General features: G+C 72.2%; 54 protein-coding genes and 1 tRNA gene (2 of these 55 running past the window's edge). 31 read left to right on the top strand and 24 right to left on the bottom strand.

Annotated elements, in window-relative coordinates; translation table 11 throughout:
- The 4 genes from SYYSPA8_RS17900 to fxsT all read left to right on the top strand — a co-directional run.
- On the top strand, positions 1–444 hold the final stretch of the coding sequence (locus SYYSPA8_RS17900; RefSeq protein WP_323448206.1) for an FxsB family cyclophane-forming radical SAM/SPASM peptide maturase. Its footprint begins 2,058 nt before the window's first position; the window shows 444 of its 2,502 coding nt (coding positions 2,059–2,502); its start codon lies off the left edge, out of view; its stop codon occupies positions 442–444.
- Positions 445–643: 199 nt separating this feature from the next.
- Positions 644–1,411, top strand: coding sequence for an aminoglycoside N(3)-acetyltransferase (locus SYYSPA8_RS17905; RefSeq protein ID WP_323448207.1), 768 nt, complete (start codon positions 644–646; stop codon positions 1,409–1,411).
- Between the two features lie 41 nt (positions 1,412–1,452).
- The gene (locus tag SYYSPA8_RS17910) at positions 1,453–2,859 is read left to right on the top strand and encodes a TIR-like protein FxsC (protein ID WP_323448208.1); all 1,407 of its coding nucleotides are present in this window, start codon (positions 1,453–1,455) and stop codon (positions 2,857–2,859) included.
- On the top strand, positions 2,843–6,790 hold the full coding sequence (gene fxsT, locus SYYSPA8_RS17915; protein ID WP_323448209.1) for an FxSxx-COOH system tetratricopeptide repeat protein: 3,948 nt from the start codon (positions 2,843–2,845) through the stop codon (positions 6,788–6,790). The genes SYYSPA8_RS17910 and fxsT overlap by 17 nt, the downstream gene beginning before the upstream one ends.
- Before the next feature lie 63 nt (positions 6,791–6,853).
- Here the strand turns inward: fxsT and SYYSPA8_RS17920 are convergent, their stop codons facing one another.
- The 4 genes from SYYSPA8_RS17920 to SYYSPA8_RS17935 form a co-directional block, all read right to left on the bottom strand.
- Complete coding sequence (locus SYYSPA8_RS17920) at positions 6,854–7,720, bottom strand: alpha/beta fold hydrolase (RefSeq protein ID WP_323448210.1); 867 nt, start codon at positions 7,718–7,720, stop codon at positions 6,854–6,856.
- 277 nt (positions 7,721–7,997) lie between these two features.
- Complete coding sequence (locus SYYSPA8_RS17925) at positions 7,998–9,089, bottom strand: DUF3533 domain-containing protein (protein WP_323448211.1); 1,092 nt, start codon at positions 9,087–9,089, stop codon at positions 7,998–8,000.
- A gap of 225 nt (positions 9,090–9,314) precedes the next feature.
- Complete coding sequence (locus tag SYYSPA8_RS17930) at positions 9,315–10,322, bottom strand: lytic polysaccharide monooxygenase auxiliary activity family 9 protein (protein ID WP_323448212.1); 1,008 nt, start codon at positions 10,320–10,322, stop codon at positions 9,315–9,317.
- A gap of 161 nt (positions 10,323–10,483) precedes the next feature.
- A complete protein-coding gene (locus SYYSPA8_RS17935) occupies positions 10,484–11,002 on the bottom strand; it encodes an erythromycin esterase family protein (RefSeq protein ID WP_323448213.1) in 519 nt (172 codons plus the stop codon).
- Between the two features lie 393 nt (positions 11,003–11,395).
- Here SYYSPA8_RS17935 and SYYSPA8_RS17940 point away from each other — a divergent pair, with 393 nt between their 5' ends.
- Positions 11,396–11,821 carry a pyridoxamine 5'-phosphate oxidase family protein gene (locus SYYSPA8_RS17940; RefSeq protein ID WP_323448214.1) on the top strand — a complete coding sequence of 142 codons (426 nt, stop codon included), beginning with the start codon at positions 11,396–11,398 and terminating at the stop codon, positions 11,819–11,821.
- A gap of 37 nt (positions 11,822–11,858) precedes the next feature.
- On the opposite strand, the gene SYYSPA8_RS17945 is transcribed toward SYYSPA8_RS17940, so the two are convergent.
- Positions 11,859–12,545, bottom strand: coding sequence for a response regulator (locus SYYSPA8_RS17945; RefSeq protein WP_323448506.1), 687 nt, complete (start codon positions 12,543–12,545; stop codon positions 11,859–11,861).
- 128 nt (positions 12,546–12,673) lie between these two features.
- On the opposite strand from SYYSPA8_RS17945, the gene SYYSPA8_RS17950 reads away from it, so the two are divergent.
- The 3 genes from SYYSPA8_RS17950 to SYYSPA8_RS17960 are packed head-to-tail and all read left to right on the top strand — an operon-like array spanning position 12,674 to position 15,711.
- On the top strand, positions 12,674–13,657 hold the full coding sequence (locus SYYSPA8_RS17950) for a Bug family tripartite tricarboxylate transporter substrate binding protein (protein ID WP_323448215.1): 984 nt from the start codon (positions 12,674–12,676) through the stop codon (positions 13,655–13,657).
- The gene (locus tag SYYSPA8_RS17955) at positions 13,654–14,211 is read left to right on the top strand and encodes a tripartite tricarboxylate transporter TctB family protein (RefSeq protein WP_323448216.1); all 558 of its coding nucleotides are present in this window, start codon (positions 13,654–13,656) and stop codon (positions 14,209–14,211) included. The genes SYYSPA8_RS17950 and SYYSPA8_RS17955 overlap by 4 nt, the downstream gene beginning before the upstream one ends.
- 3 nt (positions 14,212–14,214) lie before the next feature.
- Positions 14,215–15,711: a tripartite tricarboxylate transporter permease gene (locus tag SYYSPA8_RS17960; protein WP_323448217.1), complete on the top strand. Its 1,497-nt coding sequence runs from the start codon at positions 14,215–14,217 to the stop codon at positions 15,709–15,711.
- A 76-nt stretch (positions 15,712–15,787) separates the two neighbouring features.
- On the opposite strand, the gene SYYSPA8_RS17965 is transcribed toward SYYSPA8_RS17960, so the two are convergent.
- Positions 15,788–16,381, bottom strand: coding sequence for a DUF402 domain-containing protein (locus SYYSPA8_RS17965; RefSeq protein WP_323448218.1), 594 nt, complete (start codon positions 16,379–16,381; stop codon positions 15,788–15,790).
- Between the two features lie 243 nt (positions 16,382–16,624).
- Here SYYSPA8_RS17965 and SYYSPA8_RS17970 point away from each other — a divergent pair, with 243 nt between their 5' ends.
- Positions 16,625–16,999, top strand: a complete 375-nt coding sequence (locus SYYSPA8_RS17970) for a GntR family transcriptional regulator (RefSeq protein WP_323448219.1) — start codon at positions 16,625–16,627, stop codon at positions 16,997–16,999.
- An 80-nt stretch (positions 17,000–17,079) separates the two neighbouring features.
- On the opposite strand, the gene SYYSPA8_RS17975 is transcribed toward SYYSPA8_RS17970, so the two are convergent.
- Positions 17,080–18,183 carry a DUF5925 domain-containing protein gene (locus tag SYYSPA8_RS17975; RefSeq protein ID WP_407706032.1) on the bottom strand — a complete coding sequence of 368 codons (1,104 nt, stop codon included), beginning with the start codon at positions 18,181–18,183 and terminating at the stop codon, positions 17,080–17,082.
- Between the two features lie 283 nt (positions 18,184–18,466).
- Here SYYSPA8_RS17975 and SYYSPA8_RS17980 point away from each other — a divergent pair, with 283 nt between their 5' ends.
- Both SYYSPA8_RS17980 and SYYSPA8_RS17985 read left to right on the top strand, forming a co-directional pair.
- Positions 18,467–19,276: an SGNH/GDSL hydrolase family protein gene (locus SYYSPA8_RS17980; protein WP_323448221.1), complete on the top strand. Its 810-nt coding sequence runs from the start codon at positions 18,467–18,469 to the stop codon at positions 19,274–19,276.
- A 335-nt stretch (positions 19,277–19,611) separates the two neighbouring features.
- Positions 19,612–19,875, top strand: a complete 264-nt coding sequence (locus SYYSPA8_RS17985; protein WP_323448222.1) for a hypothetical protein — start codon at positions 19,612–19,614, stop codon at positions 19,873–19,875.
- Between the two features lie 176 nt (positions 19,876–20,051).
- On the opposite strand, the gene SYYSPA8_RS17990 is transcribed toward SYYSPA8_RS17985, so the two are convergent.
- Positions 20,052–20,804: a GntR family transcriptional regulator gene (locus SYYSPA8_RS17990; RefSeq protein ID WP_323448223.1), complete on the bottom strand. Its 753-nt coding sequence runs from the start codon at positions 20,802–20,804 to the stop codon at positions 20,052–20,054.
- A 42-nt stretch (positions 20,805–20,846) separates the two neighbouring features.
- On the bottom strand, positions 20,847–22,187 hold the full coding sequence (hmgA, locus tag SYYSPA8_RS17995) for a homogentisate 1,2-dioxygenase (RefSeq protein WP_323448224.1): 1,341 nt from the start codon (positions 22,185–22,187) through the stop codon (positions 20,847–20,849).
- A 343-nt stretch (positions 22,188–22,530) separates the two neighbouring features.
- Between hmgA and SYYSPA8_RS18000 the strand changes: the two genes are divergently transcribed.
- The 3 genes from SYYSPA8_RS18000 (at position 22,531) to SYYSPA8_RS18010 (ending at position 26,528) form a co-directional block, all read left to right on the top strand.
- Positions 22,531–23,961, top strand: coding sequence for a CitMHS family transporter (locus tag SYYSPA8_RS18000; RefSeq protein ID WP_323448225.1), 1,431 nt, complete (start codon positions 22,531–22,533; stop codon positions 23,959–23,961).
- A gap of 394 nt (positions 23,962–24,355) precedes the next feature.
- Positions 24,356–25,750 carry an aldehyde dehydrogenase family protein gene (locus SYYSPA8_RS18005; RefSeq protein ID WP_323448226.1) on the top strand — a complete coding sequence of 465 codons (1,395 nt, stop codon included), beginning with the start codon at positions 24,356–24,358 and terminating at the stop codon, positions 25,748–25,750.
- Positions 25,751–25,880: 130 nt separating this feature from the next.
- Positions 25,881–26,528, top strand: a complete 648-nt coding sequence (locus tag SYYSPA8_RS18010; protein WP_323448227.1) for a TetR/AcrR family transcriptional regulator — start codon at positions 25,881–25,883, stop codon at positions 26,526–26,528.
- A 43-nt stretch (positions 26,529–26,571) separates the two neighbouring features.
- On the opposite strand, the gene SYYSPA8_RS18015 is transcribed toward SYYSPA8_RS18010, so the two are convergent.
- Entirely contained in the window at positions 26,572–27,033 is a 462-nt protein-coding gene (locus tag SYYSPA8_RS18015) for a MaoC family dehydratase (RefSeq protein WP_323448228.1), read from the bottom strand.
- A gap of 128 nt (positions 27,034–27,161) precedes the next feature.
- On the opposite strand from SYYSPA8_RS18015, the gene soxR reads away from it, so the two are divergent.
- Positions 27,162–27,638 (top strand): redox-sensitive transcriptional activator SoxR, encoded by a 477-nt coding sequence (gene soxR / locus SYYSPA8_RS18020; RefSeq protein WP_323448229.1) that lies wholly within the window; start codon positions 27,162–27,164, stop codon positions 27,636–27,638.
- Between the two features lie 227 nt (positions 27,639–27,865).
- On the opposite strand, the gene SYYSPA8_RS18025 is transcribed toward soxR, so the two are convergent.
- The 4 genes from SYYSPA8_RS18025 to SYYSPA8_RS18040 form a co-directional block, all read right to left on the bottom strand.
- Positions 27,866–28,477: a hypothetical protein gene (locus SYYSPA8_RS18025; RefSeq protein WP_323448230.1), complete on the bottom strand. Its 612-nt coding sequence runs from the start codon at positions 28,475–28,477 to the stop codon at positions 27,866–27,868.
- 653 nt (positions 28,478–29,130) lie between these two features.
- A complete protein-coding gene (locus tag SYYSPA8_RS18030) occupies positions 29,131–30,588 on the bottom strand; it encodes a serine-threonine protein kinase (protein ID WP_323448231.1) in 1,458 nt (485 codons plus the stop codon).
- A gap of 139 nt (positions 30,589–30,727) precedes the next feature.
- Entirely contained in the window at positions 30,728–32,149 is a 1,422-nt protein-coding gene (locus SYYSPA8_RS18035) for an erythromycin esterase family protein (protein WP_323448232.1), read from the bottom strand.
- Positions 32,150–32,262: 113 nt separating this feature from the next.
- Positions 32,263–33,519 (bottom strand): exo-beta-N-acetylmuramidase NamZ family protein, encoded by a 1,257-nt coding sequence (locus SYYSPA8_RS18040; RefSeq protein WP_323448233.1) that lies wholly within the window; start codon positions 33,517–33,519, stop codon positions 32,263–32,265.
- A gap of 206 nt (positions 33,520–33,725) precedes the next feature.
- On the opposite strand from SYYSPA8_RS18040, the gene SYYSPA8_RS18045 reads away from it, so the two are divergent.
- Together SYYSPA8_RS18045 and SYYSPA8_RS18050 are read left to right on the top strand one after the other, a co-directional pair.
- On the top strand, positions 33,726–34,508 hold the full coding sequence (locus SYYSPA8_RS18045) for an SDR family oxidoreductase (RefSeq protein ID WP_323448234.1): 783 nt from the start codon (positions 33,726–33,728) through the stop codon (positions 34,506–34,508).
- 147 nt (positions 34,509–34,655) lie between these two features.
- Entirely contained in the window at positions 34,656–35,249 is a 594-nt protein-coding gene (locus SYYSPA8_RS18050) for a TetR/AcrR family transcriptional regulator (RefSeq protein ID WP_323448235.1), read from the top strand.
- Between the two features lie 42 nt (positions 35,250–35,291).
- On the opposite strand, the gene SYYSPA8_RS18055 is transcribed toward SYYSPA8_RS18050, so the two are convergent.
- From SYYSPA8_RS18055 to SYYSPA8_RS18075, 5 genes are all read right to left on the bottom strand, one after another.
- Positions 35,292–36,506: an acyl-CoA dehydrogenase family protein gene (locus tag SYYSPA8_RS18055; RefSeq protein ID WP_323448236.1), complete on the bottom strand. Its 1,215-nt coding sequence runs from the start codon at positions 36,504–36,506 to the stop codon at positions 35,292–35,294.
- A 9-nt stretch (positions 36,507–36,515) separates the two neighbouring features.
- A complete protein-coding gene (locus SYYSPA8_RS18060; protein WP_323448237.1) occupies positions 36,516–37,538 on the bottom strand; it encodes a phosphotransferase family protein in 1,023 nt (340 codons plus the stop codon).
- A gap of 292 nt (positions 37,539–37,830) precedes the next feature.
- Positions 37,831–38,157 (bottom strand): DUF202 domain-containing protein, encoded by a 327-nt coding sequence (locus tag SYYSPA8_RS18065; RefSeq protein WP_323448238.1) that lies wholly within the window; start codon positions 38,155–38,157, stop codon positions 37,831–37,833.
- Entirely contained in the window at positions 38,154–38,552 is a 399-nt protein-coding gene (locus SYYSPA8_RS18070; protein ID WP_323448239.1) for a YidH family protein, read from the bottom strand. The genes SYYSPA8_RS18065 and SYYSPA8_RS18070 overlap by 4 nt, the downstream gene beginning before the upstream one ends.
- A 34-nt stretch (positions 38,553–38,586) precedes the next feature.
- Positions 38,587–39,093, bottom strand: a complete 507-nt coding sequence (locus SYYSPA8_RS18075) for an NUDIX hydrolase (protein ID WP_323448240.1) — start codon at positions 39,091–39,093, stop codon at positions 38,587–38,589.
- A gap of 230 nt (positions 39,094–39,323) precedes the next feature.
- On the opposite strand from SYYSPA8_RS18075, the gene SYYSPA8_RS18080 reads away from it, so the two are divergent.
- Positions 39,324–40,976 carry an FAD-binding dehydrogenase gene (locus SYYSPA8_RS18080; protein ID WP_323448241.1) on the top strand — a complete coding sequence of 551 codons (1,653 nt, stop codon included), beginning with the start codon at positions 39,324–39,326 and terminating at the stop codon, positions 40,974–40,976.
- Between the two features lie 171 nt (positions 40,977–41,147).
- On the opposite strand, the gene SYYSPA8_RS18085 is transcribed toward SYYSPA8_RS18080, so the two are convergent.
- Together SYYSPA8_RS18085 and SYYSPA8_RS18090 are read right to left on the bottom strand one after the other, a co-directional pair.
- On the bottom strand, positions 41,148–42,542 hold the full coding sequence (locus tag SYYSPA8_RS18085; protein ID WP_323448242.1) for a GntT/GntP/DsdX family permease: 1,395 nt from the start codon (positions 42,540–42,542) through the stop codon (positions 41,148–41,150).
- Between the two features lie 101 nt (positions 42,543–42,643).
- Positions 42,644–43,165: a gluconokinase gene (locus tag SYYSPA8_RS18090; protein WP_323448243.1), complete on the bottom strand. Its 522-nt coding sequence runs from the start codon at positions 43,163–43,165 to the stop codon at positions 42,644–42,646.
- Positions 43,166–43,320: 155 nt separating this feature from the next.
- On the opposite strand from SYYSPA8_RS18090, the gene SYYSPA8_RS18095 reads away from it, so the two are divergent.
- The 4 genes from SYYSPA8_RS18095 (at position 43,321) to SYYSPA8_RS18110 (ending at position 47,901) form a co-directional block, all read left to right on the top strand.
- Complete coding sequence (locus tag SYYSPA8_RS18095; protein WP_323448244.1) at positions 43,321–44,034, top strand: FadR/GntR family transcriptional regulator; 714 nt, start codon at positions 43,321–43,323, stop codon at positions 44,032–44,034.
- Positions 44,035–44,443: 409 nt separating this feature from the next.
- Positions 44,444–45,895 (top strand): amino acid permease, encoded by a 1,452-nt coding sequence (locus SYYSPA8_RS18100; protein ID WP_323448245.1) that lies wholly within the window; start codon positions 44,444–44,446, stop codon positions 45,893–45,895.
- 291 nt (positions 45,896–46,186) lie between these two features.
- Complete coding sequence (locus SYYSPA8_RS18105; protein WP_323448507.1) at positions 46,187–47,272, top strand: S-(hydroxymethyl)mycothiol dehydrogenase; 1,086 nt, start codon at positions 46,187–46,189, stop codon at positions 47,270–47,272.
- The gene (locus SYYSPA8_RS18110) at positions 47,269–47,901 is read left to right on the top strand and encodes an MBL fold metallo-hydrolase (protein WP_323448246.1); all 633 of its coding nucleotides are present in this window, start codon (positions 47,269–47,271) and stop codon (positions 47,899–47,901) included. The genes SYYSPA8_RS18105 and SYYSPA8_RS18110 overlap by 4 nt, the downstream gene beginning before the upstream one ends.
- Positions 47,902–47,946: 45 nt before the next feature.
- Here SYYSPA8_RS18110 and SYYSPA8_RS18115 read toward each other — a convergent pair whose 3' ends face one another.
- Positions 47,947–48,888 (bottom strand): pseudouridine synthase, encoded by a 942-nt coding sequence (locus SYYSPA8_RS18115; protein ID WP_323448247.1) that lies wholly within the window; start codon positions 48,886–48,888, stop codon positions 47,947–47,949.
- 207 nt (positions 48,889–49,095) lie between these two features.
- Here SYYSPA8_RS18115 and SYYSPA8_RS18120 point away from each other — a divergent pair, with 207 nt between their 5' ends.
- The 5 genes from SYYSPA8_RS18120 (at position 49,096) to SYYSPA8_RS18140 (ending at position 51,560) form a co-directional block, all read left to right on the top strand.
- A complete protein-coding gene (locus tag SYYSPA8_RS18120) occupies positions 49,096–49,317 on the top strand; it encodes a hypothetical protein (protein ID WP_323448248.1) in 222 nt (73 codons plus the stop codon).
- On the top strand, positions 49,301–49,825 hold the full coding sequence (locus tag SYYSPA8_RS18125) for a DUF6879 family protein (protein ID WP_323448249.1): 525 nt from the start codon (positions 49,301–49,303) through the stop codon (positions 49,823–49,825). Before SYYSPA8_RS18120 ends, SYYSPA8_RS18125 begins: the two co-directional genes overlap by 17 nt.
- Complete coding sequence (locus tag SYYSPA8_RS18130; protein ID WP_323448250.1) at positions 49,815–50,657, top strand: helix-turn-helix domain-containing protein; 843 nt, start codon at positions 49,815–49,817, stop codon at positions 50,655–50,657. The genes SYYSPA8_RS18125 and SYYSPA8_RS18130 overlap by 11 nt, the downstream gene beginning before the upstream one ends.
- 107 nt (positions 50,658–50,764) lie before the next feature.
- Positions 50,765–50,995 (top strand): DUF397 domain-containing protein, encoded by a 231-nt coding sequence (locus tag SYYSPA8_RS18135; RefSeq protein WP_323448251.1) that lies wholly within the window; start codon positions 50,765–50,767, stop codon positions 50,993–50,995.
- Between the two features lie 91 nt (positions 50,996–51,086).
- The gene (locus SYYSPA8_RS18140; RefSeq protein WP_323448252.1) at positions 51,087–51,560 is read left to right on the top strand and encodes a hypothetical protein; all 474 of its coding nucleotides are present in this window, start codon (positions 51,087–51,089) and stop codon (positions 51,558–51,560) included.
- A gap of 107 nt (positions 51,561–51,667) precedes the next feature.
- Here the strand turns inward: SYYSPA8_RS18140 and SYYSPA8_RS18145 are convergent.
- A tRNA-Leu gene (locus SYYSPA8_RS18145) sits at positions 51,668–51,755 on the bottom strand.
- A 220-nt stretch (positions 51,756–51,975) separates the two neighbouring features.
- Here SYYSPA8_RS18145 and SYYSPA8_RS18150 point away from each other — a divergent pair.
- The 3 genes from SYYSPA8_RS18150 (at position 51,976) to SYYSPA8_RS18160 (ending at position 54,635) form a co-directional block, all read left to right on the top strand.
- Positions 51,976–53,304, top strand: a complete 1,329-nt coding sequence (locus SYYSPA8_RS18150; protein WP_323448253.1) for a M20/M25/M40 family metallo-hydrolase — start codon at positions 51,976–51,978, stop codon at positions 53,302–53,304.
- A gap of 178 nt (positions 53,305–53,482) precedes the next feature.
- On the top strand, positions 53,483–53,716 hold the full coding sequence (locus SYYSPA8_RS18155) for a chaplin (protein ID WP_323448254.1): 234 nt from the start codon (positions 53,483–53,485) through the stop codon (positions 53,714–53,716).
- 136 nt (positions 53,717–53,852) lie between these two features.
- A complete protein-coding gene (locus tag SYYSPA8_RS18160) occupies positions 53,853–54,635 on the top strand; it encodes a chaplin (protein ID WP_323448255.1) in 783 nt (260 codons plus the stop codon).
- A gap of 170 nt (positions 54,636–54,805) precedes the next feature.
- On the opposite strand, the gene SYYSPA8_RS18165 is transcribed toward SYYSPA8_RS18160, so the two are convergent.
- On the bottom strand, positions 54,806–54,994 hold the full coding sequence (locus tag SYYSPA8_RS18165) for a DUF5703 family protein (RefSeq protein WP_323448256.1): 189 nt from the start codon (positions 54,992–54,994) through the stop codon (positions 54,806–54,808).
- Between the two features lie 47 nt (positions 54,995–55,041).
- On the opposite strand from SYYSPA8_RS18165, the gene SYYSPA8_RS18170 reads away from it, so the two are divergent.
- A protein-coding gene (locus SYYSPA8_RS18170; RefSeq protein ID WP_323448257.1) for a hypothetical protein crosses the window boundary here: on the top strand, positions 55,042–55,860 show its 5' portion. It continues 30 nt past the right edge of the window; 819 of the gene's 849 nt are visible here — the first part of the coding sequence; it begins with the start codon at positions 55,042–55,044; its stop codon lies off the right edge, out of view.

The raw sequence follows: 55,860 nt of genomic DNA on the forward strand, positions 1-55,860 counted from the left end.
CTGCGCGGCGCGGCGCGGGCCCGGCTGGACGCGCTGGCGGACGTGTGCGACCTGTACGCCCGCGACGGCTGGTGGCGGCACCCGGCCCCGTGGGCGGAGGGGGAGATCCCGGTCTCCGCGCTGCTCGCGGGCGCGGCGGAACGGGTGGCCGTCGTGGCTCTCGACCCCCGGCAGGCCGCTGTGGCACGCGCCGCGCTGGACCTGCTCGACCAGGCGCCGGAACTGTCCGTCGCCGGACGGCGGTTCGTGGCGGGGCTCCGCGCCGACCTGGACGGGCGGGTGCCCGCCCCCGGGGACGACGGGGACGGCCGGTCGGGGCAGGGCGGAGAACCGGTCCCCGTCGGCGTTCCGGGGACGCCCGCAGCATCCGCGCCCGCCCCCGCCACCGCCCCCGCCGCCCGTGCCCCGGAGGGCTCCGGCACCGGGGCACGCGGCCATGGCTGAGCCGGACCCGCCCCGCCGCCCGCCGCGCGGGCCGGCCTGTCGCCCGGCTCGCCCCGCCGCCCCCGGCGGGCCGCCCCCGCCGGGGACCCGTACCGGACGCGGCACCCCGCCCGCCGTCGGCTCCCCCTCCCTCCGACCGGGCCGGTTCACCCGTTCGGGGGACCGCATCCGGCCAAGGGGAAGCACGGCCGATGAGCCGTTGCGCGACCGCGTACGCCTGGCGCGTTCACTCCGCGCGCTCGGCGTGCCGGAGGGCGCGACCCTGCTCGTGCACGCCTCCCTGCGGGGCACCGGACTCGACGCCGAGGTGCTCCGGGACGCCCTCACCGACATCCTCGGCCCCGCCGGCACCCTCGTCGTCCCCGCCTTCACCCCCGCCAACTCCGACACCTCCGGCGCGTACCGTGCCCTCGTCGCCGGCCTGACCCCTCGCCAGGAGCGGGCCTTTCGCCGGTCCATGCCCGCCTTCGACCCGTCCACCACCCCCGGGCAGGGCATGGGCCGGCTCTCCGAGGCCGTCCGCACCGCCCCCGGAGCGGTCCGCTCCGGCCATCCGCAGACCTCGTTCGCCGCGCTCGGGGCGCGTGCGGCGGAATACCTCGCCGACCATGCGCCCGACTGCCATCTGGGGGAGGCATCCCCGCTCGGCGCGCTCTACCGCGCCTCGGCGCACGTTCTGCTGATCAATGTGGGATTCGAGGTCTGCACCGCGTTCCATCTCGCGGAATACCGGGTCAACGCACCGCTTCGAACGTACCGTTGTGTAGTTCCCCGGCCCGGCGGGGGTAAGAAATGGACGGAGTACGAGGACATTCATCTCGACGACAGCGACTTCGGCGCGATCGGTGCCTCGTTCACCTGGGGAATGGAACGCACGGGACACCTGGGAGAACGGGCGGCGCGCATCTTCCCGATCAGGGAAGCCGTCGATCACGCGGTGGAGTGGATGACCGAAAAACGGCACTGAACGACCGAACAGCGGGGGTTTGGTGAGTGCCGGGCTCCAGAATGACGGCATCACTCGTACTCCCCTCCGGTGACACGGGGGTGCGGGGGCGGGTGTTCACACAGGACGGGGGTCGTGTGTCGGATTCAGCGCAGCGTGCGCCGGACCACCGGCCGTACTTTTTCCTGAGTTACGCCCACACGCCGAGGTACGGGGGCGGCGGCCCCGATCCGGACATGTGGGTGGAGCGGCTGTTCAGGGATCTCTGCGGCCATGTGATGGCCATGACCGACCTTCCGGCCGGGGCCCCGGCCGGATTCATGGACCGGGAGATCCGCTCCGGCGAGGGCTGGTCGGAACGGCTCGGCGAAATGCTCGCCGGCTGCCGGGTCTTCGTCCCGCTCTTCTCCCCGCGCTACTTCGCCAGCGAGGCGTGCGGCAAGGAGTGGTACGCCTTCGCCCAGCGGGCGATATACCACCGTGCCAAGCACAACCGTTCCGCCGAGGCGATCGTGCCCGCCCTGTGGGTGCCGATGCCGCCGGAGCAGCTGCCGGGACCGGCCGCGCGGCTCCAGTTCAACCACCGCGCCTTCGGCGACCGCTATGTCACCGACGGCCTCTACGGCCTCATCAAGCTCCGGATCTTCGCCGAGGAGTACGAGGCCGCCGTCTATGAACTGGCCAAGCGGATCGTCAGCGTCGCCGACACCACCCGGGTCGCCCCCGGCAGCCCGGTCGACTACGGGCACGCGCCCAGCGCCTTCGGCAGGACCACCACGGGACCCCGCCCGATGCATCTGACGATAGCGGCACCCACCCGCCACGACCTCCCCGAGGGCCGGGCCCCCGACTACTACGGCAAGCAGTCCCAGGACTGGAACCCGTACCACCCCGACTCGGCCCGCCCGCTCGCCTATGTCGCCCAGGACCTGGTCCGCTCGCTCGACTACCAGGCCACCGTCTCCTCCTTCGACCACGAGGCGCCGCCCGAGGCGGGTCTGCCGCCCAGCCGGCCCGAGATCCTGTTCGTGGACCGGTGGGCCCTCCAGGACGACGAGCGCTGCGCCCGGCTCGCCGCCCTCGACGCCACGCCCCGGCCCTGGGTCGGCGTGGTCGTGGCCTGGAACCGGGAGGACCCGCAGAGCCGGATATCCGAGGCCCAGCTCGTCGAGAAGCTGGAGCGGACCATGCCGCACCAGATGAGCCAGGGCCGGGCCGCCTGCCGCGCCGCCGCCCGCGGCGTCCTCAGCATGGAGCACTTCGGGCAGATCCTGCCCCAGGTCGTGGAGGCCGCCGCCCAGGAGTACCTGCGGCACGCCACGGCCTTCGCACCCAGCCCGCCGCCCGGGGCCACCCGTCCCGTACGGACCCGGCTCGCCGGCCCCATGGCCGGCCCCGGCCCCACCCACGCCGCCGGCACGCGCGGCACACCCCCCGATGCGGAGGACACGGATGACAGCCGGTCGTGACGGACGCATCGTCACCTTCTACTCGTACAAGGGCGGCACCGGTCGCACGATGGCCCTCGCCAACACGGCCTGGATCCTGGCGGCCAACGGCCGGCGGGTCCTCGCGGTCGACTGGGACCTGGAGGCCCCGGGGCTGCACCGCTTCTTCCACCCCTTCCTCGACCCGGCCACGCTCGGCGCCACCACCGGGGTGATCGACCTGATCACCGAGTACGCCTGGGCCGCCATCACCCCCGACACCGGGCGCCGGGACGACTGGCACGTGGACTACGCGCGTATCCAGCCGCACGCCGTCTCCCTCGCGCCGGAGAGACTGGGGTGGGAGTTCCCCGGCGGAGGCACCCTCGACTTCGTCTCGGCCGGCCGGCAGAACCGCGAGTACTCCGCCACCGTCTCCACGTTCGACTGGGACAACTTCTACGACCGGCTCGGCGGCGGACTCTTCTTCGACGCGCTCCGCGACGACATGAAGGCCAACTACGACTACGTCCTCATCGACAGCCGTACCGGCCTCAGCGACATCGCCGACATCTGCACCGTCCATCTGCCCGACATCCTGGTCGACTGCTTCACCCTCAGCGACCAGTCCATCGACGGCGCCGCCGCCGTCGCCCGCCAGATCGACGAGCGCTACGGCGGCCGTGGCATCCGGATCTACCCGGTCCCCATGCGCATCGACGAGGGCGAGAAGGAGAAGGCGGACGCCGGCCGGGCCCTGGCCCGGGTGAAGTTCGACCGCTTCCCCACCGGCCTGGCCGGCGACGAACTCACCTCCTACTGGGGCGCGGTGGAGATCCCGTACCGCCCCTACTACGCCTACGAGGAGACCCTCGCCACCTTCGGCGACGAGACCGGGCTCACCAACTCCCTGCTCTCCGCCTTCGAACGGCTCACCGCCGTCGTCACCGAGCAGCGGATCACCGCCATGCCCCCGATCGGCGACGAGATCAGGCTGCGGATCAAGGACGCCTTCACCCGGCGCCGGCCCGCCCTCCCCGCCGACCTCTTCCTCAGCTATGTCGCCGAGAACCGGATGTGGGCCGACTGGATCGAGTCCCTGCTCACCCAGGCCGGATTCCGGGTCGTGCCCCGGGACGTCTCCGCCCCGCCCGGAACCGGCCCCGGATCCGAGTACACCACCCAGAACGCCACCCGAACCGTCGTCCTGCTCTCCAGCGCCTATCTCAAGTCGCCCCGCGCGGTGGAGCTGTGGCAGCGGGCCTTCGCCGAGGACGCCGCCGGCGCCCGCCACCAACTGCTCCCCATCCGGGTCGGCGACGTCCGGCTCTCCGCCCCCTACATCGACCGCAACCCCGTCGACCTCTTCCGCCTGGACGAGGTCCAGGCCACCAGCGCCCTGCTGCGCGCGCTGGACCGCCCCGTACAGATCACCGACACCAGCCACGCCCCGGGCCCGCGCTTCCCCGGCACCGTGCCCAAGATCTGGAACGCGCCGCCCCGCAACCCCGGCTTCACCGGCCGCTCCGCCGCCCTGGAGCAGATGCGGGACCGGCTCGGCGGCGGGATGACCGTGGCCGCCGTCCTGCCGCAGCCGCAGACCCTCTACGGTCTCGGCGGCGTCGGCAAGACCCAGGTCGCCATCGAGTACGTGCACCGCTTCATGGCCGACTACGACCTGGTCTGGTGGATCTCCGCCGAGCAGCCCGACGACGTCATCGCCGGGCTCGCCGAACTCGCCGCCCGCCTCGGCGCCCAGGGCGGCGAGGACATGGCCGCCGCCTCCCAGGAGGCCGTCGACCTGCTGCGGCGCGGCGTCCCCCACGCCCGCTGGCTGCTCGTCTTCGACAACGCCGACGACCCCGAGCAGCTGAAGCGCTTCTTCCCGCCCCAGGGCCCCGGGCACATCCTGGTCACCTCCCGCAACCAGACCTGGTCGCAGTACGGCGACGCCCTCGCCATCGACGTCTTCACCCGCGAGGAGTCCATCGAGCACCTCCAGCGGCGGGCCCGCGGACTCACCGGCGACGACGCCGACCAGGTCGCCCTGGCCGTCGGCGACCTGCCGCTTGCCGTCGAACAGGCCGCCGCCTGGATCGCGGAGACCGCCACCCCCGTCGCCGAGTACCTGGACCGGCTGCGCGAGCAGGCCACCAGCGTGCTCGCCCTCAACCAGCCCGCCGGCTACCCCGAACCGGTCGCCGCCACCTGGAACGTCTCCATCGAGAAGCTGAAGGAGCGCTCACCGGCGGCGGTACGCCTGCTCCAGCTCTGCGCCTTCTTCGCCCCCGAGCCGATCTCCGCGAACCTCCTCTACAGCAAGGAGATGATCGACGCGCTCAAGCCGTACGACGCCTCGCTCCAGGAGAAGCTGGTACTGGGGCGGGTGATCCGGGAGATCGGCCGGTTCGCCCTCGCCAAGGTCGACCAGGTCAACAACAGCATCCAGGTGCACCGGCTGGTGCAGGCCGTGATCCGGGCCCAGCTCAGCGAGAAGGAGCAGCGGGACGCCCGGCACGCCGTCCACCGGGTCCTCGCGGGCGCCCGCCCCGACGACGACGAACCCATCGACAACCCCGCCACCTGGGACCGGTTCGCCACCATCTGGCCGCATCTGTCGCCGTCGGAGGCGCACAGCTGCACCGAGCCCGAGACCCGCCGGCTCCTCATCGACCGCGTCCGCTACCTGTGGAAGCGCGGCGACTGGGTCACCGCCCGGGGCATCGCCGACGATGTCCGCGAGACCTGGCACACCATGCTGGGCACCGACGACCTCCAGTACCTGTACCTGTGCTTCCACATCTCCAACCTCTACCGCTCCCAGGGCCGCTACAAGGAGGCCAGGGAGCTGGACGAGGAGACCCTGGAGCGCCAGCGGCGGGTCCTCGGCGCGACCCATCCGCACACGTACATGACCACCAGCGGACTGGCCATGGACCTCGGCACCCTGGGCCAGTACGGCAGGGCCATGGAGCTGGCGAGGGAGGCCCACGAGGGCTTCAGCCAGATCTTCCACGAGTCCCATCCGCGCACCCTGGCCGCCGCCAACAACCTCGCGCTCAATCTGCGGATGGTCGGCCAGTACTCCCGGGCCCGCGAGATCGACCAGGACGTCTTCGACCGGCGTACCGAGGTCCACGGCCCCGACCACCCCTACACGCTCTCCTCCGCGACCTCCCTCTCCCGCGACCTGCGCGAAGTGGGGCGGTACGAGGAGTCCGTCGTCCTGCTCAGCCGGACGTACGAGCTGTACAAGCGGCAGCTGGGACGGACCTTCCCCGGCACGCTGGCGGCGGCCAAGAGCCTCGCGGTCTCCCTGCGGCGGGCGGGGCGGCTGGAGGACGCCCGGCGGCTCACCACCGCGACCCGCAACCGCTACCGCTCCCGCTACAGCTCCGCCAACCCCGACTCCCTCGCCTGCGACCTCAACCTCGCCGCCGACCTCTTCGCCGCCGGCGAGCCGGGCGCGGCCCGCGACCTGGCACAGGAGGTCGTGGACCAGTACACGCTGGTCCCCGGCGAGCGGCATCCGTACACCCTCGCCGCCATCAACAACCTCGGCATCTACCAGTGGGGCTGCGGCGACCTGGAGGCGTCCGGACAGCTCCTGTCGGCCGTGGGACAGCGGATGCGGGACATCCTCGGCGAGGACCATCCGCACTACCTGTACAGCGTCATCAACCTGGCCAACGCCCGGGCCGACCTCGGCGAACTGGAGGAGGCACTGGAGCTGGAGGAGCACGCGGTGGCCCGGCTGCGCGAGGTGCTGGGGCCGCACCACCCCGAGGTGCTGGGCGTCGCCTCGAACGTGGCCGTCACCCTCGGCCGGCTGGGGCGCACGGCACAGGCGGCGCGGCTGCGCACCGAGACCGTCGAGGAACTGGCCCGGCAGGTCGGCGACGACCACGCGCTGACCCGGCTCGCCCGGGACGAGCGGCGCGTCCACCGCGACCTGGAACCCCTCGCCGTCTGAAGCCTTTCCCGGCAGGCCGGCCGCCGGCCCGGCGGGGGTGTCCCCTCCGCCGGGCCGCGCGGCTCACTCCGCCAGCAGCCAGGTCAGCGCCCTCGGCAGCGCGTGCAGGGCGTCGAAGTGCGCGGCGGAGGGCTCCAGCACCGCCGTCGCCCCCGGGATCCGCTCCGCCAGCCAGCGCGCGTGCCCCACCGGGGAGAACACGTCCTTCTCACCGTGCCAGATCATCACCGGCGGCCGGATCTGAGCCGGATCGAACCCCCACGGACTGCAGAACGCCAGCGCGTCGTCGATCCACCCGTACGCGGAGAGCCGCAGCGCCTCCTGGTAGTTGCGCAGCAGCATCCTGCGCACCCCGGCGTCCTGCACCACCATCCGGTCCGAGTCCGTCAGCTCCGCGCGCAGATCGTTGAGGAGCCGGATCGGATCCTCGCGGATCTCCGCCGACCGGGCGGTGAAACGTTCCGTGAGCACATCCGGATGGTCCGACGCGAACGTGTACTCGCGGACGTTGGAGGCCGCCATCCCCTCGAACCAGTCCAGCCCCGCCGCGTCCCGGGGCGCCAGGGTGACCAGCGCGGCCGCCCGCGTCACCCGGTCCGGCAGCAGCGCCGCACAGGCCAGCGCGTGCGGCGCCCCACCGGAGCGGCCCACCACCGCGAACCGGTCGAGCCCCAGCTCGTCGGCGATCTCCCGGACGTCCTGGACGACATCCGCCACGCTCCGGCCGGGCAGCCGGTCCGAGCCGCCGTAACCAGGACGGTCGTAGGCGATCAGCTGGGTGCGCCGCTGGTAGAGCACCATCCCGCGCGGCGCCGGGCCCAGCCGGCAGCCGGGGGTGCCGTGCAACAGGAAGACGGGCCTGCCCCGGGGATCCCCCAGCCGCTCCACCATCAGATGCCGCCCGTCGGACGTCCGCACCCGATGTCGCACCCCCCGCCCCCTTCGCCGTACGTCGTGGTCCGGGTCTCTGTGGGCCAAGGACAACATCCCCACCCTCCTCGGTCATGTCGTCGAAGCCCCGTCCGCCCGTCATGTCGTCCGGGTGGACGGCGCCGCCGCGACGACACTCCCCCAGTGTCGGCCCTGACAGGGCACGAAGGCGTGCGGTCGGGCCGCTAATCGGGGATTACCGCCGAAAGGGCGTACCTATGCGGTCGGCGGGGAGCCGAAACGTCCGCGCCGGAGCGCGCGGTCGCTCTCCTGCGCTTCAGCCGGGCGCCCCGGCCGCCCCTTCCCCGGACGTACGCCCGGATTCGTCGCGCTGCCTCGCGCACACCAGGGTCACCAGGGCGCCCACGAGCGACCACGCGGCCAGCACCAGCAGCGGGCCGCCCACGGCCCGGCCCCCGAAATAGCTGATCGAACGGGCCGCGAAGGTGCCCGCGCCCGGAGGCAGCGCCGGTCCGATGGCGCTCCAGAACGAGGGCAGCATCGGCCAGGGGTAGGCCCCGCCCGCGCTGGGGTTGCCGAGGACGACGACCAGCAGGATGGCCAGCCCGATGCCGATGATGCCCAGCAGGCCCTGGAGGGCCAGGGTGATCGCCCCGACCGTGAACACCAGCAGGGTGCCCAGACCCCACAGCGCGCCGACGCCCCCCGGCAGCGCGTCCAGCACCGGACCGGCGATCACCGCGCCGGCCAGCCCGGAGGCGATCGAGTACAGCAGCAGCGCCCCCAGCCGGATCAGGGCCCGGTGGACGTTGGCGGGCCGGGCCCCGGCGCTGATGGCGAGGATCGCGGCACAGAGATAGCCGCCGACGCACCAGCCGATGACCAGATAGAAGGAGGACAGGCCGCGCGCGTCCCCGGGGGCGTTGGGGACGATGTCCGTCACCCGCAGGGTCCGGCCCCGGGAGCGTTCGGCGGAGGCGACCACCTCGGTGAGGGCGTCGGCGAGGGACGCGCCGCCGGCCCCGGCGACGAGCAGCCGGTCGGTGGTGCTCCCCGGGTCGACCACGAGCGCCCCGTCGACCTCCCGGTCCTCGATCTGCCGCCGGGCCGCGGCCTCGTCGGGGACGGTACGGGGATCGAGCGGATCGCCGGGCAGCGCGGCCAGCCGGCGCGCGGTGTCCGACGCGAGCGCGCCGGTGGGCGCCGTGACCGCGATCGGCACATCGCGGGGCCGGGGCTCGTGGAAGGCGCCGACGTAACTGACGACGAAGGCGATCTGGAGCGCCAGGACGCCGACGACCAGCACGGCCGCCCGCAGCCGTACCGCGTCCTTGACCTCGGCGAGAAAGCCGGTGGGGGCGGGGGCCGGGGGCCCGTTGCCGGGGCGGCCGTCCGAAGTCCCGTTCATGGCCCCACGCTCCGTGCCGTGCGGCGCTCCCGCAGGCGGTACGCGGCCGAATGGCTGACGCCGCCCCGGTGCAGGGGCGGAGCCCCGGGGCGGCGTCAGGAGGGTGGAGCGCCCGGGGACCGGGTGCCCGTCCGTGGTGGGCGGACGGACACCCGGCCGTCAGGGCGCCCCGGTCGGGGTGGCCCGTCGGCCGGCCGGCGGCCGACGGGCCTCAGGGCGTCGCGGTCAGCGGGCGACCCGGGCCGAGCGGCGGCGGGCGGCGCCGAACATGCCGGCCGCGCCGAGGGCGAGCGCCGCGGCACCGCCGACGGCGATGTACGCGGTGGTGCTGTCGCCGCCGGTCTCGGCCAGGACCTCGCCCTTGGCGGCCAGCTCGGTGGTGCCGGCGTTCTGGGCGGCGGGGGCGTTGCCGGCGGCGGCCTGGACGGCGCCCGTTCCGGAGCCCGCCTTCTGCGCGACGTGCTCGGCGTTCGCCTCCTTCTCCGCCGCGGTGTCGCCGCCCTTGCCGCCGTGGTCGACGGTCGAGTTCCCGGCGCCCTGCTTGATCTCGCCCTCGGTGGGGACCTGGGCGGCCGGCGGGGTCGTGCCGCCGCTGCTGTTGCCGCCGAAGACCACGTCGGAGCAGGTGTAGAAGGCCTCGGGGGAGTCCGAGCGCTGGAGGATCGAGAAGATCAGGTGGCGGCCGGTGCGGCTGGGCACGGTGCCGTCGAAGACGTAGGAGCCGTTCTCCAGCCGGGGGTCGGTGACCTTGGTGAAGGGCTGGGCCTCCAAGTCGGACCACTTCAGCGGCTTGGTCGCGTCGTAGCCGGCCTTGGTGATGTACAGCTCCAGCGTGCCCCGGTGGGGGGCGGTGGCACGCCAGCGGAAGGTCTTGTTGCCCGCGGCGATCGGGCTGGACGGCCAGTCGGCGCGGGGCGCGTCGAGACCCTTGTACTTCTCGCGGCCGACGCTGCACAGCTTGCCGTCCGGGATGATCTGGCGGTGCCGGCCCGCCGCGTCACCGATGTTGACCTCGTTCCAGTCGTACAGCGGCTGGGTGCCGCCGGCCGCGACGAGCGCCTTACAGGCGGCGGAGTCGGGGCTCTCGGGCCCCTCGGCGAAACACGCCGTGATCCGGCTGACCGGGTCCTGCATGGAACCGTGGGCGGCGGCGGGCGTGACGGTCAGCGCGGTCAGGGCGAGCGGCACGATCCCCAGGACGGCGGCCACGGCCGCCGTGCGGCGAGCGGTCATCTGTGATTCTCCTTGGGTCGGTGGGGGGAACGGGGCCGGTCCGAACGGGCCGTACGCGACTCTTCGTATGCCCGGTGCAGTGTTCGAACCGGCCCCGGTGAGCAGCAAGTTAGCCGTTCGAGTCCGCCGAATCGCCCGGGAGAGGGGGAAGGCGGGGATCCTTATTCCTGCTTTAAGGAACCGCTAAGAGCGGGCTCAGGAAGCGGCCCGCTCCGGCGGCGGGGCGGGGATGCCGAGGTCCGGTGACCCGTGGTGGAAGCCCGGGCCCGGCGGGAGACAACCGTCCCCGAAGTGTTCGCGAAGGTAACCGCGTTCCAGGCCGGCATCCAGTGGACGAGGGCGAGGATCCCCGCGTACCGCCAGAACGGCCGTGCAGCGGTCAACCAAGTACGCGGATCGCCCTCGCCCGTCCGGATGAACCGGTCGAGACCGGTCTGTACCGGATCGTCTCCCTCCAGGAGCACGGTCCGGAAGCCCGCCTTCTCGACCAGGATCCGGACCGTCCGGTGGGAGAGGGCGGACAGCTCGCGGGAGTGCCGGATCGAGGTGCCGAGGGCCGCCACCGCGGCTCCGCCCACGATCGGGAGCAGCGGTTCCGGATCGGTCGCCGGGGCGCCCGGGGCCACCGCGGCGAGGACGTGGGCCCGCTGTTCGATCCATCGGCTCACCGCGTCGTTCATCCGCTCGTCTCCTCGTCGTCCGGGGCCCGGCTCCGCGCCGGCGGCGACCCGGGGCGCACCCGGGTCACGGGCCGGCCTCCGGGCTCAACCACGGTGGAGGCCAAGGGCGTCGGCGGCTTGCGCCCGCGGGGCCGGGGAGCCCGGCACCGCACGGTGCGGGGGCTGCCGGGCGGTGTTCCGGGAGCCCGGAACGCGGGGAGGGGAACAGGGACGGGACCCGGGGGAGGAAAGCAGTCAACCCCGGCCCGCCCGGTGGCCGGGCCAGCTCCGGCGCGCGCTCGGGACCTGTAGCTTTTCCATGTCAGCGGGACGATTACCAGCCGATGAACACACCCGGTGAACACACCCGGCCCCGGACCGGCACGACCGGTGGACCGAGCGAAGGAGTCATCCGTGACCCTCACCCGTGAAGAACGCCAGGAATTCCTGGCCGAACCGCACATCGCGGCCCTGGCGGTGGACGCGGGAGACGGGCGGGCGCCGCTCACGGTGCCGGTCTGGTACCACTACGCCCCCGGCCGCGATGTCTGGATCATGACGGGGCTCGGCTCCCGCAAGGAGCGGCTGATCGCCCGGGCGGGACGGTTCTCCCTGCTGGTCGACCGGGAGGCGCCCACCGTCCGCTACGTCTCGGTCGAGGGACCCGTCGTCGGCACCGAGCCGGCCACCCGCCGCCATGTGGCCGAGATCAGCGCCCGATACCTTCCCGCTCGCAAAGTCGCCTCCTATGTCGAGTTCGTGGAGAAGGAGCTGGGCGAGCAGGTGATCATCCTGATGCGCCCGCAGCGCTGGAACAGCGCCGACCTCGGACCGGTCTGACCGCCACCCCTGTGCCCCGGCGGGCCCGGGGGCGTGGTCAGCCGCCGACCAGCCGGTACCGCCGCTCCGGCCGCCCCGTGCCCCCGTACCGCAGGCTCACCTCGACCCGGCCCGTCTCCGCGAAGTACTCCAGGTACCGCCGGGCACTCACCCGCGACAGCGACCCCGCCACCGCGCACTCCGTCGCCGACAGATCCCCCCGGTGCTCCCGGAGGATCCGCTCCACCAGCTCCGCCGTGTGCGCCGCGAGCCCCTTCGGCAGCTCCCGCGACCCCGGCGGACGGGTCCCGAAGATCTGGTCCACGTCCTCCTGCCGGGCCTCCCCGAGCCGGTCGAACCGCGACCGCAGCGCCGCCACGTGCCGCAGCTGCTCCTGGAGCGCCGCCTGGTTGAACGGCTTGATCAGGTAGTGCAGGGCGCCCGCCCGCAGCGCGGCCCGCACCATCCCCGCGTCCCGCGCGGCCGTGATGAACAGGGCGTCCGCGCTCGGCCGCGTCGCATCCCGTTCCTCGGCGGCCCGCAGCTCGCGCAGCACCGTAATTCCGTCCATATCGGGCAAATAGATGTCCAGAAGGACCAGATCGGGCCGCAGCCGCTCGGCAGCGCCCAGCGCATCCGCACCGCTGTGCGCCACCCCGACGACCCGGAACCCCTCCGTCGAGGCCACATAGCGGCCGTGCAGCTTGGCGACCATGAAGTCGTCGTCCACGACCAGCACGTTCATCACGGAGCACACGCTAAGGCGCGACCACAATGACCACAACGTCCGTTGATTCCGGAAGAGAGACACTTTCTTAACGCACAGGCAACATGTGGGCCACTTCACATCTTCCCCATCGAAAGGCGGCTCACGTGCGATTGCGCACTCCCCTCGCCGTAATCGGGGCGGCGTTGCTGGTGTTCGTGGGGCCGCCGCTCCTCAAGACCGGCGAAGGCTCCGACACCGGCACCCGGATCCCGGGTCTGCGGATCATGGTTCCCAACACGCCCGGCGGTGGCTACGACATCACCGCCCGCACCGCGGCCAAGAACGCCGAGGACGCGGACCTCACCAGCGACATCGAGATCTTCAACCTCCCCGGCGCCGGTGGCACCGTCGGCCTCACCCGCCTCGTCGGCGAGCGCGGCAACGGCAAGCTGGCCATGTCCATGGGCCTCGGCGTCGTCGGCGCCGTCCACACCAACAAGGCGCCCAGGACCCTCGCCGACACCACCCCGATCGCCCGGCTCACCGAAGAGCAGGACATCGTCGTCGTCGGCAAGGACTCCCCGTACAAGACCATCCAGGACCTGCTGGCGGCCTGGAAGAAGAACCCCGGCAAGATGGCCGTCGGCGGCGGCTCCTCGCCCGGCGGCCCCGACCACCTCGCCCCCATGCTGATGGCGCAGGCGGCCGGCATCGCCCCCAAGACCGTCAACTACATCCCCTACGACGGCGGCGGCGAACTCCTCGCCTCCATCCTCGGCAACAAGGTCGCCTTCGGCGTCTCCGGCGTCAGCGAGTACCTGGACCAGATCAAGGCGGGGGAGCTGCGGCTGCTCGCCGTCACCGGCCCCGAGCGGGTCCCCGGCCTGGACGCCCCCACCCTGCGCGAGGCCGGACTCGACACCGAGTTCACCAACTGGCGCGGCATCGTGGCACCGCCCGGACTCTCCGAGACCGAGCGGAAGAAGCTGATCACCCTCGTCGAGGAACTCCACGCGTCGAAGCAGTGGAAGGAATCCCTCAAGAAGAACGGCTGGAACGACGCGTTCCTGACGGGCGACAAGTTCGGCGACTTCCTGGAGGAGCAGAACGAGCGCGTGGACACGGTGCTGAAGGAGCTGGGACTGTGAACTCACAGGAAACACCCGCGACCCCGACGGAGCAGACCTCCGCGGGACCCGGCTCCGGAGCCGGCGCCTGGCTGCGCGAACGCTCCGAACTCGGCGTCAGCGTGCTGCTCCTCGCCATCGGTGTGCTCGTCCTCGGCGACGCGCTCACCATGGACGTCGACATGACCCAGCGCGGCCCCGTCGGACCGAAGACCGTCCCCATAGCCGTCGGCATCGGCCTGCTGCTGATCGCCGTCCTCCTCGCCGTCGACGTGCTGCGCGGCGGCCGGGGCGAGGCCGAGGCCGGCGAGGACATCGACCTGAGCGAGCCCAGCGACTGGCGCACCGTCCTGCTGCTGGCCGGAGTCTTCCTCGGCTTCGCCGTCCTCATCGGCCCGCTCGGCTTCCCCGTCTCCGGAATGCTCCTCTTCTGGGGAGCGGCCTTCGCCCTCGGCAGCCGGACCTTCCACCGGGACCCGCTGATCGCCGCCGTGCTGTCGCTGGCCACGTACTACCTCTTCAACAATCTGCTCGGCGTTCCGCTCCCCGGTGGCCCGCTGATGGGGGTGCTCTAGCAGATGGACTCTTTCAACTCCCTGATCGACGGCTTCGGCACCGCGCTGACCCCGATCAACCTCCTCTGGGCCGTGATCGGCGTGCTGCTCGGCACCGCGATCGGCGTCCTGCCCGGCATCGGCCCCGCCATGGCGGTCGCCCTGCTGCTGCCCGTCACCTACGGACTCGAACCGACCGGCGCGTTCATCATGTTCGCCGGCATCTACTACGGCGCCATGTTCGGTGGCTCCACCACCTCGATCCTGCTCAACACCCCCGGTGAGAGCGCGGCGGTGGTCGCCGCCATCGAGGGCAATCCCATGGCCAAGTCCGGCCGGGGCTCCCAGGCACTCGCCGCCGCGGCCATCGGCCACTTCACCGGCGGTCTGATCGGCACCCTGCTGCTGGTCGCGCTCGCCCCGACCGTCGCGGAACTCGCCGTCGACATCGGCGCCCCGGACTACTTCGCCATCATGGTGCTCGCGTTCATCGCAGTCACCTCCGTCCTCGGCTCCTCCCGGATCCGCGGCCTCGCCTCCCTCCTGATCGGTCTGACCATCGGTCTCGTCGGACTCGACTCGATGACCGGACAGCAGCGGCTGACCTTCGGCAATCTCCACCTCGCCGACGGCGTCGACGTCGTCATCGTCGCGGTCGGTCTCTTCGCCATCGGCGAGGCCCTGTGGGTCGCGGCCCATCTGCGCCGCGGCGGCTCCGAGCCCATCCCGGTCGGCCGCCCCTGGCTCGGCAAGGACGATGTCAAGCGCACCTGGAAGCCCTGGCTGCGCGGCCCCTTCATCGGCTTCCCGTTCGGCGCCATCCCGGCCGGCGGCGCGGAGATCCCCACCTTCCTCTCCTACGTCACCGAGAAGCGCCTGTCGAAGAACAAGGGCGAGTTCGGCAAGGGCGCCATCGAGGGCGTGGCCGGCCCCGAGTCGGCGGCCTCCGCCTCCGCTTCGGGCACCCTGGTCTCGATGCTGACCCTCGGCCTGCCCACCACGGCCGTCGCCGCGGTGATGCTCGCCGCCTTCCAGCAGTACGGCATCCAGCCCGGCCCGCTGCTCTTCGAGCGGGAGCCCGACCTGGTGTGGGGCCTGATCGCCTCGCTCTTCGTCGGCCTGGTGCTGCTGCTCGCGCTGAACCTGCCGCTCGCGCCCGTCTGGGCCAAGCTGCTGCGGATCCCGCGCCCCTACCTCTACGCGGGCATCCTCTTCTTCGCCGGCGTTGGCGCGTACGCCGTCGGCGGCGAGGCCCTCGACCTGGTCATCCTGCTGATCATCGGTCTGCTGGGCTTCGGGATGCGGCGGTACGGGCTGCCGGTGCTGCCCGCCGTCATCGGGGTCATCCTCGGCCCGGCCGCGGAGCAGCAGCTCCGCCGGGCGCTCCAGATCAGCGACGGCAGCGTCTCCGGTCTGGTCAACACGCCCTTCTCGGTGACCGTCTACGCGATCATCGTCGTCCTGCTCGCCTGGCCGCTGCTGAAGAAGCTGATCGTCAGGCGCCGAAGCGTCTCTGAATAATCCCCCCACACACTCTCCCCGCGGCCGGGTTCCCGGTCGCGGGGAGAGTGCTTTGCGGGTACGGGGTTGTCCGGTCCTACGCCTGCGCGGGGAGCGGGCCGAGCAGGTCCGGGAGGCCGCCCGCGCGGGCCACGGCCTCCAGCTCGTCCAGCGCGGCCAGGGCGTGCGCGGCCGCCCCCGGATCGCGCCCGGCCAGCCCGCTCGCCGCGAACTCGTCCTCGTCGAGGCGCAGCACGGACGAGCCGTCCGCCGACACCCACAGATCCAGGTCCAGGTCCTCGCAGACGACCTCGTCCGCCCCGATGTCGGCGGGGCGGGTGATGTCGCAGTACCAGCCCTTCAGCCGGCCGCTTGCCGCCCGTACCTCCTTCACCGCGTACCAGCGGTCCCGCCAGTAGTGCTCCGTGAACACATCGCCCGGCTCGAAGCGGACGAAACCGAAGTCCCGGGCACCGGATCCGGCCCATGGCGCGCGGACCACCGCGTGCGTCCCGTCGTCGCCCAGTGCCCGCGCCGGGTACGCGATCTTCTCCCGGCCCGCCTTGACCAGCCGGACCGTCACCGTCCGCGCCGTCCGTCCGCGCCGCTCGCCCGGTCCGCGTCGCTCGTCCTGTCCCCGCCGCTCATCCTGTCCCCACTGTTCATCCTGACCCCATTGCTCCGTACTCATGATCCGTACGCTAGGCCGTTTCTTACGGATCAGGCTGGGTGAGGGAGCGGGGTCTGGTGCCGTGCATCGCAAGGCGGAGGAATGAGTCCATGCGGAGCATCGGCGATTGACGACAACGCGGCGAGGTGCGGTGCCAGGGCACGCGAGCCCCAGCAAGATCCGTAAGAGACGGCCTAGGGAGGAGCGGGCCGTGTCGCACGGGGGTTTTCGCCGGACGCCCGCCCGCTGGGGGAGAATCACGGGGTGACCCTGAAGATCGCCGTCGACGCCGGCTCGGCCGTCGCCCCCTTCGAACAGCTCCGCGCACAGATCTCCGAGCGGGCCCGCTCGGGGGAGCTGCCCGTGGGCTACCGGCTGCCGACCGTCCGCGGGCTCGCGGAGGAACTGGGCCTCGCCGCGAACACGGTCGCCAAGGCGTACCGCGCCCTGGAGGCCGACGGGGTGATCGAGACCCGGGGCCGCCACGGCACGTTCGTCGCGGCCGCCGAGGACGCCGCCGCCCGGGAGCTGGCCGCCGCCGCGCGGGTCTTCGCCGAGCGGGCGCACCGGCTGGGCGCGGACCGGGAGGCGGCCCGCGCGGCGGCCGGGGACGCCCTGCGCGCGGTCTACGGCGACTGAGTAACCCGCGGGCGCGGGGTCGGAGCCGTCCCGCTCGGCGCCGTCATGGGCGACTACCTGAGTACCGCGCAGGTGCGGGGTCAGAGATACAGCCCCGCGGCCGCCTCGCCGTGCTGCTTCGGCACCGACGCGGGCCCGGTGCCCCGGCGCAGCGCGTACAGCTCCGCCAGGGTGGAGCCGTGCCGCCCCACCCCCTCCTCGGTGCCCAGCCAGGTCACCGACTCCGCGCGGGTGAGCGGGCCGACCTCGATCCGGGCCAGGCAGCGGCCCGGCCGTACCACCGCCGGGTGCAGCCGCTCCAGGTCCTCGTTGGTGGTCACCCCGACCAGGACGTTGCGGCCCTGGCCCAGCAGCCCGTCGGTGAGGTTCAGCAGCCGGGACAGCGCCTGCCCCGCCGTGTGCCGGGCCTCGCCCCGGATCAGCTCGTCGCAGTCCTCCAGGAGCAGCAGCCGCCAGCGTTCCTTCTCGGTGCCCTCGTCCTCGCCGATCGCGATGTCCATCAGATAGCCGACGTCGTTGAAGAGCCGCTCCGGGTCGAGGACGCAGTCCACCTGGCACCACTCCCGCCAGGACCGCGCGAGCGTGCGCAGCGCGGAGGTCTTCCCGGTGCCCGGCGGCCCGTGCAGGAGCAGCAGCCGGCCCGCGATGTCGTCCGGGGTGGTCTTCATCAGCCGGTCCATCGCGGACGCCACCGGGGCCGTGTAGTTGCGCCGCACGTCCTCCCAGTCGCCCGCCGCGATGCTGCGGGTGGTGCGGTACGGGCCCCGGCGCGGTGAGACGTACCAGAACCCCATCGTGACGTCCTCGGGCTCCGGCTCCGGCTCGTCGGCCGCGTCGGCGGTCGCCTCCTTGACGATCCGCTCGGCCAGTTCGGCGCTGACCGCTGTCACGGTGACGTCGGCGCCCTGGCTCCACCGGGAGACGAGCACGGTCCAGCCGTCGCCCTCGGCGAGCAGCGCGCTGCGGTCGTCGTCCCGGGCGGCACGCAGCACGCGCGCGCCCCGGGGCAGCAGATCGTGGCCCTTTTTGACCTGTTCGACCTGGTGGCCGTGGGCGTAGGGCTGCTCGCCGCTGGTGAACCTGCCGAGGAACAGCGCGTCGACGACGTCCGTCGGTGAGTCGCTGTCGTCGAGGTTGAGCCGGATCGACACGGCGTTCTGCGGGGGTACGGCTGCGGAGGACATGCGCTCCAACTGGGTCCGTGGGGCTGACATGCGCCCATGATCGGGCACCCGGCCCGGCGGCGCACGGGGTTTTGCCCGTACGTGCGATACCGCTGACGAGTTGTCGTCTTCTGCTGTCCGATGACGGGTTCGCTCGTTATGCCGGGGGAAAGCCCTTGCCTCGCCGGTACCTGAGGCTCCGTCAAGCGAGAGCGGAATGCTTGGCATGAGCACTTCCAGTTGTGGCTACCGACTGGTAAGAACGTTGGTTGACGCAGTGATCCTGCTAACACGAAGAGGTCCCATGAACGTGTCGCGCATCATGGCTTTCTCCACCTCGCTCCTCCTCGGGGCCACCCTCGCCGTCGCCGGGGCGGGGCAGGCACAGGCCGCGGAATCCGCCGCCCCCGTGGACTACGTGGCCCTCGGCGACTCCTACTCCTCGGGCGTCGGCGCCGGCAGCTACGACGGCGCCAGCGGCGACTGCAAGCGCAGCAACAGGGCCTTCCCCCGGCTCTGGGCGAACGCCAACAGCCCCTCGTCCTTCGCGTTCACCGCCTGTTCCGGCGCCATCACCAGCGATGTGACCGGCAAGCAGCTCGGCCCGGTCACCAGCGCCACCGACCTCGTCTCGATCTCCATCGGCGGCAACGACGCCGGGTTCGCCGACGTGATGACCACCTGCGTCCTCCAGTCCGAGACGAACTGCGTCAACCGTGTCAACCAGGCCAAGGCGTTCGTCGACTCCACCCTCCCGGGGCGGCTGGACGGCGTCTACAACGCCATCTCCTCGCGCGCCCCCGCGGCCCAGGTCGTCGTCCTCGGCTACCCCCGCTTCTACAAGCTGGGCGGCAGCTGCCTCGCCGGGCTCACCGAGAACGAGCGCCGCGCCATCAACGGCGCCGCCGACCACCTGAACACGGCCGTGGCCAAGCGGGCCGCCAACCACGGCTTCGCCTTCGCGGACGTCGTCCCCTACTTCACCAACCACGAGATCTGCTCCGGCGACTCCTGGCTGCACAGCGTCAACTGGCTGAACATCGGCGAGTCGTACCACCCGACGGCGAACGGACAGTCCGGCGGCTACCTGCCCGCCTTCGACGCCAAGGCCTGACCCGTCCACCCCGTCCGTCCGCACCGCCGCTTCCGTGACCGGCTCTCGTCACAGGGTGTGACCGTCATCACGCGGAATCCCGGTGGTACGCGTGCCGGACCGCCCCGCTGGGCAGAATCAACGGGTGGGACGCACGGGGCAGTCGACTCGCCAGGGATTCGGGCAGGTTCATCCGGTTTTATCGGCCACCGGTCAACTCGCCTGTTCCTGTGGTGAATCCCCCGGGCGGGATACACGGGTGCCCGGCCGGGGCGATAGGGTTAGCCTGCCCGGAGCCCCGTACGACACGGGTGGGGACGACGGCGGAGCGACGGTGGGACGGACGTGGGATGGACATGGAACAGATAACAGTGCGCAGCAGGCCCCGCGTGCCTGCGATCACCTGCGGCAGCAAAGCGACGAGCACCCGCCTGGACCGACATCTCTCGGTGCTCGGCGGACCCGCCGTGCCGCAGCGCGACGCCCTTGAGGCGACCTCGCTCATGCGCGAGCTGACCTCACGCGATGTGACGCACGACCGGGACCGGGGCAGGGGCGGCGTCTCGCTCTTCGCGCCGCTGCGCCGGCTGCGCCGCACCCTCTTCGGCAGCCGCCACTGACCGTCGCCGCTCCGCCCGGCCGGTCCGCGTCCCCACGCGCGGGCTCCATGTCACGTGTCACCGCCCGAGCTGCCCGTGCTCGGGCGGTCGTGTGTTCCGTCACGGGTGCCGGTGCCTGATGCCTGGTACCCGGCGCCGCCCGCCCGCCCGTTCCGTCCGTCCGTGCGGGCCGGGGCTCACTCCGCCTCGACCGTGACCGAGAAGGAGAAGCGGTCCCCCCGGTAGTGGATCCGGGCCACGTCCACCACGCGGCCGTCCACGTCGTACGTCACCCCCGTGTAGTGCAGGATCGGGCTCAGCAGCGGCACCTGGAGCAGCTGGGCCGTCGTCGGGTCCGCGAGCCGTGCCTCCACCGTGTCCGTGATCCTGCTGATCCGTACGCCCACGGCGTCCCGCAGGACCTTCGTCATCGGCCAGCGCTCCAGGTCCGCCACGTCGAGCCGGGCCGCCACATCGGGGCGGACCGCGTTCTCCGCCCAGTTGGTCGGCTCGCCGCTCTCGCCGTCGCGGCGCAGCCGGCGGTAGGTGACCACGTCGGTCAGGCCGGGGAAGTACTCCGCGATCGCGCCCGGGACGGGCACCGGACCGTGGCCGAGAACCGTCGTCCGCTCGCCCGACTGCTGGGCCACGATCGCGTCGATCGAGCCGAGGAGCCGGCGGGGGGCGCCCCGGCGCGCGCCCGGTTCGATGAAGGTGCCGCGCCGCCGGTGCCGGCTGATCAGCCCCTCCTCCTCCAGTTCCTTGAGCGCCTGGCGCATGGTCAGGACGCTCACCCCGTAATGCGCGGCCAGCTGTTCCTCGGTGGGCAACCGGAGCGAGGCGTCGGGGCCCCGCCCGAGTATCGAGGCCCGCAGTGACTGGGAGACCTGGTACCAGAGCGGGAGCTTGCGGTTGAGAACCACCGAATCGGGGGCGAAGGAGGAGGTCACAGCGGGCTCCGTCTCTCCGGGGCAGGTCAGGCCGGGAAGGGTTCAGGACCTGAAGTGTCGCTCAAGACCCTGCCATACGCGGTCGTACCCCTGCTGCCGGTGGTCCGCCCGGGCGGCCTGGTCCGTGGTGAGGATGGGCCAGCGGGTCTCGAACATGAAGGCCAGGCCGTCGTCGATCCTCTGCGGCAGCAGCTCGGCGGCGCTGGCCCTCTCGAAGGTCTCCCGGTCCGGCCCGTGCGCGGACATCATGGTGTGCAGGGAGCCCCCGCCGGGTACGAAGCCGCCCTCGCCGGATGTCTTGGCGTCGTACGCGCCCTCGATCAGGCCCATGTACTCGCTCATCACATTGCGGTGGAAGTACGGCGGCCGGAAGGTGTCCTCGCCGACCAGCCAGCGCGGCGCGAAGACCACGAAGTCGACGCCCGCGAGGCCCGGGGTGTCGGAGGGCGACGTCAGCACGGTGAAGATGGACGGGTCCGGGTGGTCGTAGGAGATGGACCCGATGACATTGAAGCGGCGCAGGTCGTAGACGTACGGCAGATGGTTGCCGTGCCAGGCGACCACGTCGAGCGGGGAGTGGTCGAAGGTCGCGGCCCAGAGGTTGCCGCAGTACTTGGTGATCACCTCGACCTCGCTGTCGACCTCCTCGTACCAGGCCGTCGGCGCGCGGAAGTCGCGCGCGTTCGCCAGTCCGTTGGCGCCGATCGGGCCCAGGTCGGGCAGGGTGAAGGGGCGGCCGTGGTTCTCGCAGACGTAGCCCCGGGCGCGCTCGTCCAGCAGCTCGACCCGGAAGCGGACCCCGCGCGGGATCAGCGCCACCTCGCCGGGGCGGGCGGCCAGCACGCCCAGCTCGGTGACGAGGAGCAGCCCGCCCAGCTCGGGCACGATCAGCAGCTCCCCGTCCGCGTCGCCGAAGACCCGGTCCGTCATGGGGGCGTTGGCGTGGTAGAGGTGCACGGCCATGCCGGTGCGCTCGACCGGGTTCCCGTTGCCGCCGAGGGTCCACAGACCGGCCAGCCAGTCGGTCCCGGGCGCGGGCTCGGGCAGGGGGTCCCAGCGCAGCCGGTTGGGGTCGGGGACGGTCTCCGTGAAGGGCCCGCCGCGCAGCCGGCCGTTGTCGGTGCGGCGGAACGGCGGGTGGGCCGCCGAGGGGCGGATCCGGTAGAGCCAGGAGCGGCGGTTGTGGGCGCGGGGCTCGGTGAAGGCGGAGCCGCTGAGCTGTTCCGCGTAGAGGCCGAGGGGGGCGCGCTGGGGGGAGTTCCGCCCCAGCGGGAGGGCTCCCGGGACCGCCTCCGAACTGTGCTCGTTGCCGAATCCGGGGGAGTACCCCAGCCCTCCGGCCGTCTTCCGCGCCCGCTCCATGGCCTGCTCGATGCCGCTCATCGCCCGCTCCCGGTGGAAAGCCGAAGGGAATCCTATGGGCCACCGTAGGATTGCGGACCCCGTCCGTCAATGACGGACCGGCGGCGGGGCGGGCCCGGTCCGGGCGGGTGCGGGGAGGGACGGCGGGGCCCGGCGGCGGACGCCGGGAGGGGGTCGGCGGGGGACGCCGGGAGGGGGGCCGGCGGGGGCCCGGGGCGGCCGTGATCTACCACTTCCACCCCCACCTGGGGTTTTGCTCGTATTGCTCACACGTCAACATCTTGTTAACAGCTTTTGACGCGACCTAACGTCATCCGGACCGCCGTCCCGGTGGGAGTTCAAGGATGAACGTTAGGTAGCCCCCATGCTGACAATCCTCGGCTTCGCCATGATCGCGACCTTCCTGGTCCTGATCATGATGAAGAAGATGTCGCCCATCGCGGCGCTGGTCCTCATCCCCGCGCTCTTCTGTGTGCTTGTCGGCAAGGGTGCGAACCTCGGCGACTACGTCATCGAAGGCGTCGGCAATCTCGCCCCCACCGCCGCGATGCTGATGTTCGCCATCGTCTACTTCGGCGTGATGATCGACGTCGGCCTCTTCGACCCGATCGTCCGGGGCATCCTGCGGTTCTGCAAGGCGGACCCGATGCGGGTCGTGGTCGGTACGGCCGTGCTCGCCGCGATCGTCTCGCTCGACGGCGACGGCTCCACCACCTTCATGATCACCGTCTCGGCGATGTACCCGCTCTACAAGCGGCTGAACATGAGCCTGGTCGTCATGACCGGTGTCGCCGCCACCGCCAACGGTGTGATGAACACGGTCCCCTGGGGCGGCCCGACGGCCCGCGCGGCCACGGCGCTCAAGCTGGACGCCGCCGACATCTTCGTCCCGATGATCCCGGCGCTCCTCGTGGGCCTGCTCTTCGTCTTCGTCCTCGCCTACTTCCTGGGTCTGCGGGAGCGCAAGCGCGTCGGCTATCTCTCCCTGGACGAGGTCCTCACCCCGGAGCAGGACACGGTCCTGGTGGGCGCGGGCGGCGGCACTGGCAAGGACGCCAAGAACGCCACCGCCGGTACGAAGACCTCCGCCGGCGGTGCCGGCACCGGGGACGCGACGGCCGACGAGACCCCCGAGTTCCCCGCCGACGAGGACTTCCAGGGCCTGGACCCCAACCGCCCCACCCTGCGCCCCAAGCTCTACTGGTTCAACGCCGGTCTCACCATCACGCTCCTCACCGCGATGATCATGGAGCTGCTGCCCATCCCGGTGCTCTTCCTCCTCGGCGCGGCCCTCGCCCTCACGGTGAATTACCCCAACATGGCCGAGCAGAAGGCCCGGATCGGCGCCCACGCCGAGAACGTCCTCAACGTCGCCGGCATGGTCTTCGCCGCCGCCGTCTTCACCGGCGTCCTCACCGGCACCGGCATGGTCCAGAGCATGGCCGACTGGCTGGTCGAGACCGTCCCCGAGGGCATGGGCCCGCACATGGCCATCGTCACCGGCCTGCTCAGCCTGCCGCTCACCTACTTCATGTCGAACGACGGCTTCTACTTCGGTGTGCTGCCCGTCCTCGCCGAGGCCGGCGCCGCCCACGGGGTCTCCCCGCTGGAGATCGCCCGCGCCTCCCTCGTCGGCCAGGCCCTCCACATGTCCAGCCCGCTGGTGCCCGCCGTCTACGTCCTCGTCGGCATGGCCAAGGTCGAGTTCGGCGACCACACCCGCTTCACCGTCAAGTGGGCGGCCCTCACCTCGCTGGTGGTGCTGGCCGCCGGGATCCTCTTCGGGATCATCTGAGCCGCCGCCGGGCCACGGGGCCACGGAACCCGCCGGCCCGGCAGCGCACCTCCCCCGTACCGCCCCCGTACCACCGGACGCGGCACCGGTCACCCCCGGTGCACGGCCCCTTCCTTCCTGCCGGAGACCGACGGGTCTCCTCCGGGGGCCGGACGTCCGGCGGTACGGGGGCTTTTCGCGTACGCCCCCGTGCATCCAGTACATCCAGTACATCCCGTGCATCACGTATGTCCGGTACGGCCTGTACGCCTCACGTCCCGGTGAGCCCCCGCACGCCCCCGGCCGGCCCCCGTACGCCCCCCGGGGAAGGATGCGGTGACAGGCGGGCGGCGGGCTGACTACGTTGGGCCGTACGAGTGAGCCCGGCCCCGGACGCGGTTCTGGAGGAGTTGTGTTGGATCCCCACGACGGCATGTACATCGACGGGCGGTGGCGCCCCGCCACCACCGAGGACACGATCGAGGTGGTGAATCCGGCCACGGAGGAGATCATCGCCCGGGTGCCTGCGGGCGGTGCGGGGGACGTCGACGCGGCCGTCGCCGCCGCGCGGGCCGCGCTCCCGGGCTGGGCGGCGACCCCGCCCGCCGGCCGGGCGGCCCGGATCGCCGCCCTCCGCGATGTCCTCGACGCCCGCGCGGACACCATCGCGGCCACGGTCACCGCCGAACTGGGTGCCCTGCCCGACCTCGCCCGCCGGGTGCACGCCGGACTCCCCGTCCTGGTCGCCGGCTCCTACGCCGAGCTGGCGGCCCGTTACGCCTTCGAGGAGAAGGTCGCCAACTCCACCGTCCTCCTGGAGCCGGTCGGCGTGGTCGGCGCGATCACCCCCTGGAACTATCCGCTCCACCAGATCGTCGCCAAGGTGGCCCCCGCGCTGGCGGCGGGCTGCACGGTCGTCGTCAAACCGGCCGAGAACACCCCGCTGACCGCCCGGCACTTCGCCGCCGCCGCACACGAGGCGGGGCTCCCGCCCGGCGTCGTCAACGTGGTGACCGGCACCGGCCCGGTCGCGGGCGCGGCCCTCGCCGCCCACGACGGCGTGGACCTGGTCTCCTTCACCGGCTCCACGGCGGTCGGCCGGCGGATCGGCGCCGTCGCGGGCGGCGCCGTCAAACGGGTCGCGCTGGAGCTGGGCGGCAAGTCCGCCAGCGTCGTCCTGCCCGGCGCCGACCTGGCCCGCGCGGTCGGCGCGAGCGTCGCGCAGGTGATGCTCAACTCCGGCCAGAGCTGCAACGCCTGGAGCCGGCTGCTGATCCACCGCGACCGGTACGAGGAGGCCGTGGCCCTCGCGGCCGGGGCCGCCGCCGGGTATGTGCCGGGGGAGCGGATCGGGCCCCTCGTCAGCGCCCGCCAGCGGGACCGGGGGGCCGGCCTGATCGAGCGGGGGACCGCCGAGGGCGCGCGCCTGGCGGCGGGCGGCCCCGACGCGCCCCGGGAGCGCGGCTACTACGTCAGCCCGACCGTCTTCGCCGACGTCACCCCGGAGATGACCATCGCGCAGGAGGAGATCTTCGGCCCGGTGGTGGCGGTGCTGCCGTACGAGGATCCGGAGGACGCCCTGCGGATCGCCAACGGCACGGTGTACGGGCTGGCGGGCGCGGTCTGGGCGGCGGACGACGCCGGGGCGGTCGCCTTCGCCCGCCGGATGGAGACCGGCCAGGTGGACATCAACGGCGGCCGGTTCAACCCGCTCGCGCCCTTCGGCGGCCACAAGCAGTCGGGGGTGGGGCGCGAACTGGGCGAGCACGGCCTGCGGGAATACCTTCAGACCAAGTCGCTCCAGTTCTGACCCGGCCCGGGCGGGACGGGTCGCCCGGCCCGGAGCGATGCCACCGGGCCGGGCCGGGCGGTGGCGGAGCTAAGCGCTTGCTCACCTTCCGGGGTATGGTGTTCCCCCTGGTGAGAAGAAGAGGCAGGCCATGAACGCGACCGGCGGCACGACCGACGAGACAACCGGCGAGCAGCCCGGCGACGAGGTGCCCTGGGGCGAGGTCACGCCCGAAGCGGCCAGAAAGCTGCTGGTCGCCGCCGTGGCGGCGTTCGCCGAGCGGGGCTATCACGCGACGACGACCCGGGACATCGCCGGCCGGGCCGGCATGAGCCCGGCCGCCCTCTACATCCACTACCGGACCAAGGAGGAGCTGCTGCACCGGATCAGCCGGATCGGGCACGACCGGGCGCTCGCGGTGCTGTCCGCCGCCGCCGACCGCCCCGGCACCCCCGGCGAGCGGCTGGCCGACGCCGTCAGCTCCTTCGTCCGCTGGCACGCGGGCCGCCACGACACGGCCCGGGTGGTCCAGTACGAGCTGGACGCGCTCTCCCCCGAGCACCGCGCCGAGATCGTGGAGCTGCGCCGCAGCAGCGACGCCGTGGTGCGGGGCATCCTGCGCGACGGGGTGGCGGCCGGCGAGTTCGACGTCCCCGACGTGCCGGGCACGACCCTGGCGGTGCTCTCGCTCTGCATCGACGTGGCGCGCTGGTTCAACGTCCGGGGCAGGCGCACCCCGGAGGAGGTCGGCGAGCTGTACGCCGACCTCGTGCTGCGGATGGTCGCCGCCCGCCCCTGACCGCGCCGTGAGGTCCCGGCACCGGAAGGGGGTCGGAAGGGGGTCAGAAGTAGTAGCGGGAGACCGTCTCCGCCACGCACACCGGCTTCTCGCCGCCCTCGCGTTCCACGGTGACCGCCGCCGTCACCTGCACGCCGTCGCCCGCCTCGGTGACGCTCCCGATCACCGCCGTCGCCCGCAGCCGGGAGCCCACCGGCACCGGCGCGGGGAAGCGGACCTTCCCGGTGCCGTAGTTGATGCCCATCCTCGCGCCCTCGACCCGCATCACCTGCGGTACCAGCGCGGGCAGCAGCGACAGCGTGAGATAGCCGTGGGCGATGGTCGTGCCGAAGGGTCCGCCGGCCGCGCGGTCCGGGTCCACGTGGATCCACTGGTGGTCCCCGGTCGCCTCGGCGAAGAGGTCGATCCGCTTCTGGTCGATCTCCAGCCAGTCGCTGTACCCCAGCGGCTCGCCGACACCGGCCAGCAGCTCGGCGGCGGAGGCGAAGATCCTCGGTTCGGCCATGTCGCCCTTTCTCCCTCTCCTCGTACGGTTCCCGGTCGGGGGCCTGCTCCTGAGCGCTCGCTCAGCATGCGGGGGCCGTGGGCCTCTGTCAACGAGGACCCGGCACGGGACCCGCTAGGGTTGACGGGGTGCCCGATACCCGTGATCAGACCCAGGAACTGACCGTCGGTCAGCTGTCCGCCCGCAGTGGTGCGGCCGTCTCAGCCCTGCGCTTCTACGAGGCCAAGGGGCTCATCAGCAGCCGCCGCACCAGTGGCAACCAGCGCCGCTACACCCGCGACACCCTGCGCCGAGTGGCCTTCGTACGGGCCGCGCAGCGGGTCGGGATCCCGCTCGCCACCATCCGGGACGCCCTGGCCGAACTGCCCGAGGAGCGCACCCCCGACCGGAAGGACTGGGCCCGGCTCTCCCAGACGTGGCGCCGCGAACTGGAGGACCGGATCACCCAGCTGCACCGGCTGCGCGACCACCTCACCGACTGCATCGGCTGCGGCTGCCTGTCGCTGGACACCTGTGTGCTCTCCAACCCCGACGACGCCTTCGGGCGGCGGATGGCCGGATCGCGGCTGATGCCCGTCCGCTACGGGGCCGGGGACACCGACTGAGGAACCCCGCGCGTGCGCAGGGGACCGTACGGCCGCCGTCGCCGGGATCGTCATGGCGCCGGCCGTGCACCGACCGGGTCCCGTACGCGGGTACGCCGGGGAGTGCGCCGGGTCCGGGCGGCCCGCCCCCGTTGTCCCGCCCGGGCCACCGTCCGTACCGTACGTACCGTCCGGGGCGCGCGGCCCCGGGTCCGTCCTCCTCCGGGGCGCTCCGGCCCCGGTCCGGCTCAGGCGGCGGACGCCAGCGCGCCGCGTGCCGCCCGCCTCGCCGCGGCCAGGGCCCCCTGCGTGAGCGCGGGGCGGGGCACCACTATCCCGCAGCCCGTGCAGACCGGCCCGGTCCACGGCTCGTCCGTCAGGTCCTGCCGCCAGACGATGAGCGTGGTCGCGCAGACGGGGCACTCCACGCCGGGCTCCCCCTCCAGGGCCGAGATCAGCCGGCGCAGCACCTCGTCCAGGGGGGCCGAGGGGTGGCAGCCGGGGCTGTCGCAGCGGACCACACCGTTGGCGCCCCGGGCCCACCGGTGCCAGTCGTCCATGGCCGACGGCCGCCGCACACCGTCGTACTTCTCCCGGCGGCGCCGGTCGGCGAAGCTTTCCTCGTAGGCGAGCCAGACGGCCCGCGCGCGCTCCAGTTCGTCGAGCGCGGCCACCAGCCGCGCCGGATCGGGGGACCTGTCCTCGGGATGGATCCTGTGCCGCGAGCACAGGTGATCCCAGGTCGCCCGGTGCCCATAAGGGGCGAACCGCTCCAGACACTTGCGCAGTGAGTAGCGCCGTAGCGCCAGATCACATCCTGTGTCGCGGACCTGTCTCGCGAGACTCCGGAACCCGGCCATCGCACTGCCACCTCCGTCGCTGGTACATCGGCGTTACCGGTTGGACGTACGGGTGCCCGCTCAGGTGCCGTCGAAGTGTGGTGATTCCGAAAAGGTGCCGTGCAGGTGCTCTGTCCGGTGGATCCGGAAGGCGCCGCGCGTGCGTCGCGGGCGGGGGCCGTGCCGCCCGGGCCCTCCCTTCCGGATCATGCCGGGCCCGCGCGCCCTGGCACCCCTCCTCCTGGGGCCTGGCGGGCCTGGGGAGACCCATGCACCAGACCCCGCTCCCTCGCCCAGCCTGTCCACCGGACAGGCCCAAGCAGGCCCTTCCCCGCCGGATCAGGCTGGGCTCGTTGCCCCGGTGTCGCCCTCCGCCGGGGCCCGGGGGCCCGGGGGCCCGGGGGGCCGGGGGGCCGGGCGAGGGCCATCCTCCGGCTTCCGATACGTCCCCTCGGCCCTGGGGGCCTGGGGAGACCCCACCCCTCGTCCGCCGGCAGGCCTGGGGAGACCCCACCCCTCGTCCGCCGGCAGGCCCGGGGAGACCCCACCCCTCGGCCACCGACGGACCTGGGGAGACCCCACGCACCAGACCCCGCTCCCTGAGCCGGCCCGATCCAGCCCGATCTGGCCCGATCCAGCCTGATCCGGAAGAAAGGACCCGGCCGGCCCCGGGCTCAGCGGCCCACGCGGCCCGCCGCGACGACCACCCGTGCCAGCTCCCGGTGGCAGATGTCGTTGTGCGCGCCGGCCGGCGGCCCGCCGCAGCGGACCACCGACGCCGTGTCCACGCTCACGCACCCCGAGCCCGGCACACCCCGCCCCAGCGCCTCCTCCAGGGTCAGCCGCACCGAGGGCACCACCGCGCGCAGCCCGTCGTGCCCCACGGCCCACCAGCGCCGGTCCTGGGCGCTCCCGTACCGCTCGTCCCGCGCGAGCCGGGACGCCAGCGGATAGAGCACTCCGAGGGCGCTGTCGTGCCGGGAGTAGCAGGCCACCACCGGGCCGTCGACGCGCTGCTCCAGCGCGCCCAGCGCCCCCGACCGCTGGGCCGCGTGCGGCAGGCTCGGCGCGAACGCGTAGTGGGAGAACGCGCCCTGGAGCAGGGTCACCGACTTCACGTTCCGCGCGCCGTCGGGGAGGCCGCGCAGGGCGAAGGCGACCAGCCGGGCGCCCTGACTGTGGCCCACCAGGTGCACCCGCAGCCCCGGCCGGCTGCGGGCGAGCTGCCCCAGCAGCGGGCCGAGTCCCAGCTCGCCGACGGCTCCGGCGCGGCGCTTCAGCGCGTAGTACGTCGTCTGCCGCAGCAGCTCCTTGGCGCCGCGCCAGAGCCGGTCGGGGCCGTCCGCGCGGCCGTCGCGGAAGCCGCGCGGGGAGGCGGGCGGGGAGACGGGGGCTCCGCCGCCCGCCGGGCCGCCCGGAAGACCGCCGGGCTGCGGGAGCCCACCGGGGCCACCGCCGGTGCCGGGGCCGGGGACAGCGCCGGGGAAGCCGCCCGGCCGGGCCGTCTCCAGCGCCGCCGAGAACTCCCGGCACAGCGTCAGGACGTCCTCGTAGAGCAGCGCGGGCGGCCCCATCTCCTCCTGCGGGAGATCCTGGCCGAAACAGTTCCCCAGACCTCCCGGCGGGGCCTCCGCCAGCTGCCGGGCCAGCCGGCCGAACTCCGCGAACGCGTCCGCCCGGTCGGGCCGCAGCTCCAGCAGCGCCGCCAGCCGGGCCACCGTCGCCTCATGGCCGGGGAACAGCCCCTGGAGCGCCATCCGCGTGGCCACGTCCAGCGCGATCCGCTCACCCGGCGGCGGGATCCGCGCCCCGCCCCGCACCGGTACGGAACCGGCCGCGACCGGCCACCGCCCGGCCGCCGCCCGGGAGGGCGCTGGCACCGGTTCGTCGGTGAACCGCATCGAGGGCCAGACGATCCCCGCGTACCCCATCCGCACGCCCGGCCCCAGCAGCCCTGGGAAGGGCGCGAAGAACGCCGAGAAGAGCCGGGCGGCCTCGCGCGGGGAGTTGTTCCACCCGTGGGCGAACATCACCAGGTCGGTGCAGTCGAGGCCGAGCAGCCGGGTGCGGTCCGCCGCGTCCACGTCGCCGTCCCGGTCGAAGGTGATGTCCTGATACGGCCCTACGCTCATTTCCGGCATGGCCACCCCGCCCCCGATACGTCCGCATCTGTCAGAAGGATCCTGCCTCGACAGCGGGAGGGCCATACCTGGGATGGCCGGTTCTCGCCAGGTGTGCGACCGGTGGTGGAGGACCGGACACCGGCTCCGGTCAGCGCCCTGCGGCCCCCGGCAGCAGCTCGGAGGCCGTCACCCGGCGCAGATGGACGAGTACGTCGTACCCGGTCGCGAGCCGCTGCGGACGGGCCTGCTCCGGCCAGGAGTTGCCGATGCTCCACACCGGGCGGTGCCGGTTCAGCCAGCGCTGGGCCACAGCGGGCGCGGTCCGCAGGTCCAGGTAGTAGTCGTGGTCCGCGACGCGCTCCAGGGTCTCCTCGGAGCCCCCGGGCGCCGGCCCCGCGACCGAGAACTCGCGCATCGGCTCCGCCGGATCGGCCGTGTCGAGCGCGTTGAACGACCCCCGGCCGAAGGTGAACCCGACGTTCGCGTAGCGGTCGCCGATCATGTCCCGGATGAACGCGCCCTGGAGCCTCGGATAGCGCGACCGGTCCGGAGTCTCGTACCCCACATGTCCGTTGTGCGCGGAGAGCAGCACCTTCTGGCCGGTGTGCCGCTGCCACCACACGGTGTTCTCGGCCATGATCCGGTCCCGGTAGCGCATCATCTTCGCGGCCTGCGCCGGGACGAAGTAGTTGTACGTGTACATCTCGCCGACCTGGGCGATCGCCCGCGCGTGCTGGAGCGTCCAGGCGTGCCGCTCCTGCTCCCGTTCCCGTTCCCGTTCCCGCTCGCGGTCCGGTGCCGGGTCCCGGCGCCCGAGCAGCTCCGCCACCCGCGCCAGGTCGCCCCTCATCCGCTGCCGCTCCGCCATCGGCAGGGTCAGCAGCCGCTTCATGGTCGCGTCCACCGAACCGGTCGGGCGCCAGGGCCGGTAGCGCTCGCGGACCTCGGCCAGGAGCGCGGGGTGGTGCTCGGCCACGTACCGGGTCACCGCGTCGAACAGCTCCGGGCCCGCGTAGCCCATGTCGTTCCCCATGAACCGCACGGGGTGGTGCGGATGGCGCTCATTGTGCTGCCGCATCCAGCGCAGCAGATCCAGGTACTCCCGGTTGTTCCAGAGGGCGTACGAGTTCTGGAACTCCTCCCGCATGATCCGCTGTACGTCCCCCCGGCCGTGCAGGACATAGTCGTTGAGCCGGACCCCGGCGCTCCAGTTGGCCTCCAGGGCGAAGGTGGTGAAGCCCTTCCGCTCCACCAGATGCTCGAAGATCCGCTGCTTGGAACGGAAGAAGTCGCCGGAGCCGTGGGCGGCCTCGCCGACGCCGACGACACTCGCGCCGCCCACCATCCGTTCCAGCGGCCGCAGGTCCGTGAGCGGGTGGGCGGCCCGCGCCAGCGCGGGGACGGGATCAGCGGCGGACAAGGTGGTGGACAGGGCGGTGGACGACGTGGTGGACGCGGCGGCTGGTGCGGTGGCGGCCCCGGTGACGTGCGGGGTCAGCAGGGTGCCCAGGGCGAGCGCGGGCAGTAACAGCAGCCGGAGCCGGGTACGGGTACGTGTCGGAAAGCGCATGACACCAGGCTGGGCGCGCGCCGGGCCGGGGGCCATCCGGCGGCCCCCCGCCCCCGGGGTGGGGATCACCCCCGTGCCCGGGCACCCGCGCCCCCCGCCCCGGCTCCGTGTGCTCAGTAGCGCAGATGGCGCCGGCGTACCCGGCGGAACGCGGCCAGCTCCTCCTGCCACGCCCCCACCACGTCGTCCGCCCCGGCGCCCGCGTCGATCAGCGCCCTGACCCGGCCCGAGCCGGTGAGCTTGTCGATCCACTGGCCGCCCTGTGTCCAGGCGAAGCCGCTCCACGACCGCCGCGCCGTCACCAGCAGCGCGATCCCGGTCCGTACCGGGTCGAAGACCTCCCGGTCGTGGACGTGCACCTGCACCCCGCCCACGGTCCGCCCGGCGAACTTTGAGAACGACGGGGCGAAGTAGGCCTCGCGGAAGCGCACCCCCGGCAGCTCCAGCGCGTTTGCGGCGGCGGCCCACCGGCCGTCGATCTCCGGCGCCCCCAGCAGTTCGAACGGGCGGGTGGTGCCGCGCCCCTCGGAGAGCGTCGTCCCCTCGAAGAGGCAGGTCCCCGCGTACACGAGGGCCGTCTCGGGTGTGGGCATGTTGGGGCTCGGCGGCACCCAGGGCAGTCCGGTGGCGTCGAAGAAGTCCCCGCGCCGCCAGCCCGCCATCCGGACCGTCTCCAGCTCCACCGGCCGCTCCGCCAGGAATTCGGCGTTGAAGAGCCCTGCCAGCTCCGCGACGGTCATGCCGTGTGCCTGGGGGATCGGTTCCAGCCCCACGAAGGAGGCGTACGCCCGGTCCAGCACCGGCCCCAGCGCGGCCCGGCCGGTGACCGGATTGGGCCGGTCCAGGACGACGAGCCGCTTGCCCGCGAGGGCGGCCGAGCGCATGCAGTCGTACAGCGTCCAGATGTACGTGTAGAAGCGCGCGCCCACGTCCTGGATGTCGAAGACGAGGGTGTCGACGCCCGACGCGGTGAAGACGTCCGCCAGCGGCTGCCCGCTGAGCCGGTAGGTGTCGTAGACGGGGAGCCCGGTCGCGGGGTCGTCGTAGCGGCCCTCCGAGCCGCCCGCCTGGGCCGTGCCCCGGAAGCCGTGCTCGGGGCCGAAGACGGCCCTCAGGTCCACCCGTTCGTCGGCGTGCATCACGTCCACGACGTGCCGCAGGTCCGCCGTGACCCCGGTGGGATTGGTGATCACGCCGACCCGCTCGCCGGCCAGCCGGGCGTAGCCGTCGGCGGCCAGCCGGTCGAACCCGGTGCGCACCCGCCGGCCCCGTCGCTTTTCGGCCGGCCCGTCGGCGGCCGCCGGGCCGCCCGCCGCGACCGCTCCCATCGCCCCCGTGGCGGCCAGCAGCCCCCGTCGTGAAAGGCCCATCCGATGTGTCCTTCCTGCCGGAGTCGTTCCTGGCCACGCACGCTAGCGCGGCGAACCCGCGTACGGAACGCCCCGGACGGCATGATCCCGATGGCGCGTTTCCGATGGCGGGTTTCCGGTGGAGCGCTCCCGTACCGACCATTCCGTACCGACTGGTTAGTATGCGACAGTGTGTCAGGGGGCAACCGGTGAACAGGAGAAGAGTCATGGGCGCGGCGGCACAGGCGGGCGTGGTGGTCACCGGGGCGGGCGGCGGGATCGGGGCCGCGCTCGCGCGGCGGTTCGCCGCCGAGGGGGCCAGGGTCGTCGTCAACGACATCGACCCCGGGAAGGCGCGTGCCGTCGCCGGGGAGATCGGCGGTGTGGCCGTCCCCGGCGACGCCTCCGACGTGATCGACGCCGCCCGGGACGCCCTCGGCGGCACCGTCGACATCTACTGCGCCAACGCCGGACTCTCCTCCCCCGGCGACGCGTTCGCCGACGAGAAGGTCTGGGCCGCCGCCTGGGACGTCAACGTCATGGCCCATGTCCGGGCGGTGCGCACCCTGCTCCCCGGCTGGCTGGAGCGCGGCAGCGGGCGGTTCGTCTCCACCGTCTCCGCCGCCGGGCTGCTCACCATGATCGGCGCCGCCCCCTACTCCGTGTCCAAGCACGGCGCGTACGCCTTCGCCGAATGGCTCTCCCTCACCTACCGCCACCGGGGGCTGAAGGTCCACGCCATCTGCCCGCAGGGGGTGCGCACCGACATGCTCACCGAGGCCGGGTCCGCCGGCGACCTGGTGCTCGCGCCCACCGCGATCGAGCCCTCCGACGTCGCCGACGCACTCTTCGAGGGCATGGCCGCCGACCGCTTCCTGATCCTGCCGCACCCCGAGGCCGCCGCCTTCTACCGCAACCGCGCCACCGACCCCGAGCACTGGCTGGCCAGGATGAACGGCGTCCAGCAGATCTGGGAAGCGGGGACCGCCGGGCCGGCCCCGCGCGACTAGTGGGAAGATCTCACAGCGGGGGCCGGATCCGGCGACGCGAACGGCCGAAACGGCCCGCGCGGCCCGCCCGCGCACCCGTGCCGGACACCCGTACCGGACACTCGTGCCGGACACCCGTACAGAACGAACGAGAGGTTGGTGGCGGCCATGGCGCGAACGACGGACGGGGACGACACCCCCGTACCGCGCAGACTGCTGGCCGCCGCCACCCGCCTCTTCGCCGAGCGCGGCTACGACCGCACCTCCGTCCAGGAGATCGTCGAGGCCGCCGGGGTCACCAAAGGGGCCCTGTACCACTACTTCGGCTCCAAGGAGGACCTGCTCCACGAGGTCTACGCCCGGGTGCTGCGGGTCCAGCAGGAACGGCTCGACGCCTACGCGGACGCCGACGAGCCCGTCGCGGCCCGGCTGCGGGCGGCCGCCGCCGATGTCGTCGTCACCACCATCGACAACCTGGACGACGCCTCGATCTTCTTCCGCTCCATGCACCATCTGAGCCCGGAGAAGCACAAGCAGGTCCGCGCCGAGCGCCGCCGCTACCACGAGCGGTTCCGGGCCCTGGTCGAGGAGGGGCAGCGCGGCGGCGTCTTCTCCACCGCCACCCCCGCCGACCTCGTGGTCGACTACCACTTCGGCTCGGTCCACCATCTGTCCACCTGGTACCGGCCCGACGGCCCGCTGACCAAGCGGCAGGTCGCCGACCACCTCGCCGATCTGCTGATGCGCGCGCTGCGGCCCTGAGCCGCCCCGGCCCCGTCCTCCGCGGGGGCGGGCCGGGGCCCGTCAGCGGTGGCGGTCCAGCTCCCGGCGGGCCAGCGACCGCTGGTGCACCTCGTCGGGGCCGTCCGCCAGCCGCAGCGTCCTGGCCGCCGCCCACAGCTCCGCCAGCGGGAAGTCCTGCCCCACCCCGCCCGCGCCGTGCAGCTGCACCGCCCGGTCCAGGATCTCCTGCACCGCCCGAGGCGTCGCGATCTTGATGGCCTGGATCTCCGTATGGGCCCCCTTGTTGCCCACGGTGTCCATCAGCCACGCCGTCTTCAGCACCAGCAGCCGCAGCTGCTCCACCGCCACCCGCGCGTCCGCGATCCATGTCCGGACCACGCCCTGGTCGGCGAGCGGCGCCCCGAAGGCGGTCCGGTCCAGGGCCCTGCGGCACATCAGCGCGATCGCCCGCTCCGCCATCCCGATCAGCCGCATGCAGTGGTGGATCCGGCCCGGCCCCAGCCGCGCCTGGGCGATGGCGAAGCCGCCGCCCTCCGCGCCGATCAGATGCGTCACGGGCACCCGTACGTCCTCGAAGGCGATTTCCGCGTGCCCGCCGTGGGCGTGGTCCTCGTATCCGTACACCCGCATCGCCCGGCGCACGCTCACACCCGGCGTGTCCATCGGCACCAGCACCATCGACTGCTGACGGCGGGGGTCCGCGTTCCCCGGGTCGGTCTTCCCCATGACGACGAGCACCGCGCACGCCGGATTCATCGCACCGGAGATGTACCACTTGCGGCCGTTGATGACATACGTGTCGCCGTGCCGCTCGATCCGGGTCCGGACATTGGTCGCGTCCGACGACGCCACCTCCGGCTCCGTCATCGCGAACGCCGACCGGATCTCCCCCGCGAGCAGCGGCTCCAGCCACTGCTTGCGCTGCCGCTCGTCGCCGAACTGCGCCAGCACCTCCATGTTCCCGGTGTCCGGGGCGGCGCAGTTCAGCGCGGTCGGGGCCAGGTCGGGGCTGTGGCCGGTGATCTCCGCCAGCGGCGCGTACTGGAGATTGGTCAGCCCCGCCCCGTACTCCCGGTCCGGGAGGAAGAGGTTCCACAGGCCCCGCTGGCGGGCCTCGGCCTTCAGCTCCGTCACCACCGCCGGGGTCTCCCACGGCGAGCCGAGGGCCGCCCGCTGCTCCCGCGCCGTCTCCTCCGCCGGATGCACCCACTCGTCCATGAAGGCGAGCAGGGCGGCCCGCAGTTCCTCGGTGCGCGCGTCGAATGCGAAGTCCATGGGTGGGTTTCAGCCTTCCTGGAGAGTGGTGAGGCCGTGCTCGATGAAGACCGGGACGACGCCGCCGATCCGGTCGAAGCCGTCGCCGACCGTCTGTCCCAGGGTGTAGCGGTAGTGGATGCCCTCCAGGATCACGGCGAGCTTGAACCAGGCGAACGCCGTGTACCAGGAGATCGCGGAGGTGTCCCGGCCGGAGCGGGCGGCGTACCGCTCGATCAGCTCGTCCGTGCCGGGGTGGCCGGGGGCCCCGGCCGTGCTGCTGATCGGCGAGTGCGGCAGCTCCAGCCGGGTGCTGTACATCGCCAGCAGCCCGAGATCGGTCAGCGGGTCGCCGAGTGTCGACATCTCCCAGTCCAGCACCGCCGTGATCCGGTCGTCGACGCCGACGAGGGCGTTGTCGAGCCGGTAGTCGCCGTGGACGACGGTGGGCGCGGGGGAGCGGGGCAGCGACCGGCCGAGCGCGGTGTGCAGCTCCTCGATGCCGGCCAGCTCCCGGCTGCGGGAGGCGGCGAGCTGCTTGGCCCAGCGCCGCAGCTGGCGCTCCAGGAAGCCCTCGGGGCGGCCGAAGTCGGCGAGCCCCACCGCGCCGGGGTCCACGGAGTGCAGCTCGACCAGGGTGTCCAGCAGCCCGAGCACCACCTGACGGGTGCGCTGAGGGCCGAGCGGCAGCAGTTCGCCGGCATCGCGGTAGGGGGTGCCGGGGACGAACTCCATGACGTAGAACGGCGCCCCGAGCACCGCGCCGTCCTCGCAGAGCACCACCGTCGCGGGCACCGGCACGGCCGTACGGCTCAGGGCGCTGATGACCCGGTGCTCCCGGCCCATGTCGTGGGCGGTGGCGAGGACATGGCCCAGCGGCGGGCGGCGCACCACCCAGCGCCGGGTGCCGTCGGTGACCCGGTAGGTGAGGTTGGAGCGGCCGCCCTGGATCAGCCGCGCGCTGAGGGGTCCGCGCACCAGCCCGGGGCGGACGCGGTCGAGATGGGCGCGCAGCCGCCCGACGTCGAGACCTGGCGGGGCGTCTGGGCTCATCGGTGTTCCTCCGTGGGGTACGGGCGGGCCCGCCCATGATGACCGACCGGTCGGTATGTCGTCCAGTGGGGGCGCCGGAGGGTCCGTCGCGAACCGCCCCCGGGGTGGGGTGAGTTCCGTGGCGCGGGGTCCCGTGCGGACGGTTTCAGGCCGCCGTGAGGGGGTCTCGGACGGGCACGGGGTCCCAGGCGGGCACGGGGTCTCGGACGTGCACGGGGTCTCGGACGTGCATGGGGTCCCGCACGGATAGGCGGTCCCGCACGGATAGGCGCTCCCGGACGGGCACGCGGTCTCAGACGATCATGATCATCGCGAGTGCGGCCAGCGCCACGGTGCACCCCGCCGCGCCCAGCGCGATCCCCCCGCTCAGCGTCGCCGGGATCGGGCCCGCCCCCAGCAGCCGGGTCCGCCGGTGCGCCAGGGCCAGAAAGGCCAGCCACACCAGGGCGGTTCCCGCCAGGGCGATCGTCCCCCGGTCCCCGGCCACGTCGTCCAGGACCGCCTGCCGTACGGCGAGCACCCCCACGACCGTGCCCGCCAGTGTGGTCCGGCGCCAGGCCAGCCGGGTGCGCTCCGGCTGGAGCCCCGGGTCGCGGACGGCCGGCGCCCGGCCCGTCACCGCCCGCCCTCCCAGCCGAACAGCACCACGGCCACCATCGCCAGCGCCACACCGGCCACCACCAGACCCAGCACCACCGGGAACCGGGACACCGGCAGATCCTCGCCCCGGCGCATCGCGCGCTCGCACCGCACCCAGTGGTTGACCGCCCGCAGCGCGCAGAGCACGCCCGCGCCCAGCAGGCCGAGGGCCAGGCCGACCCGTACCCCCCAGCGCAGATCGGGCAGGAACTGGTCCACCGCGAAACCGCCGCCGATCAGCGCCAGCGCCGTCCGCAGCCAGGCGAGGAAGGTGCGCTCGTTGGCGAGCGAGAAGCGGTAGTCGGGAGTCTCACCCTCCGCACGCACCCGCCCGGGTGCGAACCAGAGCCGCAGACTCCGTGCGAGATCCCTCATTCTCCGCACCTTACCTGCGGAAACAATCAGATGATCAGTCCTGGTGCGCGGTGAGGAGACGGTAGGCGGCCAGCCCGTCCGGCACCCACTCCCACTCGGTCAGCCGCCGCTCCAGCTCCTTCGGCGGGAGGAACGCCCACCAGGCGACCTCCTCGGCCTGGGGCCGCACCGGAATATCGCAGCGCACCTGGTACACCGCCGACCACCAGGAGCGGTCCTCCTCCTCATAGAGGAAACGGAAGAGTGGGGTGGGCCGGGGGAGATCCGGTGCGCCCAACTCCTCGCGCGCCTCCCGCCACGCGGCGTCGTCGTAGCTCTCGCCGGTCCCGACGACCCCGCCCGTGAACATGGCGTACCGGGAGGGGAAGACCAGCTTGCCGGCGGTCCTGCGGTGGACGAAGATCTCGCCGGCCGCGTTGGTGACCAGGATGAAGGCACAGCGGTGGCGCAGCCCCCGGGCGTAGACCTCGCCCCGGCGCTCGACACCGACGACCCGGTCCTCGGCGTCGACCACGTCGAGCAGTTCGTCAGCGGCTCCCACGCCACCCACCTCTTTCCGTCCTGATTCCGTCCTGGTTCCGTGCACCTGGTCCGGTCCCGACCGTTGACGGGTTACCGGACCGTACGGAAGATCGGACCGGATCGCCGCCGCCACCGGGCTGTCGCCTGCCCGGTGGCCCGGCGATCTTCTCATCCGGTCCCGTACCTCTCCCGGCCCTTTCTCTTCCGGCTCTTCCTGCTCTTCCGACTCGCCCGACAAGGATGGACGCCATGGCGTACGACGCAGATGTGATCGTGATCGGAGCCGGACTGGCCGGCCTGGTGGCCGCCGCCGAGCTGATCGACGCCGGGCGCACGGTGATCCTGCTCGACCAGGAGCCCGAGGCGTCCATCGGCGGCCAGGCCCACTGGTCCTTCGGCGGGCTCTTCCTCGTCGACTCGCCCGAGCAGCGCCGGATGCGCATCCGGGACAGCCACGAGCTGGCCCTCCAGGACTGGCTGGGCACGGCGGGATTCGACCGCGCGGAGGACCACTGGCCCCGGCGGTGGGCCGAGGCGTACGTCGACTTCGCGGCCGGCGGGAAACGGGCCTGGCTGCGCCGGCGCGGCGTGCGCTTCTTCCCCGTCGTGGGCTGGGCCGAGCGCGGCGGCTACGACGCGCGCGGCCACGGCAACTCCGTACCCCGCTTCCACATCACCTGGGGCACCGGGCCCGGCGTCGTCGCCCCCTTCGAGCGGCGGGTACGGGAAGGGGTCGCCCGGGGCCGGGCCGAGCTGCGCTTCCGGCACCGGGTCACCGGCCTCGGCGCCACGGCCGGTGTCCTCGACACCGTCAGCGGGGAGGTACTGGAACCCTCGGCGGCCGAGCGCGGCACCGCGAGCAGCCGCGAGGTCTCCGGCGCCTTCGAACTCCGCGCCCAGGCGGTGATCATCGCTTCCGGCGGCATCGGCGGCAATCACGAACTCGTCCGCTCCCGGTGGCCCGAGCGGCTGGGGGAACCGCCCCGGCACCTGCTCAGCGGGGTCCCCGCGCATGTGGACGGGCTGATGCTCGGGGTCGCCGAACGCGCCGGGGCGAGCCTCGTCAACGGGGACCGGATGTGGCACTACACCGAGGGCATCGAGAACTGGGACCCGGTCTGGTCCCGGCACGGCATCCGGATCCTGCCCGGCCCCTCCTCGCTCTGGCTGGACGCGCGCGGGCGGCGGCTCCCCGTACCCCTCTTCCCCGGCTTCGACACCCTCGGCACGCTGGAGCACATCATGCGCTCCGGGTACGAGCACACCTGGTTCGTCCTGAACCAGCGGATCATCGGGAAGGAGTTCGGGCTCTCCGGCTCCGAGCAGAACCCGGATCTCACGGGGAAGTCGGTCCGCCGCGTGGTGGAACGCGCCCGGGCGGCGGTGCCGGGCCCGGTGCGCGCCTTCATGGAGCGGGGCGCCGACTTCGTGGTCGAACGGGATCTCGCCGCGCTGGTGCGGGGGATGAACGAGCGGACGGGCGAGACGCTGATCGACGAGGCGGAGCTGCGCCGTGAGATCACCGCGCGGGACCGGGAGGTCCGCAACCCGTTCACCAAGGACCTCCAGGTCATGGCGGTCCGGGCGGCGCGCGGCTATCTCGGGGACCGGCTGGTGCGCACGGTCGCACCGCACCGGATCCTGGACCCGTCGGCCGGGCCGCTGATCGCCGTACGGCTGCGGATCCTCACCCGCAAGTCCCTCGGCGGGCTGGAGACGGACCTGTCGTCGCGGGTGCTCGGGGACGACGGCGAGCCGCTGCCGGGTCTGTACGCGGTGGGGGAGGCGGCCGGGTTCGGCGGGGGCGGTATGCACGGCTACCGCTCCCTCGAAGGGACCTTCCTCGGCGGCTGCCTCTTCTCGGGGCGGGCGGCGGGGCGGGCGGCGGCGGCCGCCCTCTGAGCCCGGGGCCCGCCGCGTGTCGCGTGTCGCATGTCGCGGGCCCCGGACGCGCGACGGGGCGGAAGGAAGCCTTCCGGCCCCTTCCGCCCCGTCGCGCACCACCGGCCGCCGCTACCGATCCGGTTCCGGCTCCAGCACCGGCTCCAGCACCGGCACCGGTTCCGGCACTGGTTACAGCACCAGCGACAGCAGCAGCACGAAGACGATGCCGACCACCGAGATGATGGTCTCCATCACCGACCAGGTCTTGATCGTCTGGCCGACGTCCATGCCGAAGTACTCCTTCACCAGCCAGAAGCCCGCGTCGTTGACATGGCTGAAGAAGAGCGAGCCACAGCCGATCGCCAGCACCAGCAGCGCCGACTCGGTCGAGGACATGCCGGCCGCCAGCGGCGCGACCAGACCGGCGGCGGAGATCGTCGCCACGGTCGCGGAACCGGTCGCCAGCCGGATCGCCACCGCGATCAGCCAGGCCAGCAGCAGCGTCGGGATCGACCAGTCCTCGGAGAAGTCGAGGATCATCTGACCCACGCCGACATCGATCAGCGTCTGCTTGAAGCCGCCGCCCGCGCCGACGATCATCAGCACGCCCGCGATCGGGGCCAGCGACTTCTCGACGGTGGAGGAGAGCCGGTCCTTGGTGAAGCCGGCCGCGCGGCCCAGCGTGAACAGACCCACGAGCACGGCCGCGAGCAGCGCGATCATCGGGGAGCCGATGACGTCGGTGACCTTCTGCACCGGGTTCTCGGGGTTGTCCACCACGATCTCGACCAGGGCGTTGGCGAGCATCAGGACGACCGGCAGCATGACCGTGAAGACGGTGGCGCCGAAGCCGGGCCGGCGCTCCAGGTCCTCCGACGGGCGGGCCGGGATCATCTTCTCCGGGGCCTGGATGTCCACCCAGCGGGCCGCGTACTTCGCGAAGATCGGACCGGCGATGATCACGGTCGGGATGGAGACCAGGACGCCGAGGCCGAGGGTGATGCCCAGATTGGCGTCGAGGGCGTCGATCGCCACCAGCGGGCCGGGGTGCGGCGGCACCAGGCCGTGCATGACCGACAGGCCGGCCAGGGCCGGGATGCCGATCCGCATCAGCGAGTAGTTGCCCCGCTTGGCGACCATCAGCACGACCGGGATCAGCAGCACGATGCCGACCTCGAAGAAGAGCGGCAGACCGATCACCGAGGCGATCAGCACCATCGCCCAGGGCATGGTGCGGCCGTTCGCCTTCGCCAGGATCGTGTCGACTATCTGGTCACCGCCGCCGGAGTCGGCGAGCAGCTTGCCCAGGATCGCGCCCAGCGCGATGAGGACACCCACACCGGCGACCGTCGAGCCGAGGCCCTTGGAGAAGGACTCGATGGCCTTGGCGAGCGGGGCACCGGCGAAGGCGCCCAGCGCCAGCGAGCCGATGGTCAGCGCCAGGAAGGCATGGAGTTTGAACTTGGTGATGAGCAGGACGATGACGGCGATGCCCGCGAGGACGGCGATGCCCAGCTGGGCGTTGCCGGCCGAGGTGATCGGCGCCGCGTCCGCTGCCAGCATCTCGACGCTGAGACTGGTCACGGTGGTTCCTTGGTGAAGTGGCGAAGTGGTGCAGGGGGAAGGGGGCCCTGGGGGAGGGCGTGCCAGGGCGTGGCGGCCTCGGGGGCCGTCCGGCTCCGGTGCTAGGAGGCGTGCGGCGCGTGCGGTCCGGTGAGCGCGGCGACGGCCCGTGCGGTGATCTCCTCCGGGGTGCCGGAGACGTCGACCGCGTGGCCGGCCTCGTCCGGAGCCAGCTGCTCCAGGGTGGCGAACTGGGAGTCGAGCAGTGCCGTGGGCATGAAGTGCCCCGTCCGCTCGGACATCCGCCGCTCGATCAGCTCGCGGTCGCCGGTGAGGTGGAGGAAGACCGCCTCCGGGGCGGCCGCCCGCAGCCGGTCCCGGTAGGACCGCTTGAGCGCGGAGCTGGAGACCACGCCGCCGAGGCCCGCGCGGCCGTGGGCCCACCGGCCGATCGCGTCCAGCCAGGGATGGCGGTCGCCGTCGTCCAGCGGGGTGCCGGACGCCATCTTGGCGATGTTGGCCGGGGGATGGAAGTCGTCGCCCTCGGCGTACGGGACGCCCAGGGCCTCGGCGAGCAGGGGACCGATCGTGGTCTTGCCGGTCCCTGCCACGCCCATCACCACGACGACGTGAGGGGTGCTCATGTACATGCCTCGCTGTTTCCGTCACACCGGTGCCGACCACGGCGTCGACACCGGTCTGTCGCGCTACTGAAACCTATTAGGTACGACTTATTCAAGAGTCTGAGATCTAAACGTCATACTTTTTCTTGCCGGACCCCGCCCCGTACCCTTGATCCATGACGACAGCGGGCCCGGGCCTCCACGACCAAGTGCTCGACACCCTCGGGCTCGCGATCACCGCGGGGGAGTACCCGCCGGGCAGCGTGATCCGCACCGACGAGGTCGCCCAGCGCTTCGATGTCTCGCGCACGGTGGTCCGCGAAGTCGTCCGGGTCCTGGAGTCGATGCACCTGGTCGAGTCCCGCCGCCGGGTCGGGGTGACGGTCCTGGCCATCGAGGAGTGGAACGTCTTCGACCCCCGGGTGATCCGCTGGCGGCTCGACGGCGCCGACCGGCCCCGGCAGCTGCGCTCCCTGACCATGCTCAGATCCGCGATCGAACCGGTCGCCGCCGGGCTCGCCGCCCGCAACGCCACCGCCGAGCAGTGCGCGGAGCTGACGGCGTGCGCCCTCGGCATGGTCTCCACCTCGCGCGGCCAGCAGCTGCCCGAGTACCTCCGGCACGACATCGCCTTCCACCGGGTGATCCTCACGGCGTCGGGCAACGAGATGTTCGCCCGGCTCGGTGACGTGGTCGCCGAGATCCTCACCGGCCGCACCCACCACCAGGTGATGTTCGACGACCCGGACCCGGCGGCGGTCACCCTCCATGTCGAGGTGGCGGGGGCGGTCCGGGAGGGCGACGCGGAGCGGGCCGAGCGGATCACCCGGGAGATCACCGTGGGCGCCCTCGCCGAGCTGGACGTCCTGGCCCCCGACCCGTCGGCCTGAACACCTCCGTACCCCTTGGCCCGTGCACCTCCGTACCCCTCGGTCCGAGGTCCCCGGCCGTTGCGCCCTGAGGTCCCCGGCCCCTTCGCCTTGGGGCCCGAGGGCTCCCGGTATGCCCCGAACGCCCCTCCCGCCCCGTACACCCCACATCGGCCGCGCATCGCGAATGTCACATCGCGGACTTCTGATCCCTTACGCCCCAAGGGGCGCCCTCCCCGGCGGCTCCGCACAGTGATCGGGAACGCGTGCAAGCCGTGATTTACTGCGACGGTTTACTTTTCTGGGGCCTTGCTTTACCTGCCCGCAACCTCAGAATCCCCTCAGATCCATGTCTGTGTGACCTCGGGCACTGACACAATCGCAGGGCTGCTGATGACCCTTGCACCCTCACGAAGGCGAATCTCCCCCCATGAGCGAACGCACCAGCGCGGCCGAAGCGCCGATCACCCCGTCCACGGCGAAAAGCTCGCCGCATGTGGACGCCGGTGACGCCGGATACCGCAAGGACCTGAAGTCCCGCCATATCAATATGATCGCGATCGGCGGGGCGATCGGCACCGGACTCTTCCTCGGTGCCGGCGGCCGGCTGGCCGACGCGGGCCCCTCACTGGCCATCGCCTACGCCGTCTGCGGTGTCTTCGCCTTCTTCGTGGTGCGGGCCCTGGGCGAGCTGGTGCTCTACCGCCCCTCCTCCGGAGCCTTCGTCTCCTACGCCCGTGAGTTCATGGGCGAGAAGGGCGCGTACACGGCGGGCTGGCTCTATTTCCTGAACTGGTCCACGACCTGTATCGCCGACATCACCGCGGCCGCGACCTACGCCCACTTCTGGGCCATGTTCAGCGATATTCCGCAGTGGATCCTCGCCCTCATCGCGCTCGCCGTCGTCCTCACCGCGAATCTCATCTCGGTGAAGTACTTCGGCGAGATGGAGTTCTGGTTCGCGATCATCAAGGTCGCGGCGCTCGTCGCCTTTATGCTCGTCGGAATCTTCCTGCTGGTGACCCAGCAGGACATCGGCGGGCACACCCCGGGCTTCGGCACGGTCTCCGACAACGGCGGCATCTTCCCGATGGGCGCGCTGCCGATGCTGCTCGTCATCCAGGGCGTCGTCTTCGCCTACGCCTCCGTCGAGCTGTGCGGCGTCGCCGCGGGCGAGACCGAGAACCCCGCCAAGGTCATGCCCGGGGCGATCAACTCGATCATGTGGCGGGTCGGCATCTTCTACGTCGGCTCCGTGGTGCTGCTCGCGCTGCTGCTCCCGTACACCGCCTACACCGGCGACGAGAGCCCCTTCGTCACCGTCATGGACAAGCTGGGCGTCCCCGGCGCCGCCGGGGTCATGAACCTCGTCGTGCTGACCGCGGCCCTCTCCAGCCTGAACGCCGGCCTGTACTCCACGGCCCGCATCCTGCGCTCCATGGCCATGGCGGGCTCCGCGCCCAGGTTCACCGGCCGGATGAACAAGGGCCAGGTGCCCTACGGCGGTGTGCTGCTCACGGCCGCCTTCGGCATCGGCGGCGTCGCGCTGAACTACGTCGTCCCCGGCGAGGCGTTCGAGATCGTGCTCAACCTCGCCTCGATCGGCATCCTCGGCACCTGGGGCATGATCATGCTCTGCTCGCTGATCTTCTGGCACCGCTCCAAGGACGGCCGGGTCACCCGCCCCTCCTACCGGCTGCCGTGGGCCCCGTACACCCAGATCGTCACCCTCGTCTTCCTCGCCACCGTGGTCGTCCTGATGTGGTCCGGCGGCGGCGTGGGCCGGACCACGGTGATGTTCCTCCCGCTGATCGCCGCGGCCCTCGTCGGCGGCTGGTTCCTGGTCCGCGACCGGGTGAACGCCATCGCCGCCGAGAAGTGATCCGTCCTGCCCTGCGCTGACCCGTCCTGACTTGCCCTGACCCGTCCTGGTCCGACCGTGTCCCCCGGGACCCCCGTACCCGGGGGACACGGTCGCCAGTGGTGAGGCGGGTGTCCGCATCCTTCAAGACTGCCCTGCACCCGACGGAGTTGCTGATTCCGGTCAGGTTGGCCGAAAGTTCTCCCGTGCAACCGCATGTGTAACGTGCATCCCGGCCAACGCGGTGCCGTGGAGTGACACTGCCGACGCCATAGTGGTCATCGACCGATGGACGACGAAGGGCAGGTAACGATGGTTCAGCAGGTGCTCGGGGTGATCGCCCCCGGCCGGGACGAACCGGTACGGGTGGAGACCATCGTCATCCCGGACCCCGGCCCCGGCGAGGCCGTGGTCGAGGTGCGGGCCTGCGGTGTCTGCCACACCGATCTGCACTACAAGCAGGGGGGCATCAACGACGACTTCCCCTTCCTGCTCGGCCACGAGGCCGCCGGTGTGGTCGAGGCGGTCGGCCCCGGCGTCACCGACGTCGCCCCCGGTGACTTCGTCATCCTCAACTGGCGCGCGGTCTGCGGCCGCTGCCGGGCCTGTCTCCGCGGCCGCCCCTGGTACTGCTTCGACACCCACAACGCCCGCCAGCGGATGACCCTCACCGACGGCACCGAGCTGTCCCCGGCCCTGGGCATCGGCGCCTTCGCCGAGAAGACGCTCGTCGCCGCCGGCCAGTGCACCAAGGTCGACCCCGCCGTCTCCGCCTCCGTCGCCGGCCTCCTCGGCTGCGGCGTGATGGCCGGCATCGGCGCCGCCATCAACACCGGCCAGGTCGGCCGCGGCGACTCCGTCGCCGTCATCGGCTGCGGCGGTGTCGGCGACGCGGCGATCGTCGGCTCCCGGCTCGCCGGGGCGGCCCGGATCATCGCCGTCGACGTCGACGACCGCAAGCTGGAGACCGCACGGACGATGGGCGCCACCCACACCGTCAACTCCCGCACCACCGACCCCGTCGAGGCCATCCGCGACCTCACCGGCGGCTTCGGCGCCGACGTCGTCATCGAGGCCGTCGGCCGCCCCGAGACCTACCAGCAGGCGTTCTACGCCCGCGACCTCGCCGGCACCGTCGTCCTCGTCGGCGTCCCCACCCCGGAGATGAAGCTGGAACTCCCCCTCCTCGACGTCTTCGGCCGCGGCGGCGCGCTCAAGTCCTCCTGGTACGGCGACTGCCTCCCCTCCCGCGACTTCCCCATGCTGATCGACCTCCACCAGCAGGGCCGCATCGACCTCGGCGCCTTCGTCACCGAGGAGATCGGCCTCGGCGACGTCGAGAAGGCGTTCGCCCGCATGCACGAGGGCGACGTCATCCGTTCGGTGGTGCGACTGTGACGACCACCCGCGTCGACCGGCTCGTCACCGCCGGCACCTTCTCCCTCGACGGCGGCACCTGGGACGTCGAGAACAACGTCTGGATCGTCGGCGACGACACCGAGGCGATCGTCATCGACGCCGCCCACGACGCCGCCGCCATCGAGGCCGCGCTCGCCGGCCGCACCCTCCGCGCGATCGTCTGCACCCACGCCCACAACGACCACATCGACGCCGCCCCCGCGCTCGCCGCCGCCACCGGGGCACCCATCCTGCTCCACCCCGACGACCTGCCGCTGTGGAAGCAGACCCACCCCGACCGGGCCCCCGACGGCGAACTGACCCACGGGCACACCCTCACCGTCGCCGGCACCGACCTCACCGTGCTCCACACCCCGGGCCACGCACCGGGCGCGGTCTGCCTCCACGCGCCCGCCCTGAACACCGTCTTCACCGGGGACACCCTCTTCCGCGGCGGCCCCGGAGCCACCGGACGGTCGTTCTCCCACTTCCCGACGATCATCGACTCGATCCGGGACCGGCTGCTCACCCTGCCCCCGGAGACCGTCGTCCGCACCGGCCACGGCGACCCGACCACCATCGGGGACGAGGCACCCCACCTGGCGGAGTGGATCGACCGCGGCCACTGAGCCCCACCCGGCCCCGGCCCCCTCGCCGGGGCCGGGCACCCGGTCTCACCCCGGCCACCGCGCCAGCCGCAGCCGGCTCTCGAACCGCCGGTGCTCACCCGTCACCGGATCCGTGAACTCCAGCGCCCGCGCCAGCAGCTGCAACGGCCGCGACCAGTCCTCCTCCGCCTCCGGCACCGCCTCCCGGACCACCGGATACAGCGGATCGTCCAGGATCGGCAGCCCGATCCCGCTCATGTGCACCCGCAGCTGATGGGTACGCCCCGTCGTGGGCCGCAGCCGGTAGCCGCCCACTCCGCCCGCGTGCGCCACCAGCTCGATCCGGCTCTCGCTGTTCGGCTCCCCCGCTTCCTCCCACGCCGCGGGCACCCCCGGCACCTTCACGATCCGGCTGCGCACCGTCCGGGGCAGCGCCACCCCCGGGTCGTACGCGGCGACCGCCTCGTACTCCTTGCGCACCAGCCGGTCCCGGAACAGCGTCTGGTACGCCCCCCGGTCCCCGGGCCGCACCACGAACAGCACCAGCCCCGCCGTCAGCCGGTCCAGCCGGTGCGCCGGCTGCAACAACGGCGACCCCAGCTCGTGCCGCAGCCGCGTCACCGCCGTCTGCGTGATGTGGGACCCGCGCGGCGTCGTCGCCAGGAAGTGCGGCTTGTCCACGACGATCAGCCGCTCGTCCCGGTGCACGACCCCGATCACCCCCGGCACCGCCCGCTCCGGCGCGAAGTCCCGGTGGAACCAGAGCACCCGCCCCACCTCGTACGGCTCGTCCGCCGCGACCACCCCGGCCAGTGAGACGACCTGCCCCCGCGCGAACAACTCCCCGACCCGCTCCGCCCCGATCGCCCGGCCGTACCGCGCCACGAAGTGGTCGTACACCGTCCGCCACACCCCACCGGGATCCTCCGGCAGCCGGACCCGGACGGGATCCACCCCCTGCCGCTGCGGAAGAGGAGAGGGGGGCGGTGCCTGGTGTCTGCGTCTCACCGGGCGACTCTATGCCGGGCTCACGGCCATGACCGTCCCGCCGCATCCGGTCGGGGACGCCCCGGCGTGACATCGAGAGCGGGCTGCACCACAGAGGTTTATGCGACAACGCCAATATCGGCGTGACCGCGTGGACGGCGGTGGCGCTCTCTCCGTACGGTCGTGGAGCCGTCCCGCGAGGGGGCGGGGGACAGGGGGTTTCACCATATGGCTCGTGAGGAACTGACCCGACTCACTGGAAACGGCGACGGCGACGGCAACGGAGGGCCGTGCGGCAAGGACGACTGCCCGAACGTCTACCGCACTTCGTCCGGCTCCATCGTCGTCCAGGGCGGCGTGTCCAAGGCGTTCCAGCCCCCGGAGGGGGAAGGTCTTGTCGAGATCCCCGAGGACATCCTGAGGGAGGCCGTCCGTGCTCTTGGCCGGTGAAGAGTGGGCTGCACGCTTCGAGGGCTTCCAGTGGGAGGCCTGGCGCCTTGAGGCCCTGCCGCAGTATCTGATGCCGCAGGAAGCCGAGGAGCTTCAGGCGTTCCGCGACGGCGCACGTATCGACCCGGCCACGGTCCACAACGAGTACACGGACCGGCTCCGCCGACAGGCCACGGAGGGGCGCGCTCAAGGCCGCGTCCACGTCGTCACGCGGCCTCTGTCCGAGTACCTACGGTTCGAGTTCGCCCAGTACTACCGGCCGCACCTGCTGGCTGGGGAGCAGATTCGCATTCTCGACGTGACCGACCGAACCAACCCCCTCGATGGGGTTCAAGACTTCTGGATGTTCGATCGATCGGAAGTCGTGCTCATGAACTATGAGTCTGACGGGAAGCAGATCAACCGCGAGGTATTCGAGGGCGACGTGGCCCCGTTCATCCGTTACCAGCGAATCGCGGTGGCTGAGTCCGTGCCCTTCGAGGAGTACGTGAAGGGTCTTGACCTTTGAGCCTGAACGGCTGGGTCAGTCCAGGTCAGACCTAGCGGAAGCACTGCGAAGCCTGCGGAAGCGGGCCGGGAGAACCCAGACCTGGCTCGCCCGCCGCTGCAGCATGTCACAAACCAAGGTCAGTATCATCGAGAGCGGGAAAATCAATCCCGCCATTGTCGATGTCGATCTGATCCTTGAAGCGCTTGGAGTCGATGATCCGACAGCCTCGCAGGTCCTTGAACTGGTTCGTACGGCGAATACCGAATGGCAGGATCATTGGTCTTCGCGGCGTCGAGGTCTCGACAAGAAGCAGAACGAGCTGGCCGGGCTCGAAAAAGTCACAACAGAGTTTCGGTTCTTCCTGCTCTCGGCGGTCACAGGGCTACTGGCTACACCGGATTATGTGCGTGCCAGCATCGCGGAGGTTCCCGGAGATCAGTCCAGGACCATCGCGAAGAAGCTGGAACGTCAGAGCGTCCTCTGTGACTCGTCGAAGTCGTTCACGTTCCTGCTGACGGAACAAGCCGTTCGCTGGCCCTTGCTGCCACCTCTGGCCATGGCCACGCAGCTCGACCGACTGGCTACGGTCTCTCGAATTCCGAACATTCGACTCGGGGTCATCCCCCTGGCCGGTCGCATTCCAGAGATGCCGCTGAACACCTTCACGGTCTACGACCGGCGACTGGCCACCGTGGAGACCGGCACCGGTGCATTGATCCTGCGGGACCGTCGCAACGTGAATGCGTACCGCGAGGACTTCGAGAGGTACGAGTCGTACGCGCTGTTCGGAGACGAGTGCAGAGAACTCCTGAACGAGTGGTCCACGGTCTTTACCCGACAACACGAATAACGCTGGAGGTCCCGCTTCGGCAGCCCGAGGATGTACTCATCCGGCCGAACCGGAGCAATGCCAGGCTTGAGCCTGCCCCGTCACCGACCTCACAGGAAGGCATACCCATGCCCGGAAGCGACCTGTACAACCTGCCTATCGACGGAGCCACGTTCTTCAAGGCGTGCGGGGGCAATACGCACCCGGACGGGGAGTCGTGCGCGACGCTCGCGAAGATCGGCCCGGACGCGTGGGCGCTGGGCGACGACAAGCGCCCCGACATGGCCCCGCTGCGTTTCACGACTGCCGAACTGGACGCGGCCGGTATCGACCCGGCGCGGTTCGGTCTGTCGGCCTGACGGCCGCTCCTTCGGCGGCCGGTCCTGGTTTTTCCCCCGAGGGCTGGGACCGGTCGCCGCTCTCCTGCTCCTGCGTTGAACGGAACAGCAGTTGCATCACCACGGCTACCTGTGGACCGGATCCAAGCAGTGGTTCGATGACGAGGCACTGAGACGGCCCCCACACCCTGATGCACCCCCGGCAGACGGCAAGCCGGAGCTGATCCAGCGGCACAGGGAAGTGAAGGCGGAGTTCCCCGTCGTGGACCTTCCTCCGCTCGAAACGGCGTACTGGCTGATCAAGCCGGGGAAGTCGGTTCGGGGCACCTGGTCGGAGCCGAAGGAGGCAGCCGAGTGGCTCGGCCTCCAGCTGATCGAGTACGCGCCTCGGTTCGTCTGCGAGCGCGACCGTGACACCACCCGCCTGTCGGTCCTTGTGGTGTCGGCTGCCGAGCGGCTGGCGTGGGGCGGGGACGTGTCGCACGGCTTCTACCTGGAGCGGCCCGCGTTCCTGTCGGTGGCCCTGGTGACGTGTTCCCCCAACCGTGCCGCGCCGGACACCCCCTGCCCGGTGGGCGGGCGTTGAAGATCATGAACGATCGGGCCGGGAAACCTTCCGGGCCGCTGGTCACGCGGTTGGTCACAGCGCTGCTCTGAAATGCAAAAAACCCCAGATCAACTGGGGTTTTCTACTGGTGTCCGAGGGGGGACTTGAACCCCCACGCCCGATAAAGGGCACTAGCACCTCAAGCTAGCGCGTCTGCCATTCCGCCACCCGGACCGGGTGTCTGCCGTTCGGCCTGGGCCGTTCCGACGAGGAAAACCATAGCAAACATTCGGGGCCCCCGATCACGCCCCCCGGCACGCCCCCGGCCACCGGCGGGCGCCCCCGGTGGCCGGGCGCGACATGCGTGGACGGCGGGCACCGGCCCTTGGGGTGCGGAGCGGGGCGGGGGAGGATGGGGACGGAAGAAGCAGCAGCGAGAGCGGGAGGAATCAGGGTGAGCGAATCGAACACGGCAGCCCGTGCCGTTTCGGGCCAGGACGAGGTCGTCGACCTCTGCCGCGAGCTGATCCGGATCGACACCAGCAACTACGGCGACCACTCGGGACCCGGGGAACGCGGGGCGGCGGAGTACGTCGCGGAGAAGCTGGCCGAGGTCGGGCTCGAACCCCGGATCATCGAGTCCCACCCGGGCCGCGCCTCCACGGTCGCGCGGATCGAGGGCGAGGACCCCTCCCGGCCCGCGCTGCTCATCCACGGCCACACCGACGTCGTCCCGGCCAACGCCGCCGACTGGACGCACCACCCCTTCTCCGGCGAGATCGCCGACGGCTGCGTCTGGGGCCGGGGCGCCGTCGACATGAAGGACATGGACGCGATGACGCTGGCCGTCGTCCGCGACCGGCTGCGCACCGGGCGCAAGCCCCCGCGCGACATCGTCCTCGCCTTCCTCGCCGACGAGGAGGCCGGCGGCACCTACGGCGCCCGCCATCTGGTCGACAAGCACCCCGACCTCTTCGAGGGCGTCACCGAGGCCATCGGCGAGGTCGGCGGCTTCTCCTTCACCGTCAACGAGCAGCTGCGGCTCTATCTGGTCGAGACGGCCCAGAAGGGCATGCACTGGATGCGGCTCACCGTCGACGGCACCGCCGGACACGGCTCCATGACCAACAACGACAACGCCATCACCGAGCTGTGCGAGGCCGTCGGCCGGCTCGGCCGCCACCAGTGGCCGGTCCGCGTGACCAAGACCGTACGGTCCTTCCTGGACGAGCTGTCCGACGCGCTCGGCACCCCCCTCGACCCCGAGGACATGGACGCCACCCTCGCCAAGCTGGGCGGCATCGCCAAGATGGTCGGCGCGACCCTGCGCAACTCCGCCGCGCCCACCATGCTCGGCGCCGGCTACAAGGTCAATGTGATCCCCGGCCAGGCCACCGCCCACGTCGACGGGCGTTTCCTGCCCGGGTACGAGGAGGAGTTCCTGGCCGACCTCGACCGGCTGCTCGGCCCCCGCGTCCGGCGCGAGGACGTGCACGCCGACAAGGCGCTGGAGACCAGCTTCGACGGCAGTCTCGTGGACGCCATCCAGAGCGCCCTGCGCGCCGAGGACCCCATCGCGCGGGCCGTCCCGTACATGCTCTCCGGCGGAACCGACGCCAAGTCCTTCGACGACCTCGGGATCCGCTGCTTCGGCTTCGCCCCGCTCCGGCTCCCGCCCGAGCTGGACTTCGCAGGGATGTTCCACGGCGTGGACGAGCGCGTCCCCGTGGACGGTCTGAAGTTCGGTGTGCGCGTGCTTGACCGGTTCATCGACCAGTGCTGAAACCGGATCGGGTGACGCCCGCCGGGCCACCCCGAAAAGACACTCCCATAATCGCCACTGTGTACGTGGCTGACTGAAAAGAGTGAAAGGAACATCGGGCTCGTAGCCCTGCTCCCGACTCCTTCGTTACAGGTGGTGCGGTCCGTGGCTGGGACCGCACAGCCAACAAGGAGGAAGAATGATCAAGAAGGTTGTCGCCGTCGCGGCTGCCACCGGGAGCCTGATGCTCGCTGGTGCGGGCGTGGCCCTGGCCGACGCCGGTGCCCAGGGCGCCGCCGTGGGTTCCCCCGGTGTTCTCTCCGGGAATGTGGTCCAGGTCCCCGTACATGTGCCGGTGAACGTCTGCGGCAACACGGTCGACGTCATCGCTCTGCTGAACCCTGCCTTCGGCAACACCTGCGTCAACGCTTGATGTGCTGACTCGACCCATCGGGGTCTGGGTTTCAACCCGGGCGGTCCCCGAGTGCGTGCCAGGCACTCCGGGACCGCCCGGCATTTTCCGCTCCCGGGCAGAGCGCCCGGAGGTCCGAGAAGGCAGGAAAACAGCTATGCGACAGGTCACGCGCAAGGGCCTGATCACCATCGTCGCCGCGGGCGGAGCACTCGCCCTCGGCGGCGGGTACGCGCACGCCGGGTCCGACGCGTCCGGGGCGGCCGTGGGCTCGCCGGGCGTCGGCTCAGGCAACGCCGTCCAGGTACCCGTCCATGTGCCGGTCAACGCCTGCGGCAATTCGGTGAACCTCATCGGTCTGCTGAACCCCTCGTTCGGCAACAACTGCGTCAACGAGTCGAGCGGTCCGGCCGTGCCGCCGCCCGTCGCCCCTCCGGGCGGCCCGGGCACCCCGCCCGGCGGGCTCCCGCCCGTGGCGGTCCCGACCGGTGGCGGGGCGACGGCGAGCGGGGTGGCGGCGGGCTCGCCCGGCGTCGGCTCCGGCAATGTCGTCCAGGTCCCCGTCGAGGTGCCGGTCAACGCCTGCGGCAACAGCGTCGACGCCGGCGGAGTGCTGAACCCCACGTTCGGGAACGAGTGCGTCAACGAGTCGGCCGCGCCCCCGGTGGTGCCCCCGCCGGTGAAGCCCCCGACCCCGCCCGTGAAGCCGCCCACGCCGCCGGTGAAGCCCCCGACCCCGCCCGTGAAGCCGCCCACGCCAGGCAACCCCGTGAAGCCGCCCACCCCGTCGGAACCAGGAGGCCCCACCCCCAACGAGCCCAAGGCACAGCTGGCCGAGACCGGATCCGGCTCGCTCGGTGTGATCATCCCGGTCGGCGCGGGCATGCTGCTCGCCGGAGCGGTCCTCTACCGCCGCGCCCGCACGTCGGCTGCCCAGTAGTCCCCGATTCCCAGGGGTCCAGGAGGCCGAGGGGGACCGGCGGGTTGCACGGGTTCCGTGGATCCCCCCAGGACCCCGGGCCTCCCCAGGGGCCCCGGATCACGCATCGGAGTGGGTCTCGCATCGGCGGGACCCGCTCCCCACATCGCGTCCGGCCGGGCCGCCACCGCTCACCAGGTGGCGCGCAACTGGCGGATGATCCGCCTCCGCAGCCGCACCCGGCGGCTTCCGTCCCGGTGCAGCCGCAGCCGGTCCAATTCCCAGTGTCCGTACTCGGCATGGTCGGTCAGCAGGCGTGCCGCCTCGGCGCGGGAGACCCCGCGCGGCACGTACACGTCGACAAATTCGTATTCCGGCATCGCATCTATTGTGCGGGCACGGCCCCGGTACGGATAGCGTCTGCACTATGTCTGATGCTGCGCCGCCCACCGCTGCCGAGGTACGTGCCGCCGCCGAGGCGGTCAAAGCCGCACTGGACCGCCACCTCGCGGCCGTCGAGAACCGTACGGGAGAGGACGACCCGGCCGTCTACGACGCGTTCAACGCCCTCGCCGTCGCGGCCGAGGTCTACGACGAACGCCTCTACGACCGCTACGACGAGGTCACCCCCTTCGAGATCCCGGGCGCGGAGGAGGCCCTGCCGCCCTACGCGGGGCCGGAGGAGCCCAGCGCGCTCAGCGTGCTGATCCGCCGTGACTACGCCGTCGTGGAGCCCGTACGGCTCCTCGCCCAGGCCCGGCGCATCGCCGATCTGGACCCCGACGAGGACACGCCCGAGCGCGACCGCGCGGCCGGTACCAGCGTGCATGCCGCGCTGGGGCTGGTCTTCGGGGAGTACGAGCCCGACGAGATCTCCTCCCGGCACAAGGAGTTCGGCCTGGAGGAGGGCGACTCCACGCTCTGGATCTCCGCCCTCGACGAGCTGCCCGAGCCCGGGGACTGGCTGAGCACGCCCTTCGAGCAGGCGGACCCGCAGCGGGTGGTGATCCGCTACGACGTCAGCTCCGTCTTCGACGACGAGGACCGGGAGGCGTACGACACGGACGACGGGTACGGGCCCGGCGGCCCCGTCGCGGGCGCCGTGGCCGACGATCTCGTGGACGGTGACGACCTCGCCGACGACGTGGACGACCCTGTCGACGTGGCCGAGGACGATGCCGAGGACGGCGACGGCGACGGCGACACCATCGGCGAGGGCGGCCTCAGCGGCGCGGAGGGGCCGGGC

It is taken from the genome of Streptomyces yaizuensis, assembly GCF_034961445.1.
Lineage (GTDB): Bacteria > Actinomycetota > Actinomycetes > Streptomycetales > Streptomycetaceae > Streptomyces > Streptomyces yaizuensis.

Bases quoted from the DNA above. Each gene is read 5' to 3' on its own strand.
- SYYSPA8_RS18160 (WP_323448255.1), top strand. From the start codon at position 53,853: ATGCGACAGGTCACGCGCAAGGGCCTGATCACCATCGTCGCCGCGGGC.
- SYYSPA8_RS17930 (WP_323448212.1), bottom strand. From the start codon at position 10,322: ATGACCGCTCGCCGCACGGCGGCCGTGGCCGCCGTCCTGGGGATCGTG.
- SYYSPA8_RS18000 (WP_323448225.1), top strand. From the start codon at position 22,531: ATGCTGACAATCCTCGGCTTCGCCATGATCGCGACCTTCCTGGTCCTG.
- SYYSPA8_RS17910 (WP_323448208.1), top strand. From the start codon at position 1,453: ATGACGGCATCACTCGTACTCCCCTCCGGTGACACGGGGGTGCGGGGG.
- SYYSPA8_RS18060 (WP_323448237.1), bottom strand. From the start codon at position 37,538: ATGAGCCCAGACGCCCCGCCAGGTCTCGACGTCGGGCGGCTGCGCGCC.
- SYYSPA8_RS18055 (WP_323448236.1), bottom strand. From the start codon at position 36,506: ATGGACTTCGCATTCGACGCGCGCACCGAGGAACTGCGGGCCGCCCTG.
- SYYSPA8_RS18045 (WP_323448234.1), top strand. From the start codon at position 33,726: ATGGGCGCGGCGGCACAGGCGGGCGTGGTGGTCACCGGGGCGGGCGGC.
- SYYSPA8_RS18070 (WP_323448239.1), bottom strand. From the start codon at position 38,552: ATGAGGGATCTCGCACGGAGTCTGCGGCTCTGGTTCGCACCCGGGCGG.
- SYYSPA8_RS18165 (WP_323448256.1), bottom strand. From the start codon at position 54,994: ATGCCGGAATACGAATTTGTCGACGTGTACGTGCCGCGCGGGGTCTCC.
- SYYSPA8_RS18155 (WP_323448254.1), top strand. From the start codon at position 53,483: ATGATCAAGAAGGTTGTCGCCGTCGCGGCTGCCACCGGGAGCCTGATG.
- SYYSPA8_RS17965 (WP_323448218.1), bottom strand. From the start codon at position 16,381: ATGAGTACGGAGCAATGGGGTCAGGATGAACAGTGGGGACAGGATGAG.
- SYYSPA8_RS18095 (WP_323448244.1), top strand. From the start codon at position 43,321: ATGACGACAGCGGGCCCGGGCCTCCACGACCAAGTGCTCGACACCCTC.
- SYYSPA8_RS18135 (WP_323448251.1), top strand. From the start codon at position 50,765: ATGCCCGGAAGCGACCTGTACAACCTGCCTATCGACGGAGCCACGTTC.
- SYYSPA8_RS18120 (WP_323448248.1), top strand. From the start codon at position 49,096: ATGGCTCGTGAGGAACTGACCCGACTCACTGGAAACGGCGACGGCGAC.
- SYYSPA8_RS18035 (WP_323448232.1), bottom strand. From the start codon at position 32,149: ATGCGCTTTCCGACACGTACCCGTACCCGGCTCCGGCTGCTGTTACTG.
- SYYSPA8_RS17945 (WP_323448506.1), bottom strand. From the start codon at position 12,545: ATGAACGTGCTGGTCGTGGACGACGACTTCATGGTCGCCAAGCTGCAC.
- SYYSPA8_RS17985 (WP_323448222.1), top strand. From the start codon at position 19,612: ATGGAACAGATAACAGTGCGCAGCAGGCCCCGCGTGCCTGCGATCACC.
- SYYSPA8_RS17975 (WP_407706032.1), bottom strand. From the start codon at position 18,183: ATGTCCTCCGCAGCCGTACCCCCGCAGAACGCCGTGTCGATCCGGCTC.
- SYYSPA8_RS18080 (WP_323448241.1), top strand. From the start codon at position 39,324: ATGGCGTACGACGCAGATGTGATCGTGATCGGAGCCGGACTGGCCGGC.
- hmgA (WP_323448224.1), bottom strand. From the start codon at position 22,187: ATGAGCGGCATCGAGCAGGCCATGGAGCGGGCGCGGAAGACGGCCGGA.
- fxsT (WP_323448209.1), top strand. From the start codon at position 2,843: ATGACAGCCGGTCGTGACGGACGCATCGTCACCTTCTACTCGTACAAG.
- SYYSPA8_RS18015 (WP_323448228.1), bottom strand. From the start codon at position 27,033: ATGGCCGAACCGAGGATCTTCGCCTCCGCCGCCGAGCTGCTGGCCGGT.
- SYYSPA8_RS18030 (WP_323448231.1), bottom strand. From the start codon at position 30,588: ATGAGCGTAGGGCCGTATCAGGACATCACCTTCGACCGGGACGGCGAC.
- SYYSPA8_RS17980 (WP_323448221.1), top strand. From the start codon at position 18,467: ATGAACGTGTCGCGCATCATGGCTTTCTCCACCTCGCTCCTCCTCGGG.
- SYYSPA8_RS18010 (WP_323448227.1), top strand. From the start codon at position 25,881: ATGAACGCGACCGGCGGCACGACCGACGAGACAACCGGCGAGCAGCCC.
- SYYSPA8_RS17925 (WP_323448211.1), bottom strand. From the start codon at position 9,089: ATGAACGGGACTTCGGACGGCCGCCCCGGCAACGGGCCCCCGGCCCCC.
- SYYSPA8_RS17935 (WP_323448213.1), bottom strand. From the start codon at position 11,002: ATGAACGACGCGGTGAGCCGATGGATCGAACAGCGGGCCCACGTCCTC.
- SYYSPA8_RS18040 (WP_323448233.1), bottom strand. From the start codon at position 33,519: ATGGGCCTTTCACGACGGGGGCTGCTGGCCGCCACGGGGGCGATGGGA.
- SYYSPA8_RS17960 (WP_323448217.1), top strand. From the start codon at position 14,215: ATGGACTCTTTCAACTCCCTGATCGACGGCTTCGGCACCGCGCTGACC.
- SYYSPA8_RS18025 (WP_323448230.1), bottom strand. From the start codon at position 28,477: ATGGCCGGGTTCCGGAGTCTCGCGAGACAGGTCCGCGACACAGGATGT.
- SYYSPA8_RS18100 (WP_323448245.1), top strand. From the start codon at position 44,444: ATGAGCGAACGCACCAGCGCGGCCGAAGCGCCGATCACCCCGTCCACG.
- SYYSPA8_RS18105 (WP_323448507.1), top strand. From the start codon at position 46,187: ATGGTTCAGCAGGTGCTCGGGGTGATCGCCCCCGGCCGGGACGAACCG.
- SYYSPA8_RS18050 (WP_323448235.1), top strand. From the start codon at position 34,656: ATGGCGCGAACGACGGACGGGGACGACACCCCCGTACCGCGCAGACTG.
- SYYSPA8_RS18090 (WP_323448243.1), bottom strand. From the start codon at position 43,165: ATGAGCACCCCTCACGTCGTCGTGGTGATGGGCGTGGCAGGGACCGGC.